Source organism: Aphanizomenon sp. CS-733/32 (assembly GCF_028330045.1).
GTDB lineage: Bacteria > Cyanobacteriota > Cyanobacteriia > Cyanobacteriales > Nostocaceae > Dolichospermum > Dolichospermum gracile.
Genome location: NZ_JAQMSE010000137.1, coordinates 1 through 43,256, shown reverse-complemented (window position 1 = coordinate 43,256; position 43,256 = coordinate 1). Strand labels below are relative to the sequence as shown.

Here is a 43,256-nt window from a genome sequence, read left to right as displayed (position 1 = left end):
AGTAGGTAGGCAAAAATAAATAGAACTATGTTAAGTAAGTTAACAGATTTTGAAATTGGCTCGTAGTTAGGGCTTTAGCCCTACTTTCAGGTCTAAAGACCTTACTACAAACCTTTAATTATTTACGTTACTCTACTTATTCAGAAAATCATCAAACCTGTAGGGGCGGGGTCTCCCCACTCCTCAATTTTTACATTTTAAATGTATATGTTATTAATAAAGTTTTGATGAAATTAAATGCAAGACAAAATTTCTTTGTTAATTTATGAGTAAGAATTTAAAAGCCTATCCCACAGGGATAAATTAGAAATTCAAAAAGCATATTACAGCAACGGAATTATTTATGCAGATTAGTAAAACTTGCTACAAACTTTATCAATATCTTCATAACTTATTTTCGAGGAGATATTGGCGAAAAAAAATAACTTTCAAGATTTTATTGGGTTTAACCTGTGGACTACTCATAACATTTGCCGGCATGACAATGGATTTAGCCACAACTAAAAAATCTAAAGCAGTCAGAACTTCTGAAATTACATATATTACCTCTTGGTTAGGAAATACCATTGGTAATGGTAAATTGCGAGTACAAAATAATATAGAAGCAATGTATGTCAAAGATGACGGAACAATTTATACAAATAGTGTTTGGGATGAAGCTGGTAGTGAAGCAGGAGTATATAAAGATGGTAAACCAATTTTTATCCTCGAAGATACACATGGTTGGAATCGTTTAGGTGGTAAAGCAATAACAGTAAATAGCAAATATATTTATATTTCTATGACTCAAGGTGGAACAGATCAAACAAAAGAATATTATCCTCCCCAAGGACAAAATTGGTACTGCGTCAGACGTTATGACTTAACAGGAAAACCTGTACCTTTTGAAAAAGGAAATGGCTGGGATAAAAGTATGTTAATTACCAGCAAAAGTCATGAAGTTACAGGAATAGCAACAATAAATAATCAACTATTTGTTAGCAATGCTGGCGAGAATATTGTTCGGGTCTATAATACTGAAACAATGGCAGAAATAAATAAGTTCACTGTTAATAATCCCGGAAAAATTACCATTGATAAAAAAGGTAGTTTATGGATTATCCAAAATAAAAAAGGTGCTAAATTTGGAAAAATTGTTAATTATTCTCAAGCCGGAAAGAAATTACCCAAAGAAATTACAGATGTTGATCAACCATCAGCATTAGCCATTGATAATCTCGGCAGACTGTTAGTAGCAGAAAATGGGGTTAATCAACAATTGGTAATTTACAATATTAATAATCAGCCAGTTCGCGTGGATACCTTTGGGGATAAAAAAGGTATTTTTGGTGGTGTACCTGGAGAAGTAAAAACATCCAAACTCTACGGCATTACTGGAGTTGGTACAGATGCCAAAGGCAATATTTATGTAAATAATAATGGCTTTAATACATCGGGAACAGATTTGAGAAAATTTTCGCCATCAGGAAAAATAGTGTGGCAATTACTAGGATTAATATTTGTAGATAATGCAGATACAGATCCAAAAACAGATGGTGTAACTATATTCACCAAACAAGAAAAATATGTCATGGATTATAGCAAGTCTGCTGGTAAACAGTGGACTTATAAAGCCTACACAGTCAATCCCTTTAAATACGCTCAAGACCCACGTCTACATACATCACCAGATGGAACTTTTGTGCGGCGGATTCAAGGCAAACCTTTTGTATTCCTGACAGATATGTACAATAGCTTTTTGCAAATTTATCGGTTTCAACCGAATACAGATGGTGAAATTGCCATTCCTGCGGGGATGTTTGTTGGTACTAATGATCAGAATAAACAGTCTGTTCATGGCAACTGGCCACCTAATCAACCCGCAAACGGAGAATGGATTTGGCGCGATAGTAATGGTAATGGTGCATTTGAAAAAAATGAATATGATAGCAGTCAAGACTATCCCTATATTGGAGGTTGGTGGGTAGACAGCAAAGGAGATGTTTGGAAAACTTTGCGAACTGAAGATGGCATTCGTCATTATCCTTTGCAGGGATTAGATACTAAAGGAAATCCCATTTATACCTATAGTTCGATGAAAAAACTCAAAACTCCTAGCACCTTCAAAGACTTGCGACGGATTGAGTATTTTCCCGAAACCGATACTATGTATTTATCAGGTTTTACGATTGAACATCCGGCATTTGCTGATGATGCCAAAGTCATAGGATCAGAAATTGCTCGCTTCGATAATTGGAGTCAAGGAAATCGCACTCCCAAATGGCGCACCGTTGTTCCCTACGACACTACAGGTAAAGGACAAATCGCCACCGCAGCCATGAGTGTAGCTGGTGATTATGTGTTTGCAGTGGGTGTCAAAACCGCCGAGGTATATGTTTACAAAACTGCTACGGGAGAACTTGTGAAAAAGATGACTCCAGGTCCAGAAGTTGGCAAAGAAAGTGGTTGGGTTGATATTCCCTATGGTATCCGTGCTTTTCGTCGTGCTAATGATGAATATCTTGTATTTGTAGAAGAAAATTGGCAAGGTAAAGTGCTTATCTATCAGTTTCCTATTTGATATAAGTAGAAAGGCACTTTGGAACGGCAGTTATCACCACTAGCCAAAGTTTATCCGCAAATACTCCGTGCCACAGCCGGCAGGGTCAACTAGAATACACCAAAGCTAGGGCGATCGCTCAAGTTAAAGGTCTGACTTTTCCCGTTAAGTCTCGAAAAATCCAACTAATAACTCCCGGTTCGCCTATTTTAAATTGAGTTAGAGACTTCCCAGAAATAAATTATCCCAAGAAACGAACCACAGAGGCACAGAGTACACAGAGAGAGAATTTTTGCATCAGTTTTGGGACATTTTTTTATTTGGAAGTCTCTTAATGATTTCTAAGATTTCATAACTAACCTTGTTGCCATTAATCTTGGTGACTTTTCGATTGTCCAATTAGGAGGAATTGTCAATTCATTCTCAATTTCACCATCATTATCAAAAGCTTTTAACAAACGAATCTGTGCTAATAATTCTAAAGCTCGGTAAAGTCTACCAACTGCATCATCATAACGTTGTTGGGTAGCACGCCTTTCTGCATTTAATATTAAGTCTTGAACTATTTCATAACCATGTCCTTCTGTTCCATTACTAGAATCAAACTTTTCATCTATTTGTCCTCTGCTATTAATTACACACTTGAGAAATAGAGCTAAATTTCTAATTTCAGGGTTTTTCATCTGAGGTTCTAATAACTCTAAAGCGTCGTTCAAATCTATCCCAAGCATCTAACCCAGAACAACAAGCGTATAGGGTTTGAATTTGCCGCTTAATATCAGGTGGTAATGCCATTGATGATAATAAACGCCGAAGTTGTGCGATCGCTGCTGGATAGTTATACTGTTGTAAGAAAATAGGTAAAAATTGTTCTATTGTCCGTTGTGCAACTACAGGTGCTACACTTGCTTGTCCCGTTAATTCACCCCGTTCAACTTTGATAATATTTGTGCGGACGGCTGTGGTTACATATAATGTCAGTTGATAATCAACAGATGCCATTGCTAATCCTACAGACATGGATTTAGTACCACCCGTATAATCAGCCATCATTTGAGCATCTGTGACATTTTGTTGAATGTTCTGAATACATAATGATGCCTTCAGATAGCATTCTGATAAATCATCTGGTTCTTCAATTAAAATTATGTCTCTATCGCGTTGAAATTTATCACCTAATCCTATTTGATTAACTATATTAGGCAACTTTTCTATTCGCATTAGGCTTCATGAATCTTGAGTTGACTGATAACGACCATCTAAACCTAATTGTTCTAATATGGATGCTTCTTGTCTTGATGGTATCTTCAAAGTTTCTGTCCGTCTAATTTCACATGGATAACCTTCACCTATAATCTGAGACTTAGTACCTTTATTACTATCTGAACAAATAAAAACAACACGATCTGGTTGGAGGTCACGAATAGCGGTTACGATAGGTTGATGAGAACCACCGACTGTAATTAAAAGAATTTTAGGCACGATTCAATTATCTCCTGATAAATTAATTACTAATGATTTATTAAGCTATTAAAGCTGTGTGTTCACGACTAAGATAACCAAGATAAAGTTGAGTTAATTTAAGATGAATAATTTTAGTAAGAGTAGCTTTATTATTCTCTAGATATTGTTTAAGTGATCTCAATTTTTCTCGCTGATTTTGATACTAGGATTAATACAATCTTGATGCAGGTTCATTACCTAAAAACAGGGTAGCAAAATCACCACCATCTGCTGTTAAATCACGTTGTCCAACATATCTTTTTCGAGCCAAAACTTCAGAAAATTTTGGTTGATTTGGTAGTTCGTCTGCTTGCATAATTATAGAACGGCGATCGCCCTCATCTCGTACTAAATAAGGATGAGTTTCAAACATGGGAGGATAACAGCGCAAAGGTCTATTATTCCCATTAATTTTATTACCATTCCGTCGTTGATTAAATAAAGATGCTAACTTACCAGCTAATTCATTAAATGTTTTCCGTTCTTTAAAATCTGTTAATGAATGATTTTTATCTTGCTGAAAGTATGCTGAAACTAAAGGATGATTCTGGTTATTTTCATATTTTTCCAACCAAAATGTATCATTAGTAATTTCACTTTTCCTGTAAAACAGTAACATCAAACTGCGGTTTGCGTTCATTACCCCAAGCTAAACACCAAGCGATCGCAATACTAACAGAATTCATCTGATCCATTTTTAGATTCTCCTGAAACCAACCTCAGCAAGTTTACTAATGGTGACTACGTACCTTTTTAGGCAGATTCACCAAAGCTCAACCGTACAATATTTAGATACTAAGGGTAATTCACTGCTTAATATTTCTTAATATAGTTGGCTTGACTTACTTTGCATAAACTTGTATACTGCTAGGAGTCAAAGCAGTTATAGAGAACTAACCAATAAGCCTTTTTGCTTATTGAATTAGGATTTCGGGGTTATAGCGCAGTTGGTAGCGCACCTCAATGGCATTGAGGGGGTCAGCGGTTCGAATCCGCTTAGCTCCATACAGATTATAAGTAATCAAATTCCTCCGGTCCCCTAATGGATACGTGGACTAACACAAAATTAAGGTTCTTAACCCACGTATCCCTTACAGGACCGAAGGAATAGGTGGGTTTTGTCTGTGTAGCCGCGACTTCTAGTCGCCAGGGTTAGTTTTAAAACACCCTCTTAGCCATATTTTCCTGGGTAGGAAGGCAAGAGGCAAGAGGATTTGAGAATATGAAGGTGTACCGAGTTTTGTATGGGTACGCCACGCAAGACTCAGTAGGTATCAATTCTGTTTTTTCCCTTCCCTGTTCCCTGACCACACAAGTAAATTCACAGAATCAAACCGGATTCCTCTAGGAGTCCTAGATTTTAAGTAAGTATTGTTATATCTCACAATTTCCTGTATATTTTATCTCATCTTGGATGTATCAAAGGATTTTATGTTAGAGAAAAGACTGCCATGGTTTGAAAGTGCTTTACAAATAAAAGGATCAGTCATTGCGGCGATTTACAAACGGGTGCTATTGTGTGGTGCTTTTGGAGTTTTAATTTCTATACTTTATCATCTGAAAATTCCCGTTTCTCAACCAATTTTAGGGACTGTTATTCCCAGTATCGTTTTGGGTTTGTTATTAGTATTTCGTACTAATACAGCCTATGAACGTTTTTGGGAAGGGAGAAAATGCTGGGGGGCAATAATCAATACTATCCGTAATTTAGCTCGACAAATTTGGGTATCTATTGATGAAAAAGAACTGGAAGATAAAGATCATAAAATTGAGGCTTTAAACTTACTTGTGGCTTTTGGCATAGCGACAAAACTACATTTACGAAATGAACCTATAAATAGTGATTTAGAAGCATTAATGCCAGATTCTAAATACATCACTCTAAAGATTATCAATAATCCGCCTTTAGAGATTGCCTTTTGGATTAGCGATTATTTACAACAGCAATATAACCGTAATTGCATTAATAGTTATCAACTGACATCTATGCAGGAACTATTAAATATGTTGGTAGATAATTTAGGTGCTTGTGAACGAATTTTAAGAACACCAATGCCCCTGGCTTATGCTATTCACCTCAAACAATTATTATTGTTGTATTGCTTCCTATTGCCATTTCAAATCGTCCAGAGTCTTGACTGGTGGACTGGCTTAATTTCTGCTTTGGTTAGCTTTACGTTGTTAGGTATTGAAGCCATTGGGTTAGAAATTGAAAATCCCTTTGGTTATGACGAAAATGATTTACCTTTAGATGCAATTTGCACAACTATGAAGCGAAATATTGATGATTTAATCAGCTTAACTCCTACTGTGCATAAATTGCATAAATAATGAAATTTAAATGACACTGGAAATAGAAGCTATAAATGGTGATACTACCTCAACAAATGCTTGAGTATATTCATAGGGCATAACATTCTTGCCAATGATTTTTACTCCCTGACCTTGAGGTAGGCAATTCAAATAATATGCTAATCTTTCATCGGGAGTTTCTGGTTTACTTTCTTTACTGATGCCGCGAGCTTTTTCTCCGACAACTAATAATGTGCGGTGAGGAATTGAGGCAATATCATGACTATAATCTCTTTGCCAAAATCTAGCTAAAAAAGCAAATACAGCATAACGCCCATTCATATTTTTAGCATCTGCCATGAGGGTATTTAGCCATTCATCATCAACGTTTTCGCTGAGAGCAAATAATTTTTCAGATGAGAAAGAATACAAGAATTTGCGGGTGCGGGCATAGCGGAAAAAGGCATTACCTATGGGAGATGTAAAAATACTCCAAAGTAGGTTTTGTTGCCATTTGGGGGCATTTTTAGTAATAACTGGACGAGAGGTAGGATCAGATAATACTAATCCGGCAATTAGGTCTTTTTCCAGTTTCACTAATTCCATGGCAACTGGTAATAAAGCTCCTTGGACGACGATAATAACGGGCTGTTTAATTATAGTTTGCAAAAAGTATTGCAACTGGTTTGCCCAGTTAATTGGTGTATGTGCTAAGGCTGGCATATCACTTTCACCACATCCCAATAAGTCGGGATTGTAGATATAATTTTGGTGATTTTTATCATACCATTCTCGGCAAAATCGTTGCCAAAATTGCCGTGATAAACCTACACCGATAGGATGAATTAAAAGTAAAGGAATGCCTGTTGCTGGCGAATTGAGAGGTTGATGAATTTCGTAAGCACAGCGATAGTTTTGCCAAAAATAATACTGGGTTGGCAATGCTGTTCCGTTGTTAACTGTAGATGATGACATGATGATAAGTACCTGAGCAAAATTAATTTAACATTCTTGGAGCAAACAAAAATCTCTGTAGCTCTTATCTGTTCCCTGTTCCCTGTTCCAAAGATAAAATTTATTTTTCACGACTAAGTAGGTGAACACAATAAAAGCAAACTCTGTAAAGAAACGTAAAATCGCGGAAAACTTCTTCACTCTTGCCTCTTGCCTCGCTATAAGACTAAAAAATTATTTGCGGGTGAATGAATTTATATCCAGCATCTTTAAGCTTTTGATTGGATACCCAGGCATTATATGGGCGGATATTTTTATTATCTGCATCCCAAATAACTTTAGGTAAATTGTTTTTTGTCATCACATTATCAAGTAATTCTTTATTTGTGAGATGACTATCATCTACAAGATTATAAATGCCTTGTAAGCGATGCTCACGAGCAAATTCTATGGTGTTAACAATATCATCAAGATGAATCCAATTGGTGATATCTTCTCCATTACCGGGACGAGTTGTTCCTGCGGCTCTACCAAAGATTTTTTCCAGTTCTCTACCCGGTCCATAAATACCACCTAACCGTAAAATACAAATGCGGGTGTTTTCATTGTTCGCTGATAACAATATATCCTCTGTTTTTCTGAGGAGTTGAGAATTGCGATTAGCTGGTGCTGGTGGGCTTTCTTCGTCTACCCAAACACCATTTCTATCTCCATAAATTGAATAACTACCTGTATATATGACTTGGTGAATATGAGGAAATTGGGGTAAGAGAGAAACTAGGGTTTTTGCGGTATCTACATAGGTTTCTTCATAGGAATCTGCATTTTTCGCCCCGACACTTAATAAAACAATTTCTTGATTTTTTAATACGGCTTTCAAACTTTCTAAATCATTACCTGATGTGACAATAACTCTTTGTGCTACTGTTTCTACAGTAGGGATACGTTCTGGGCTAGTGGTAGTTGCGGTCAGCATAAAATTACTGTTTGACTGCCAATATTTGCTAACTGCACAACCTACATAACCACAGCCAATAATTGCAATGTTCATGATCATTAATAGAACTAAAATAAATTTTGGAGTCAAAGAGCAGGAAGTAGATTCTCTCACATATTATGGACTATGGCTATATTATTAATTTTAATGGCTATGACTATGGTACTTACTGATAATCTAATTAGCAAGAAATATTACTAAGTTTTTTATATTGTCAGTAATTTTGACTTGCTGTTTAGTTCCTGGGATTGTTTTCAGGTATGAATTATACCATCAGGCATGATGGCTCCAGCTAATTTAGCTCCAATCAATTTTACCAGTAGGCGATCGCCTGAACGAATTCTCGCTCCTGTCAAATCAGCACCACGCAAATCAGCACCGCTAAGATCCGCACCAATCAAATTAGCCGAGCGTAAATTGGCATCTCTTAAATCCGCTAAAAGTAAGTTAGCTCTAAATAAATTGGCTTCTGATAAATCCGCACCTCGGAGAATCACCTTGTGCATAAAGGTATCACTAAGATTAGACCCGCTCAGATTGGCATAGCTCAAGTTTCTGCCTGATAAATCCCGGTTGCTCAAATTAGCGCGACTAAAATCTTTACCGCTTAAATCGGAATTTGGCTGTGGTGGTTGATAGGTTGTGTGTGGTGGATAGGAGTACGTAGACCATGGTTTCTGGGCTGGAGGTGGGGAAGAATAAGATGAATTAGGCTGTTTATCCCGTAAAGAGCGCAGTTTATCACGAGCTTCATTAAATAATTTCAGCTTTTCCTGGGCTTTGTGTTGTAAGCGCAGATTGTCTTTGGGGAGACGGTCTGGATGCCAAACAAACACTAAATCTTTATAAGCCTGGTTTATTTGTTCGAGTGTAGCCCCTGGCTCTAATTCTAAGATTCTGTAGTATCGCTCCAGTTCGCTGCTCGTCATGGTGTATTAGTGAATATTAATTAATAATTTAACAAATGTTGAGTATTTGTTCATTTAGTGTTTTCTATCTTCTCCACCATCAAGTGGTAATTGAAAAAACTTGTATTTGTTAGCAAGATTTTAGGCTAAAGTATAATAGTTAATTTGTTACAAGTCTTCCCAAATTGCTATATTCTGTAAACTCAGGTTTGAGTTAATTCTTAACTGAGTCAGAATTAATACATTTGTTATCTGGACTTTTTATGTCCTTCTACCCTCAAATTAAGCAGTTTTTTCTTGGTAAATCCTTACCAACCAGTGCCCATAGCGAAGAGCGTTTGAGCAACGCGGCGGCTTTAGCGGTTCTTTCTTCTGATGCGCTTTCCTCTGTGGCTTATGCAACAGAAGAGATATTGCTAGTTTTAGTGGCAGCAGGAAGTGGCGCTCTCGGCTTGTCTCTACCCATTGCGATCGCCATTATCGTCCTTTTAGGCATAGTTGTTCTTTCCTATCGGCAAACCATTCGCGCTTACCCTAATGGCGGTGGTTCTTACATTGTCGCTAGAGAAAATCTGGGTCTGTATCCAGGACTTGTCGCCGGTGGTTCGCTGATGATTGACTATATTTTAACTGTCACCGTTAGTATATCTGCGGGGACAGCGGCTTTAACATCAGCGATTCCTGCACTCCACTCTCACACAGTGCTGCTGTGTTTGATTTTCATTTTCTTATTAATGTTGGCAAATCTTAGGGGTGTCAAGGAATCAGGACAGCTATTCATGCTTCCGACCTTTGCCTTTATTGTGAGTATTTTTCTATTAATTGGCATTGGTCTGTTTAAATATAGCACTGGACAAGTTCCGGCTGAATATCCTGCTCTTCCCGCTACGGAAGGAATAAGTTTATTCTTCATCTTACGGGCTTTTTCGGCGGGATGTACGGCATTGACGGGGGTGGAAGCAATATCTGATGGGGTGTTAGCTTTTAAAGCCCCAGAATGGAAAAATGCTAGGCTGACTCTGTTGTATTTAGGGGTGATTTTGGGATTTATGTTTGTGGGTATCACTTACTTAGCAAACATTTATCACATTGTTCCCGAAGAAGGACAAACAGTGGTTTCCCTTTTGGGGAGAGTAATTTTGGGAACAGGCCCCGTTTACTATTTCCTGCAAATTGTTACCCTGTTGGTTCTGATGTTAGCTGCGAATACCAGTTATGCGGATTTTCCGAGACTGTGTTATTTCGTAGCCAGAGATGGATTTTTACCCCGTCAGTTGTCCCTATTGGGCGATCGCTTGGTTTACTCCAATGGTATTATTCTCCTCAGTAGTTGTGCGGGAATTTTAGCCATTATTTTTAAAGGTGAAGTTAACGCCATTATCCCCCTCTACGCAGTGGGTGTATTTACTTCTTTTACCCTTTCCCAAGCCGGCATGGTTCGTCACTGGTTTCAAGGACAAACTAGAAACTGGCGTGCAAGTGCATTTATGAATGGGTTAGGAGCATTCGCTACTCTCATTGTATTGTTCGTAATTATTTCTACAAAGTTCCTCTTAGGTGCTTGGTTAGTTGTCGTCGCAATTCCGTTAGTGGTGGTTTTATTTGCCGCCATTCATAAACATTATCAGTATGTAGCCCAACGTTTAAGTATTGAAGACCTAGCACCCTGCAGTTATATCTCCGTTCCTAAACCGGAAGTTATTACTCACCCTGCGGTAGTCGTGGTTGGACAATTGAACCGAGGCACAGTCGAAGCTTTAGACTACGCGCGGACAATTGCTGATGAAATTGTTGCTATTCACGTGGATATTGGTTCAACAAACCGAGAAAAACTTCAAGAAAAATGGCAAAATCTCCAATCGGATATTCCTTTGGAAATTATTGACTCTCCCTATCGTTCCGTAATTGACCCAATTGTGGATTTTGTGACTCAGTTTAAAGAACTTCATCCAGATGTTTTTACAACTGTGATTATCCCAGTTTTTGTCCCTCGTCATTGGTGGGATAGTATTTTACATAACCAAACCACTTTGTTTTTAAAGAACGCTTTACGAGCTAACAAAAATCGTATTGTCACAACTGTTAGATATTATTTATAGGGAAGAGGGAACAGGTAATAGGTCATGGGTCATGGGTAAGAGGGAACAGGGAACAGGGAAAGAATTTTCTTCTTTCTCCTGACTCCTCAATTCCTCAAAACTTTCTTTCAAATTCAATTACAGCCCGACTATCATCAGTTAAATTAGTAGAAGAACGCACACGGAATTGATTATTTATGCGGTAATTAACCCCCCATTTTAAAGGATCATTTGCCGTGAGGATTTTAATAGTAGAAATAGAGAATTTTGCAGAAATATCAATTCCCGCTTCCAAAGCTAATTCTAAAGATGAGTTATTTCTCCCTGCTTCTGGTCTTTCAGACAGAATAGTAGGAAATATTCGCAATTCACTTAAACCAAAAGCATCACCAATTTCATTAAATGCACCTTGGAAATTACTGAAAACAGCCGAACCAGCAATATTAATTAAACCCAGGGTACTATCACCACGTCCTTGATTATCCACAAATCCACCTCCTAGCAAAGTGACAATTTGTGTTTCTGAACGGGAAGGATTACTTTTTAATTGCAAGTTATCATTAATTTGACTAGCTAAACCATTAATACTAGCTTCTACTCGCACCGTTTCTAAACCTGCTAAACCTAGAGAACCTTGTCTACTAAGATCACTATTTTGAGTTATGTCTAGAACCTTCGCAAATAGGCGAATATTCAAATCAGGGTCACGGGGTTGACGCGGACTAAAAGTAGCAGTTTGTGGATAACCTTTTGCTAGATTTAGTTGGGTGGTAAATAAATTCACTGCACCTTTAGTTAACTTAATCGTTCCCTCTGGTATGGGTTCATCCAAAGAACCATTAACAGTTACATCTCCAGAAGCTTGGAACTTGAACACTGGTGGTTTGGAAATTTGGATATTGTTGCCCAATCTTAATTTTAAATCATTTAACTTAGTAATTTTACCTCCTGTATCTAGTTGATTGAGGTTATTAATTTTCGCAGATGATGAATTTTCATCTTTAGATTCTGCTAATAATACTTGACCATTAAATAATTCTATATTGCCGCCAATTATTGGTTGGATAAGAGAACCAGTAATTTTTAAATCACCATTAGCACCCCCTTGATATAATTCCTTAAGATTTAAAGATAATTGTCTTAAATTAACCATTAAGGGAATATCTAGTTGCACATTTTTACTATTAGCAATTGGCAATTCTCCCACAGCTTCCACTTTACCATTGCTAAATTTACCTTCGAGATTTTTGATAAACACACGAGTTAAATCGAAAATTGCTTTACCATTCACATTGGTTAACTTTCCTGGTAAGGCTTGGGCGCTAAAGGTGGCATTATCAAGAGAAGCAGTTCCTTTCACGAAAGGTTGTTTTCTAGTTCCTCGAACTTTTAAATCTAATTCTCCTTGTCCCTGTTCAAAAGCTATCTCATTAGTAAAGAGATTTAAAAGTGTCAAACCTTCATTTTTGATGTTGATATTTAAAGTAACTTTGTCACTGTCCAATTTTGCAGAAGCAAAGGGTAAAGTATAGGGAATACTACCATCAATATTTGCAGGTTCAGCCCCTACTCCTAGTACCTGACTACCAAAGTTTAAACGTCCATTCGCATAACTGAAACTAGCATTAGCTGATTCCACTGGTTTTTTATCAATTGTTCCTTCTGTAATGTTTAATTCTCCTGTAGCTTGAGGATTAGCAATACTACCTGCTATGGCTGCATTAAGTTTTAGCTTACCTGTAATTCCCAGCGGCAGTTTCACGAAATTATTAAATCGCTGAATGGGAAAGTTTTCAACTGTTAATTTACCTGATTGGGTTTTACCACTAACGTAACCTGTAAAGGCAATTAACTTGTTTTCCGATTGAATTCGTAAAGGTTGTAACCGCAAAGTTCCTTCTGTAAAACCACCTTCAGCTATGATTTTTTCGACACGATAAAAGCGGTTTGGTTCTGTTGGGTTCCCCCAGGTAAAATTTTGTCCCTGGAAATTAAATTTTATTCTTGGTTCGTCCGTTGTGGCAGTATTAATGGAAATGTCACCATTCAAAATCCCCTTTAAGTCTCTTAATTCTGGGATAGGTTGAGTATCTAATCGTTTTTGTTTTTGGGTATTTAGTAGGGCATTAATTTCTGATAATCGTTGTATTTGGTTAAATAAAGACTCTAATGGTAAGCCTTGAGATTGGGTGGTTAAATCCACAGATTTGCCGTAGATAGGTGGGTTTAAACCCCGCTGGAAGTCTTGAATATCAAAGATCTGTGCTGCGGTGAGAATGTCTTGAATATTGCCTTTGTCAATCTTAATATTTGCTCGCAGTTGCGGTTTCTTTGCCCAAGGTTTGATGTTAGCAGCAAAGGTATATCTACTTTCATCTTTGCGAAGTTCGCTATCACTGAGGATGAATGTGTTGTTATTATAGCGGAGTTGGGTTGTAAAGCGATCGCCTTTAATTCTCCCCAGTTCCGGTTTTTCAATGGCTATATTTCCCGTTGTAGCTAATGTCTGGGAATTAATTTGCAAATTCCCTGTTAATAATCCTCTCACTCCTCCTGGACTTAAAGGAGCATTTGCCGATAAAGCTATATTTAAAGCTTTTAAAGGAAAATTAGTCACATTTATATCCCAATCAGATCCTGTTGCCGCACCTGATAACAATGCTTGTTGCCACTGAACTAAAAAGGATTTCGGGCGATTATTACCGTCTAAATTAACTGCGATACGTTCCTTGACACCAGCAACATCTAAACTCAACCCCTGTCCTGATACAGCATTTAAGTTACCAGTCAATAATGGCTCAAAAGCAAATTCCTGAACTTTCAAATTGCGTAACCCTAATTTAGCTGTAATATTTGGAGCAGTAGGTTTTCCTGTCACCTGTCCGCTAAAATCCAATCTGCCAGCCATATCAACAAGATCCGGTAGTTGCACTGGCAAGCCTTCCAGACTATAATTTTTAGCCTGGATATTCAAATTAACATCAGTAATTTCTGGAACACCCGATTTCTTAACATTAGCTAATAAATAACCTTTTATAGCGAGCGCTGTTGGACTATTAGCTTGAAAATTGGCACTATTATAACCATCAATAGTTAGCTTTTCTCCATTCCAACCAATATCAGCTTGAATAGGTGTATCCATACCTGATAAACCTTGACTCAACCGCACCCGACCAACAGCAGCCACATCTGCTAATGTGGGAGCAGCTAGAGTTCCCGATACTTGCAACTTTCCTCCCAACTGTCCTTTTAATTGCTGATTAAAAGGCTTTAATTGCAAACCTGAAGTAGCTAACAAGGCTTGATAATGACCATTATTCAGTTGAATCTCCGAGGCTTTAACTATACCACTAGGTAATTTTAAATAGCCTTTCCCTTCTCCTTGAATAGTTTCTGGTTGAAATGATTCCACCGAACCCGCTACTTGCAATTGACCGGTGATCATTCCCCGCATTTCTGGGCGCAGTCCCTGGTCACCTACGAGTTTTGTTAAAGGTATATTATCAGCTTGGATTTTTGCTTGATAGCTACCTTCTGCTACTTGAATATTAACAGCTTTAATTGTCTCTTTACCAATAGATAAAAAGGCTTCACCGATTCCAGAAAAGGTTTTTAGACTGAAATTTTCCCTGTTACTGGTAATCATAAAATTACCTGATAGGGAATTATTTAAAATTGGGTTAGCTTGTTTGAAAATTGTTCCTAACCGTAAATCTTTTCCTCGCAATAAAGCGGTAAAATTTTGGTTATTTAATTGGATTTGGGAAATATTGACTGTGCCACCGGCAATGTTGACATTGGCATTTTCAGGAATAATTGTTTCTATTTGAAATGGCGAGGAATTTCCTGATAAACGCAAACTACCGTTAAATTCCGCCCCAGCCAAAGCAATATTTTCCTGCTGTTTTTGGTCAACCAAAGATGTTAATTGGATTTTACTAGCTTGAGTTAAAGCTTGCCAACGCTTGCTATCATAACTATAACTACCACTACCAGTAACTATACCACCACCAACCTTAGCAACTATATCACTAAAGGAAACTGTGCGATCGCTATGAATAATACTTGTCCCCGTGACTGGGTATTTGGCTTGAGGCGCTTGCCATTTAACTACAGTTTGAGTATCAGTAGCCACACCCTTCAATTCCGCGGTGGCTGTGATCAGGCCAATGGGGAAGCCTGTTTTGATATTATATACTTGAGCGATCGCATCCCCAGGCAGATTTTCGGCCTGTAACTGCAAATCCAGTGCCGATACTTCACCGACTTTGATTATCCCCCCTCCCTTAACCTCACCGCCATAAGTAGTTTTACCTTGGATATCTGTAATTTTCAGGAGAGATTGACTACTAATAAGCTCAAATTTACTACTAACTTGCCCAAAATCAACTTTATCAATTTGGGCAGTTTTCAACGTCCTCACATTACCGGACAATACAGGTTGAGAAATTCTCCCTACTATCTGTAAATCAGCTTGAGCTATACCACTCACCGGAAATGGTAACTTTACCTTGAGCGTTGTTTGGGCATTAGCTAAACTTACCGCATTTACACGCCCTTTTAAATTAAATCCTGCTTGCTGGTCAATAGTACCCGATGCTGTTAACGGAATCTTGCCGTAATTTGTAACTATATGATCTAATTTAATTAACAATCCATCAAAACTGAGATTTCCTTGACTATTATTGAGCAATTGGGGCAGATTGGGAATTTGCACCGTCACGCCTTCTAGAGCCATATTGCCATAAAGTAAGGTTTTCTGCTTTGGTATCACCTTAATTCGCAAATCACCATTAACCTTACCAGTTTGTAAAACCAGTGGTAAAGTTACAATCCGAGTAATATCTGCGGCCAGAAGATTTTCAGCTTTGAGTCGAAAATCCCCAGCTAAAGTTTTCTCAGGAATTAAATCGCCAACAATGGTAATACCACCCCCACTGACAGCCTTACCAGCCAAGTCCAACTTAATTAGGCGATTTTTATCTAAGAAGAGTTGAGCCGTGCCATTAACCCCAGAAAATCTTACTGGGACTGGTAAGGAAATTTTTGCCCCTTCACTAACTTTCGGTACTAATACCAAATTTGCATCCCGAAACCGCAATTTATCTAAATCGGTTTTAATCAGTCCTGCCTCAGTAGGTGGAGCGATAGTAGTCGTTAACCAGCTTCCCTGCCTATCCTGCTCAACATAAACATCTGGATTAATTAAAGTTACATCCAATCGAAGATTGCGGTTAATAACTAACTTCCAAATATCAAATCCTACATCTACTGCCCTGACATTTACCCGATCTGGATCTGTCGGTGTAGCAGGAATCTCCGAAGCGGCAAACTGAACACCAGTCAGGGAAAAGGATTTAACTGCTCCCAATTTCACTGGACGATTGAGAGTATTAGTAAGACCTTGGGTTGCTAATGGTACTAAATCGTGATCAACAAAACTTTTTAATCGCCAAACACCACCAATAATTCCTAATAATAACAAAGCACCTATACCTAAGCCAGCACGACCAATTATCGTCCACCATAGACGATTAGTCATAAAATTAACGGGACGAGAATTTTGACTAGGAGAGTTAGACATAGGTTTGCACGCTTTGATTACCAGATATCTGGCAAAACACTAATTACTGACACTGGATAATCCTCAAGCTTATCCACCGTACTAGAAATTTGACACTCTCCGCGTCTAAAATCGCGGAGATTCTATAGAGAGTTTCAGTCTATATCCCTCAGTTATCCCAGTTTCAGGCAGGGTTCCTTAAATATTTGGGTTCTTGCCCTGATTTCGTTGGCCCTGGCGGGCGAAATCATATCTGACAAGCGTAACTTTCCGAGAGTCCCTCGGTAGCTTTTTATGTCTTTAGTGACAATTCAATTGTATCACGAATGATGAAAATTTGAAATTATTTCAAATTTTCAAATTAACGTCAATGCAGGATAAAGGAAAGCCTCTAGCCTTCATCCCTTGTCTAAAGCCCAAATGTGGCTGACTCAGGAAGCCACGTTTTCAAGGTTTTCGGCGTTCTTCCTGATAAATGAATATAGACACAATTTTACGTTGAACTCTTAGAGAGTATAACGGGATAATTGGGAAATTGACACCTCCCCGTATCTTTAGACAGACCGGGGATTCTTGGGTCAACGGACCTATAACTTCTTTTAAATCCTCCTGATAGCGCAGCGTGGCCTTAGCCATACTTCTAGCTCTCACAGATGACTTTTCCGCAACCCCTATTTAGGATTGCTATATACAGTGATTGAACTTTAAGATAAATTAGAGAACTGATCAAAGGATAGACAATGCGTGTTTTTGTACTAATGTTCAATGCTGGCACTGATAATGAGGGGATTCACAGCATTCGGATTAGCAATGCTCAAGGGATGAAAGGGAATAAAATCCTCATGTTTGAGTCGGAGGATGATGCCACCCGCTTTGCTTTAATGTTAGAAGCGCAGGACTTTGCTGTCCCGACAGTGGAAATGATGAATGCTGATGATATTAGGGAATTTTGCGAAAGCACTGGCTATATCTGGGAAATTGTGGCGGAAAATAGTGAATTAGTATTGCCACCGGAAACGAATGTTGAACAAACTGATTGGCAAGCTGAACCAGAAATAGAGGATACTGATGAGGACTTTTTATCTTACAGTCCATCTGCGCCAGAAGTTGCTAATTCTGATTTAGACAGTATTCGGCGCAAACTGGAAGGTTTATTATAATTAGTCATTGGTCATTGATCATTGGTCATTGGTCATTATGGGTAAATAAAAACTAACAAATAACAAATGACAAATTTTCAGGAACGCGGGCATTTACTCACCGAACAAGTTAATCCTAATAGTATTAATTTAGACCAACTCAACTCCTTGGAACTGGTGGAGTTATTTAATAGCGAAGACCAAAAAGCAGTAGCAGCAGTAGCAGCGGCGAAGATTCAGTTAGCAGCAGCTATTGACTGCACAGCAGAAAGACTACATCAAGGTGGGCGTTTATTTTATGTGGGTGCAGGGACCAGTGGGAGATTAGGAGTATTGGATGCTGCTGAGTGTCCACCTACTTTCTGTACTTCCCCAGAATTGGTACAAGGGATTATTGCTGGTGGTGCGGGAGCATTAGTCCGCAGTTCCGAGGATTTGGAAGATCGGTCTGAAGATGGGGAAAGTGCGATCGCTCAACGACAAATTACCCAATTGGATGTAGTTGTCGGTATTACTGCTGGGGGAACAACTCCTTTTGTTCACGGTGCCATTAATGCAGCGCGTCAACGGGGAGCTAAGACTATTTTTATCGCCTGTGTTCCCGCCGAACAAGTTACTATTGAAGCTGATATTGACATTCGGTTGTTGACAGGTCCAGAAGTTTTAGCAGGTTCTACTCGCTTGAAAGCAGGAACAGTGACCAAATTAGTCTTGAATACTCTCTCGACGGGGGTAATGGTGAAACTAGGTAAAGTCTATGGGAATCGCATGGTTGATGTTGCTGTCACTAATCAAAAATTACGCGATCGCGCTTTACGCATCTTACAAGACCTCACCGGTTTAAGTCGAGAAGCCGCTGGTCTTTTACTAGAAAATAGCGGTAAATGGGTTAAATTAGCATTATTAATACACTGGACTAAGTTAGACCAAGAAGCAGGTAAAAAACTATTAGCAGCCCATCACGGTAATCTTCGACTAGCTGCAAACAGCTACAATCAGAATAGTTAACTACTAAAGTTACCAACAGGGCAAAACAGAATTAAAAATGGGTAATTGATAATTACCTATTGATTCTTCTACTCTGAAAATAAGCGTTCTTACTGATATAGGATCATAGACAAAATGAGTATGATATCATAGGACTATTGAGTAAATAAAACAGATGGTTAATTGCATACCGCTAAATCAATCTGGGACTTTTTAATACTTACTACTACTCTAAATATCGAGTCATGTTACATAACCACAAAAGCTAAATTACATTTGTGTGGAATCCTCCAAGACCTTCACCAAACGTCTGAAACCCTATTGATATCGTAAGGATTTTATTGGGTTGCATATCTATATTTAGAAAGTTGGCACAGGTATTAATCCTCCCAATTAAATTGTCAAAGGCTCGTAAAAGAAGCCAAGCATGGATTTTTATAAATACTTAATCAATAAATTTTCAGGGAAAGCATGATGACCAAGCCAGAAGCAACAGAAGCGCAAAACCTATTCCATGAATTTAAAAAGTGTACTCAAGTCCAATACAACGGACAACTAAATATCAAGAGTTCTCAAGGACGACAATGGACTTTCTATTATCGTTTGGGCAGAATAGTATGGGCTACAGGTAGTGATCATCCCTTCAGGCGTTGGCGCAGAAACATGGCTCAATATTGTCCTGATATTGATATCACGAAAATCCGCTGTAGTTATCAAGATATAGCCATTGACTATTGGGATTATAATCTCATAGACATTTTATACAAAAGACAAAAAATCCAGAGAGAAAAAATTCATGCCATTGTTGAAAACACTATAGCCGAATTATTTTTTGATCTAGCTCGGGAACTAGGTTTTGCCGCTGTTACTTGTAGTTACAGTCAGAGAATTATATTAGAAATGCCTATGAGCTTCACGAATGCAGATATGTCCATTAAACAAATGCGAGATGCCTGGTCAATTTGGTCACAAGCTGGATTAGCAAATATTTCTCCTAATTTAGCGCCAGTCCTGCGGCGACCAGAACAACTACAGCAAATGGTCAATCCATCTGTATATAAAAATTTTGTGAGTTTAATTAATGGTCAATTCACATTACGGGAGTTAAGCATCAGAATGAAACAAGATGTCATGCCTGTAGCACGTTCCCTACTTCCCTATATCCTTAAAGGCATTATTGAGTTAGTTTCAGTACCTGATTTACCCTTAACAGTTGAATCTAATAGTTCCACTGGTAGACAACCCAGAAATCAATCTCCTCCATTAATAGCCTGTGTAGATGACAGTCCCCAGGTTTGTAACATCTTAGAAGAAATTATGACCCGTCACGGACTGAGATTTCTTAAAATCCAAGACGCTATCCAAGCTTTACCTATTATCATCCAAAAAAAGCCAGATTTAATTTTCTTAGATTTGATTATGCCCATAGCCAGTGGCTATGAAATCTGTACACAATTACGCAGAATTTCCGCTTTTGCGGAGACACCAGTAATTATATTAACTGGTAATGATGGTTTAGTAGATAGAGTTAGGGCTAGAGTTGTCGGCTCTACAGACTTTATTTCTAAGCCAATCGTAGCAGATCGGGTCATGAATGTAATCCGTAAATATTTACGCGTCCCCAATTTATCAAACAATAATCATGATCCTAATTTAGAAGCTATTGATGAGAACTTACATGATGGTTAGTAGTTACCGACTCTGTTATTCAGATATTTATCGAAAAATTCATAATTTCTACGGAGATAGTCAGAATAAAATAGTGTTAAGATTAACAATGTTAACTCTCGATTATTTTGTTGGTTACAACCAGCATTAAATCTTTGTAAGAATGATTTATCACAGCTAAAATTTGTGATTAGGTATGCTAATCTCTGCTAGATATGCAGTTGTGACGGAGGAAAGTGTATACAATTTATTACGTGAGTAAAATAAAACATCAAAAAGTGTTTATTTGATCTGTATAATTGGATATTTGCTGTTTTTGTTAACATTCTGAAAAGAACTCAATAGGTAATTATCATGAGTACGGTTCTAGTGGTGGAAGATGGCTTAACTGATATGGAAGTTATCAGTAAATACTTACAACAGGCTGGTTATTTCGTTGTTTGTGCGAACGGTAGTGAAGAAGCACAAGATAAAATAAGTAGGAGTAAACCGGATGTAATAGTTTTGGATGTAATTTTGCCTGGTAAAAGCGGCTTTGAAGTTTGTCGGGAGTTAAAAAATAATGCTGAAACTAGTAATATTCCTGTAGTTTTTTGCTCTACTAAAAGCAGTGATGTGGATAAAATGTGGGGGAATATGTTAGGTGCTGATGCTTATTTAGCTAAACCAGTAGATAAGGAAGAATTAGTCCTGACTTTAAAAAGATTGATTAAATGATGGATTGTGGGTTAGTCACCGAATTTTAGATTTTAGATTTAAAATTTAATTTGCAGAAATCTTTACCCCTTCGGTAAAGCAATCTACATTTTTAGGGGCTAAAAAGAATTATTGAGGGTGGGGGGGAATTAATTTTGGAAACCAAACAAAAATTTTTAAGCTTTTCTTTAGGAGTCAGGGATACAGCAGTAATTCCCCTAGAACAAATTACAGAAGTTGTACAAATACCACTGACGGAAATATGTGGTGTTCCCCAAATGCCTAATTGTGTTGTCGGTATTTATAATTGGCGGGGGGAAATGTTGTGGTTGGTTGACTTGGAAGAAATGTTAGGTTATCCACCACTTTTACAAGGGTCAAGTTTTCTCTCTAAAATGATGGCATTAGTGGTAGAACATGAAGGCAAGTATTTGGGAATTTTAATCCGTCAACTCATAGATATTGATTGGTTAGATACCCAGCAAATCAAACAACCATCTGGGGAGGTTTTTTATCCAGAAATGATACCTTTTTTGCAGGGGTATTTCATTAGTGATTCTGAACAAATGATTTTTAATTTGGATGCTTCAGCAATGCTGCAAACTTCTATGTGGACAACACATAGTTAAATAAACAGTCAGCAGTCAGGAGGAAGAAGGAAGAAGGAAGAAGAATAGTTTTCACCAATTACCTATACTTTACTACAATTATTGAGGTTAGTAGCATGACAACTTTATATCAGAACCCAAATGAAGATGGTAGAAACATTTTTAGTACAGCACAGAATGAAGAAAAGAAAAAAGACAATGGGAATGGATTTAATTATGATGCATCTAGTAAAAGTTTAATTGCCCAGGAATTTAAAATCTGGAGACAGCGGTTTCAAGAGATAACTGCTAAAATGCGCCAAGTTGGGGATTTGGAGAAGTTATTATCTGTAACTGTAGCAGAAATTAAAGTTAAGTTAGTATGCGATCGCGTCTTAATTTATCAGTTTAACACTGATGATACTGGAACCGTTTTAGCTGAATCAAGAAGCACTGGTTGGACACCTGGGATTAATGAAACTCTGGCGGCTATTGTCTTTGGTGTTTATACCAGTGCAGATTATTTAGAACCTGTAATTATTGACGATATTAGTCAAATTCAAGTTACCCCCTACCAAAAGCAACTACTGGAAAAATTTCAAGTCAGAGCTAGTTTAAGCTTACCTATTTTTGTTGATGGTAAAGTATGGGGTTTATTGGTAGTTCATAGCTGTAGCACACCTCGACAATGGCAAGAAACAGAAACCACACTTTTATCACAAATTACCACAGAAATTACTTACAGGTTTCAGGGATTTAAATTACAAAAAGAACTCAAACAATCTTCCCTAGCCAAGCAGTCAGCAGCGAAAGTTATTACCAAGATTTTACAACAGCCAGATGTCGAAAAAATCTTTCAAACAACCACTCAAGAAATCCGCCAACTATTGAAATGCGATCGTGTCGGGGTGTATCGTTTTAGTGATGATTGGAGTGGTCAATTTGTTTCCGAAGCTGTGGGAAATAATTGGGTGAAAGTTGTCACCCCTGGTTATAAAATGGTTTGGGAAGACACCCACCTTCAAGAAACCAAAGGTGGTAGATATGCCCAGGGGGAAACCTTTGTCGTTAATGACACCTATAAAATAGGTTTAGCCCAATGTCACATTGATATTTTAGAACAGCTTGAAGCCAAAGCTTATATCATTTCTCCCATCTTCTCCGGGGAAAAATTGTGGGGTTTATTAGCAGCTTATCAAAATACTGGAGCGCGGGAATGGCAAGATTGGGAAGTCAGCTTTTTAAATCAGATTGGTTCACAATTTGGTGTAGCTGTTTCCCAAGGAGAATATCTAGGAAAAGTACAAAGACAAACTGAACAATTAACTCAGATTACCAAACAACAAAAGGCTTTAACTAAGATTATTAACCGAATCCAGCAGTCTTTGAACATGGGAGAAATCTTGAAAATTGCCACCCAGGAACTGCGTCAAGTTTTACAATGTGATCGGGTGGCTGTTTATCAATTTCATCCAGATTTTAGCGGTAAGTTTGTTACAGAATCAGTAAGCAATAGTTGGGGAAAATTAGTAAATACAGACATTAAAGATATTATCGAAGATACTTACCTTCAAGAAACCAAAGGAGCGCGGTTTGCCAAAGGGGAGACCATAGCGGTAAATGATATCTATCAAGCCAATATTACTCCTTGCTATTTAGAATTATTGGAGCAGTTTCAAGCCAAAGCTTATATCAATGTCCCAATTTTCTTTGGTGATCAATTATGGGGTTTGTTGGCGGCTTATCAAAATTCTGCACCTCGTGAATGGCAATCTTCAGAAATTAGCTTTTTATCTCAGGTAAGTTTGCAATTTAGTCTGGCTAAAACCCAGATAGATTATCTACAAACAGTAGAATCTAAATCCGAAGAACTAGCGCAACGGGCTGAACAGGAAAAAGCTATTAATAGGATTGTGAATCGCATTCGTCAATCCTTAGATGTAGAAGAAATATTCAAAACAACTACCCAGGAAGTTCGTCAGGCTTTGCAATGCGATCGCGTTGGAGTCTACCAATTTAACCCTGATTGGGGTGGTAAATTTATCGCCGAATCAGTGGGTAATGGTTGGACAAAAACAGTGACACGTGACTTCCAAATGGTTTGGGAAGATACCCACCTCCAAGAAACTCAAGGTGGTAGATATGCTAAAGGAGAAACCTTCGTTGTTAATGATATCTATCAAGCTGGTCATGCTCAATGTCACCTAGAAATTTTAGAGCAGATTGAAGTGAAAGCCTATATGATCGTACCCATCTTTTTTGAAGAAAAATTATGGGGCTTATTAGCAGCCTATCAAAATTCTGCACCCCGTACATGGCAACCTTCAGAAGCCAACTTTTTAACTCAAATAGGATTGCAATTTAGCTTGGCTAAATCCCAAGTTGATTATTTAGATAGATTACGACAACAATCCGCAAAAATCGCTCAAATAGTTGAACAGGAAAAAACCTTCTCCAAGATTGTTAACCAAATTCGTCAATCTTTAACATCAGGAATTGAAGAAATTCTCAAATCTACTACCCATGATATTCGCCAACTATTGAAATGCGATCGCGCCGCAGTCTATAAATTCACCTCGGACTGGGGTGGTCATTTTGTCGCCGAATCAGTAGCCCCAGGTTGGATCAAACTAGTTACATCCGAACTAAAAACCGCCTTTGACGACCCTTGTTTGCAAGCCATGAACGGTGGTGATTATAAAAAAGGTAACAAATTAATAGTCAGCGACATTTATCAAGCCAGCTTTGATACTTGCTACATTGAAATCCTCGAAGGATTTGAAGCCAAAGCCTATGCGATCGTCCCCATCCTATTTGGCGAAAAACTCTGGGGATTATTGGCAGTTTATCAAAACGACCGTACCCGTCATTGGCAAGAATCCGAAACCAACCTATTAGCGCGGATTGGTGATCAATTAGGATTAGCCTTACAACAAACAGAATTCTTACAACAACTACAAAACCAATCAGCCAAACTCTCAGAAGCAGCCAACAGAGAAAAAGCAGCCAAAGAACTACTCCAACAGCGTTCCATTCAACTGCTAATTGCCCTTAAACCTGCCCTCAAAGGAGACTTGACAGTTCGCGCCCCCATTACCGAAGATGAAATAGGAACAATTGCGGATGCTTATAACGGGACTGTACAAGCACTACAGCAGATCGTTATTCAGGTACAAACAGCTTCTCAACAGGTAGCCCAAACCTCCAGTAATAGTAGTAACTCCCTGGTGGGATTGACTCACCTCGCTGAACAACAATCAGGGGAAATCACTAAGGCTTTAGGTGATTTACAACAGATGCTAAACTCTACCCAAGCGGTAGTTAACAACGCCCAATTAGTGCAAATAGCTGTTCAACAAGCCAACAAAACGGTAGATTCTGGCGATACCGCCATGAATGAAACTGTTAATGCTATTCAAGCCATTCGAGAAACCGTAGCTCAAACCAGCAAAAAAATTAAACGTCTGAGTGAATCATCGCAAAAAATCTCCAAAGTGGTAAATTTGATTAGTAGCTTTGCGACTCAAACCAACGTTCTCGCCCTCAATGCAGCGATTGAAGCCACTAGAGCCGGTGAATACGGTAAAGGTTTTGCAGTGGTAGCTGATGAAGTCCGTTCTTTATCCCGTCAGTCAGCAGCCGCAACTATCGAAATTGAAAAATTAGTTCAGGAGATTCAAGCGGAAACTGGGGAAGTTGCTGTAGCAATGGAAACCGGGATTCAGCAAGTTGTCGAAGGAACAAACTTAGTTAATGAAACTCGCCAAAATCTTAATGCCATTGTGTTTGCCACTGCGGAAATTAGTCAACTAATTGAACGCATTACCGAAGCCACCCAAATCCAAATGCAGCAATCTGGTACAGTTACTAAATCTATGAATGATGTGGCAGAAATCGCTAACAAAACCTTTGGAGAATCCCAAGAAATTGCCAATGTCTTCCAAAGCTTAACCGGAATGGCGCAAGATTTATTAGCAACTGCTAGTAAGTTTAAGGTCAAGTAAGTAGGTGACAGGTGACAGGTGACAGGTGACAGGGAACAGGGAACAGGGAATAGGGAATAGGGGAGAAAATTATATTCTTCTTCCTTCCTTCTTCTTCCTTCCTCCTGAACTCCTGAACTCCTGATTTAAAATAATTACTAAAATCTAAAATCTAAAATTATGATTACAGATGCAGCAATTCGTGAACAAGGCTATGCCTATTTTCTGGGCGAAGCACCGGAATTATTACAAACTATTGAACAAGATTTATATACTTTAGTTGAAAGTTCTGGTACAGCTAAAATACATAATTTAATGCGGGCAACCCATACAATTAAGGGTGGGGCAGCAAATGTTGGACTCGATACCATCATGACAATTGCCCATTCTTTAGAAGATATATTTAAGGCTTTATATAATCCTAATGTTGTCATTGATAGTGAATTACAAACCTTACTTATTCAAGGGTATGAATGTCTACAATTAGCAGTGACAGCAGAAGTTACTAACAGCAACATCAATGCTGATGAACTTTTGAACCGCGCTACTACAGTATTTGTCCAAATCCAGGAAAAGTTAGGTGATGCTTTTGGCGCAGAACCCCATATTCCGACATCGGAAGAGTTAGGATTTGATATTGTTAAATCTATTTTTGAAATAGGAGTAAAACAACGCCTAGATATTCTGAATCAGGCTCTTACTAATCCGCCAGATAATACTGAATTTTGTGAATTACTCCACTCTCAAAGCGAAGTATTTATTGGCTTGGCAGAATCTTTAAATCTATCAGGATTGGAAAAATTGGCACGCACAATTATGGCGGCTTTAGATGCAAATCCTCAAAAGGTACGAGAAATTGCTAAAATCGCTTTCACTGATTTAAAAGCAGCACAAATAGCTGTTTTAGGGGGCGATCGCACTTCTGGGGGTTCACCATCTTTAGAATTGCAAGCACTAGTAAATACTACAAGTGATGATTTGTTTCCTGTCATCACAACCAGTTCTTTAACAACAGTCCCAAAATCCGAGTCATCTCTGGCATCTATACACCAATCTTTCGCTGATACATTCTTTAATACGACAACAGAATTTTATCAATTTTTAATTACTCTTAGCAATGGAAATAATCAACCTTTGAAACCAGTTCATGCCAAAGTTTATTTGAAAACCATTCGCTATATTTTTGGCTGGTTTAATCACTACAGAGAAATACCAGAATCAGAATTAAATCTATCTTTATTAATTCCTTCATCTACTCAAAAATATCCCGTCAATTATTTAGAACATTGGCTAGAACAATTTTTTTACTGCATCGAAAAATTAGGAGATAGCAAATCTCTATGTCTTCATCGTCGTGGTGTAATTTTAATTATTCTTTTAGCCATTGCTAAATTCCAATATACTGTTGAGCGAAATAACAGTGCTATCCCCATTATCAAGAAATTAAGACAGCAAATCCGCGAATTGGGCAGAGAATATAAAAATTATCCACCAGTCACAGAAGCAGAAAAAAACTGGCTTGATCATCCTAAATTACAAAATTTGCTAGTGATCAAAGAAATAGTTCCTTCCTCATTACTCGAAGAAAATAATAATCTTCTGGAATCAATATGGGGAGGAGAGCCTATTTTAGCTCCTGATCATAACTTATTTGCAACACCAATTATAGAAACAACAGAAGGTGTTCAAGATGATATTTATCTAGAAAGTGTAACATCATCAGCAATTAGTGAAGAGGTAATTACAGACTATGATACAGCAATTAGTCAGCAATTAGAAGAAAAAACGACTGATGCGGTTAATAGAAATTCTCGTCAATCTTCCTTTGTGCGGGTAGATGTGGAAGGACTACAACGCCTTAATTATTTAACAGGTGAATTACTCATATATCAAAAAAGACGGACTTTATATGATGAACAAGTCATAGAATTAATTGATAGATTAAGTCAGCAACTTAACCAACATCAGTTGACTTTATATCAATTACGAGATTTACCATTACAAGGGAATAATGTCTCATCTCATCACACCCATTCCCTGAGTTCAGTAAATTTTGATTCTTTAGAAATGGATGTATATTCAGAGTCTCAGTTAACACTACATTCAGCAATAGAAGAAACTTTGCAAATCCAAGAAACTTCTGAATCCCTAGAATTACTGATGAAACAAGCCGCTCAAATGGGGGAAAAACAACAAACCTTAACCTTAAATATTATAGATAACTTGGTAGAAGCGAGAATGTTACCTTTAGGAACTATCCTGAGTCGCTTTCCGCAAATGGTGCAGAATCTAGCTAATGTTTATGGAAAACAGGTACAATTAAAACTGACTGGTACAGATGTGCTGGTTGATAAAGCGATCGCCGAAAAACTCTATGATCCCCTTTTACAACTGGTACGCAACTCTTTTGATCATGGCGTTGAATCTCCAGAAATTCGCCGAGAAAGAGGTAAATCAGCAGATGGTACTATTGAGATTTTTGCCTACAATCAAGGTAGTCAAACTGTTATTGAAATCCATGATGATGGACAAGGATTAAACTTAGAAAAAGTTCGTAGCAGAGCCATAGAACTTAATCTAATTCCCCATGATCATGACGGAGACTATGTTCATCACCTCACCGAGTCTGAATTAATAGAGATGATGTTTGCTCCGGGATTTTCCACAGCCGGGAAAGTCAGTGAAATTTCTGGACGCGGGATGGGTTTAGATATTGTTCGTACCCAAATACAATTACTTAACGGCTCAATTTCTGTGCAATCATCACCTCAGCAGGGAACAACATTTATTCTTAAAATTCCTTTCTCTATGACTACAGATAAACTCATGTTAGTTCAAGCAGGTGGTGTTATTTACGCTTTACTACAAGATAGTATTGAAAAAATAGTTATTCCCTCTGCTCAACAAATCAAAGAATTTGAAGGCAAACAGTTTTTATATTGGCGGACAGATGAAGATGAATTGATGGTCAATATCCAAAAACTAGCAGGGTTAATGTACTATAATGGCGCAGTTTTGAGTAGAAATAATCTGCAAGGTCTATCAGATAATTCAGAAGCAGGAATGGTGAAAAATCCCATCATTTTATTGCGTCGCCATCATGGTATGGTAGGCATAGAAGTTGATCAGATTATTGGAGAACAAGAATTAGTAATTAGACCGTTAGGAAATTCTATTACTCCACCAAAATATGTTTATGGTTGCAGTAGTTTGGCTAATGGTAACTTGATCTTAATTATTGATGGTACGTTGCTTATTGATACTAAAGAAATGCAAGCCACATTGGATGTCATGTCTCTACCGATGGCACTTTCCCCAAAAAATCAACAAGCTTTACCAGAGACAGTTGCCACTCATATCCACAAACAGTTAACCACTAATGTATTAGGAAATAGCCAATCACCAAAAGTAATTTTAGTCGTAGATGATGCTATTAGTCTGCGGCAAACTCTCTGTCTCACTTTGCAAAAAGCAGGATATCAAGTATTACAAGCTCAAAACGGCGTAGAGGCTTTAGAACAACTACATCTACATCCAGAAATTGAAGTAATTATCTCTGATTTAGAAATGCCAAGGATGAACGGATTTGAATTATTAAGCCATATCCGTCAAAACCGAGATCTTGCTAGAAAACCAGTTATTGTCCTCACCTCTCGTAGTGCAGAGAAACATCGTCAGTTAGCTTATGAATTGGGGGCAAATTCTTATTTAACTAAGCCTTATTTGGAGCATGAATTTCTCTCTACCCTTGAGAGTTTAGCTAATAGAAACAACAAGGATACAAACCAGGGATTAATAGCAGCAGGTAAATAGGGCAGGAGTCACCGAGTCAGGAGTTCAGGAGTAAAACTAGAGTAGAAACGACAAAATCTAAAGTCTTAAATGCGACTGTGTTTTTGAGGGTGATACTCAGGTTCCTAATTATCAAGAGGCTAACAAAGATGAGTAAGTACATTATTTTCAAAGCTGAGGACGCAAGCGCCCAACAGTGGATAGGACTCCTATTTGACGGCTCTAACTTAATGGTATGGAGAATTTTCTGCAATTTTGTATTTTGAATCAGGATAACAGCTAGTGAAGCTATGGTATATTTGGTGGTGGTGCAGCCGTGAACATGGCTAAAATTAGGTCTACTACTATAAAATTTTAAGCGAATGGCATAAGCCGGAGAATTTGTTTAGACACACTCACTAACTCGATGACAGGCAAAAACGCAAGACAGAATGCATTTCTGCGGTTGGTGTCCACTAAGGTTGAAGTTTTCGAGTCAGCATCTCGCTACTTGTTGCTTCCTGGTAAAGAAATGGTAATTGGACGTGACCCCATCTGCCAAATTGTCTTGGATGCCGTAATATACCGGATGGTATCTCGTCGTCATGCGGTAGTTCGTCCCCTTTCTTTAGCGACCGATAGCGGTTATAGCTGGGTAATTTGTGATTTAAATAGTGCCAATGGCACTTTTTTAAATGGAGAACGATTGAAAGGATGTCAAGAATTACATTTAGGTGATCGCATTTCCCTGGGTGCTGATGGACCACAATTTATTTTTGAGTACGAAGTTGTTGCTCAAAAAACGATGATCAATGTGAGTAAAGCGACAGTGTTATCATCTGTCAATCACCAACATCTGCCATCAAAGCAAGATTCTGTAAGCTTCACACAATTATTTCCTATTATCTCTACTGGTAAGGATCTCACTCGCAAAGCCTACCTGATTCCAGGAATTTTAACAGTAGTTTTCGTGGTATTAATGTTTGCTACCGTAGGTCATCCCCAAGCTAATCAAGTAATTGTGGGATCTTACATCGCTTTTGCTGCTTACTATTTTGTTTATCAATTGTGTGGTAAATCCAAGCCTTGGTGGGTACTCATGGCTGCGGCACTGAGTACAATGTTAATTTTACTGAGTCCTCTCTTAGATTTATTTATCACAGTTTTCCGAGATATCTTACCTGGGACCTTGGATGCGACATCTCCAGATGGGATTACCTTCACCGAATTATTAGTGCGGATGTTTTTCGGTGCAGGGTTAATGGAGGAACTACTGAAAATACTACCAGTATTAGGAGCATATTGGATTGGTAAGTCCCTGCGATCGCCCTGGCGAGAACGGATTGGGGTTTGGGAACCGCTGGATGGTATTCTCTTGGGTACAGCTTCCGCTGTGGGGTTTACTTTACTAGAAACTCTTGGTCAATATGTACCCTTAATTTCCCAAAATTCTGGTCAATCAGTCGGTTTGCAGCTACTTATTCCCCGGATTTTAGGTTCTGTGGCTGGACACATGGCTTACAGTGGCTATTTAGGTTATTTTGTTGGTTTGGCTGTGTTAAAACCCCTCAAAGGCAAGCAAATCCTCACGGTGGGTTATTTGAGCGCTTCTGCACTCCACGCTTTATGGAATGCGACAGGTTCTATTAATGCTTTGTTTTTGGTCGTAGTTGGTGTTTTATCTTATGCCTTTTTGATGGCGGCAATTCTCAAAGCACGGGTATTGTCACCCACAAGATCAGAAAACTTTGCTACCCGGTTTCTTGATCCAAAGTAGGCAAGAGGCAGGGGGCAGGGGGCAAGAGGTGATAAATTAGCTAATCTCTGGACTTGAGGCAGAGTAAAAATTAGGGTTAAGAATCAGATTTTGAGAGATGTTGGAGGGCATAATCAGCGATCGCTAAGGTAATTTTTGCTTGTTCTATTTCTGATAAATTTGCCCAATCCCGCTCTTCAAAATCTCTAATTAGTGATGTCAATGTATGTGGTTCACTACTTCGCATTGCGTAAGCAAAAGGACGAGCTAAAACCAACAGATCATCTACTTCCCAACTGGGTAGTAAAGCTTGTACACATGCCACTAATTTCTCACTAGCTGATTGTTCAAGCATAGAAACTTCAGTAGTTTTTTGAGCTATCGCAGTGAGTAAACCTCCAGGAATAACTGAAAAAGCGTTCTGCAAAACTTCCTGAAGATGATTAACGATATTTTTACTACTGTTATTTTTAAGAACAGCAACTTGATCCCAAATTGTATCTAAATTTTGATAAAAATTATCGGCACTTGTACTTAGTTCTGCATCTAAAAAATCTTGCAACCCAAACTGTAGTTCTAGGTTATGAAAATAAGCTTCTGAAGATTCATCAGCCAAATTCCAGGGATAAGCAGTATCTTCAGGTTCTAACAGTGCTTCTATAAATTCTAAATCTACATTTGATGGGGCAATATTTAAAATATTTAAATCATTAGTGTGGGGTTTCATTTTTTTCTCACTATTAATTTATAGGTGCTATTGACAGCTACAAACCCAACAATTGAATTTCCGCAAAATACAGCAGGAGTCAAGGAGTCAGGAGGAAGAAGGAAGGAGGAAGAAGGAAGGAGGAACAAAACTGGGTTGCTGTCTGGGTTTGAATTTAGATACTGGATCTCATTGTTAATTATCAACGTTAATTATCAACTGGTTTTTACTCCTGACTTTTGGGCGCAGGCCCTGCGCCCCTACTGATGGAATCCTCCCGAATAAATTCCCAAATTTCACCTTTAGAACTCCCAAACATTAACTGCATTCCCGATGTTAAAGGTACTTCTTCGCGGAGGATTTGTTGCCAACCATTAGGGCTTAAATACCAGGTTGTCCCATAGGTAGACAAATCCTGTAGGTAATAAGTGGTCATGGATGTATTTTCTTTGAGAGTCTTCCGACATAAAATTTCTGCGTGGTGTCTGGAAATATAAATTTCGGGGATGATAATATCATTCTCTTTTGTGCGACCGATGCGGGTAACTCCAGAACGTAATAACCAAATTTTGCCTCCTGGTGTGAGCGATCGCAAATAAGCTGTATTCATGGGGGTAACTAGGTCAGAAATCGCCGTATTGGGTAGTTCTGTGACTCCTTCATCTACATCCTTAATCAGTTCTCCATCAAAATCAGGATGGAGGTAGAGAACTGGTAATGTCCAAGCTGGTTGATTAAATTTATACAGTGTCAATAGTTCTTGTCTAGCGGTTGCCACTGCTTCATCAATTAATTTACGCGATCGCAAACTGGAAGCAAAAGTTTGAATAAAACTATGACTTTCTACATCAGCAATTTCATCACGCATCCCCAATACCGCCGGCACACCATGACCAATCAACACCTCAGCCAAACTACTAGCCGGGATTGCTTGGTGATTAACTGCTGCTGGTTGCGCTCCCCAACAGGCGTTAAAAACTCCTAATTTTATACCTGTTCGCGTTAAAACCTGAGCTAATTCTATGCCATTAATTTTGAGTTCATTTCCTAAAAATAATGAGCCTCCATCTGGATCTGGTAATCCATGACCAGCATAAAAAAACACATTATAGGCTTTAGTTTCTAACTCCTGAATTAACTCTGCCTTTGTCGGTTGGATCAGGGTTTTTACTGTACAAGGTGCGTATCCAGCGGCAGTTTTGCCCCCAGGATGTCCTTCTAACAATGTCTTTTTCAGTAAAGACGCTTCCTGATCTAGTTGTAATTTATGATTATGTCCTAACACCAGCAGAATATTTACCGCCCGGTCAGTCCGCAATTCTGGCAATGGTTCAACTGCGCTAATGGTACGACTAAATAACACATCTTGGGACAGAGATATGGCGGATTGTCCCACTTCCCGCTGCATAATTTCCCAGGGGAGGGCAATCAGATCAGGATCACGAATTTCTAACCGAAAGCGTAATTGAGTCTTTTGACCCATAGCCATACCCCGACTCCGTTCCCAACTATTCAGAATCGCCCCATCAAATATCCATCCCCAGAGATTGATGCCTAATGATTGCATCAGACGACTACTATAGGGGCTTGTCCTTTGACCTTCAGCGGGTGGAATTACACTTAATCCCAGGGTATTAACTGATGAAGAAATTGAATGGGAACAAATATCCAGGGGACTATGACCAGCAAACATTTGTTGCCATTCTTGCCAAACTTGATTAAGTTCAGGGGAGAAAACACAATCACGGAGAACATAGCCACTGGGATATGGTGCTTTGACTACCCAAATAGCGAAGTGATCTGTGCTAGTATTTGCTAGGCGGGCGATCGCTATACTCGCCGAAGGCATTGCCAAATTCGTGCTGAACATGGATTTGCTCATTGGTCATTAGTCATTAGTCATTGGTCATTGGGAAAATTTCTACCTGTCACCTGTCCCCGTGGCGTAGCACCTGTCACCTGTCCCCGTGGCGTAGCACCTGTCACCTGTAACCTGTCCCCGTGGCGTAGCACCTGTCACCTGTCACCTATTCACAAATGCTAGGTTGATCTGATTGTAGAATAGAGATATCCTTGGCTAAAGCTTGCAGTTCGGAAAATTCAAGTTTGACTATTTTAATTTTAGGAGTTTTTGGTGCTGGATTGGATTTTTCACAGACGCGCAAACTTACATCTGGATTATCCACAGGATTGGGATTAGCTTTTTTATCTATAACTTGAACTTGAAAAAAACTTTCAGCGGGGAAAGGTTGCTTATTTAAAATTATGGGACTCTTCGCTTGAATCACCCAATTAGGAGAGAGATTTTCTAAAGTTCTTGGTCTAGTCGAAGGTGGCGCTTGACTAGAAAATGGAGACGGAGAAGAAATTATTGTTGTTGGTGACTTAATTTGGAGTTTAAACCAATATCCTAATAACCCAGCTAATAACGTTAATCCCAAAATAATAAACAACTGTAGTGGTAATTGGGAGAGTCTAGCAGTCTTGCCTTCAGAACTAACTTGAGTTTTCGGATTGGCTGTATCATCACTGGCTGAGTATAATTCTGTGTCAGATAAAAGATGAGAAATATCCGCTGTAATTATCGTCTCTGGTTCAGAGTATTCAACATGATAATGTACTAAGGCGATAGTGGCATTATCATGTCCATTTTTAGCATTGGCAATTTCTATTAATCTTTGGGCAACATCTTCTATACTTATTTTTCCAGAGAGAAGAGGTAATATTTCAGTTTCCCAAGATTCTTCTACTCTATCAAAATCACTCAGACCATCGGATGTGAGTAAGAAAACAGCATCTTCATCAACAATAAAGCGTTGAGATGTGGGATGCAGCGAGGTACTTTTACTCATTCCCAATGCCTGAACCAATGAGCCAGAACCACTGTGTTTTAAAGCTTCCCTGTAAAGAGCATAGCCTAAACGGACTTCACGGGAGGCGACATCATCATCTAAGGTAACTTGATGACAACCATGACGAGTAATCCAATAGGCACGACTATCACCGACATGGGCAATATACATTTCATGGGCAATAGGTAAAGCCATGACAATAGTTGTTCCCATCCGTTGTCGCCCTTGACGATGTTCGTTATCATTACGCTGGCTGATTTTGTCATTAGCTGTGGCTACTGCCAGTTCTAAGTCCGAAAGTAGTAAGGAGGCATCTATGTTGTTGGCGGGAAATGAAGTCAGTTCTTTGATTTGTTTATAAATAGTTTCAACTGCGAGGTTGGAAGCCACGTTACCGCCTTCATGTCCACCAATACCGTCACAAACAATAGCTAGAGTGTTCTCCTGGGGTGGTTTAGTGATTAAAGTGTCTCCGGCAGGGTAACAAGCATCTTCGTTACGGGGTCGGCTCGGTCCTGGGTCTGTTTTAGTATAGATTTTAATTGTGGTTGTTTGAGATTTTGCTAATTGGCTCAATCCCTGATCTAAAATTTTAATTAATTGACTCGATGAGTTAATTTCTCCTTTAATTAACCAATCACATACTTGTTGCACAAATGGGGCAATATTTGGTTTAGTAGTTGGGAGCAGTTGTTGCCAAAATTCTCCTAGTTGGGTTAATGTCGGCGAGTTTTTGCCATCAAATCGCAATTCTAATAAGCGAATTATTACTCCTTCTACTCTTAATATAGAACTGTCTAGGAGGCTAGATGCTACTCCTTCAAGGGCTAGGGGTTGCCACAAACTAGCCATTTGCCATAGCCAATGAATTTGACGCATTGATGAGGCTTGACTCCAATAATCGTTCAAGCTTATACATAGATTGACTTGAGTAATGCCTGCATCAACTATTAATGGTGGGTTTTCTAATAGTAGTATTTCTGTTTTGGTCTGCCCATCACTTAAATTGAGGACTCCATAAACTTGTGGGGTGTGGAGACGATAGGTGATTAGTTTGAGGTAGGGTCTAATTTTTCCTAAATCATCTAATTCAGGTATTTCGGGCAATAAACCAGGTTTGATATCTAAAAGTATGGATTTATCAATGACTAAATAGCGAGCGCCCGCATCGCTTAAAACAGATCCAGGTTGACAATGGCTAAAATCACTGCCCACAGCCCAAAGATAACGCTTTGGCAGGGGAGTGGAACACTGCTGGCAAAATTTGTGGGTGAGGGGATTAGCAGATTGACAATATTCATTTGGGCAGCAGAGCGTTACCGCATCATTTTCCATAGTTTTCCCACCGATTCTGCAATTAGCATTTTCTCAACAGTATTTGGTAGCTATAGTTACTACCGCGCATATTTTTAGCAATCCACAGATTCATCATAACTTTTATTGTTATGGGAATATGTAGCGATCGCAGAACTAATTCTCAATTTATCACTAAAACTTGACATAGCCGGCGAATTAGCTTCGCCAGGACTAAGTATGTACTATTCTATTGGTTGTTACTGGTTGCTACTTGGGGTAGTCCCATACTGTAGTTAGTAACCCGACTGGAGAGATTATAGCTAATTTCACCTTTTTGGAGGAGCGATCGCAGATAATGCTCCAAATCTGAACCAATCCGGCGGAGGTTATAATCTGTCAGATCCTCGCCACTAGATGCTTCTACCAGTTGATCAAACTGGCGATAAACTTTTTGCAAAGCATCTTCATTCCAGTTGAACTCGTTGTCTGGATCAATATCTAGTGTCAAGACTTGATTACTCGGAATCAGGTTATCTTTGTCCATTTCAGCCGCAAAAATGCGAACATGGCGGGTTGTGGACTTAAGCAGCATCAGGTTATCCATAAATTTGGGTGTAAGAATTTAGCTGAATTACACTGCAATCATTTTAACTGCTATGTTTGAGCTTACAGCAGAAATGAATAAGAAAGTCACTCTCATTAGGAGTTCGGAGTTCAGGAAAAAGGAGTTCGGGAGTTCAGGAGTTTAGGGAGAAGGAAGCAGAAATCCGGGTGTTTGGGGGTTGAATTCCACTTTGTATCTCATTTACCTGCCTTCAGTTGTAATTTGTCCGTTAGTTTTGTCCCAGGGATGTGATTATTCACAAAAAATTTCCTGATTTTTTTACTGATTTTGATTTTTTCTCATGTAAATATACTCAACTTGTAGTAACTTTAGCGAATTTTCCTACAATTATGAATTGGATTTATCAAAGGAGCGTCTTCGGTACAAATGCTTAAGTATTACCAGACAATAAAAGTAAAAAAAATAATATTTCTTGACGTTTTTAACAAATTGATGTAGAAACCTTTATCAAGGGCTAATCAACTCCTTACAAAAACTTCATGGCATAACATCTCAAAAATCGAATAATAGTTTATGGCTAAGATATGCCATAACTAGTAGAGAAACATCAAAAAATAGTAAAATCTAACTGAAAAAAGACAGGGGGAGTAAAATAGAATGCCAGTTTTACGGATCAGGAGAAATTCTGAATCTGTCAAGACTTTGGATTCACAAAAGTATAAAGAAAGTATAAGGAATTTTTCTGGAGATTTAGTCCCTAATCCGTATAACCACTAAGCAAATAAATCCTCAAAACCATGAATTCCAAAGCATTACCACGTCAAATAAATAATCCTGAAGTAGGTGTTTATGATTGTGAAATTCACCTCAAATTCCGTCTGATAGAGGAAAAGAGTTTGTTAAGTGATCGAGAGCAACTGTTACAAGTATTACTAGAAGCTTTAACAGAAGGATCTGACGATTTTTTAGAAACCTTACAAGCATCAGTTAAAGCTCAGGAGATTTCGGAATTTAAAGCCTCTCCACAAATGCGTCGTCAACTGATGCGGTTACGCAATTTCGCTGATACCATACAATAGTATTCAGTGTTATCCCTCGCTATAACCGATCTAATTTAGGGTTTTCAAAATTGAGTTTTAAAAGTCCGCCTCTACCTATTTTTTCCCAACAATAAGTTTGCTTGTAACCATAAAACTACGTCTACAATATTTGCGTCTTTGTACTGGCAAGCTAGGAAAATTAGTAGTCAAATTCGGCAGCAAAGTTATCCAGGTGCATTTTACCATTTTTTTACCAAGTAACTCCAATCACTCAGGGATTAGTTCACTTAGCTAGACCATGTTCTAGGGCAAAACGAACTAACTCCGTGCGACTATTAGTCCCAGTTTTACTAAATAAACGGCTGACATACTTCTCGACATTGCGGACGCTTGTTTCTAAGCGACGGGCAATTTCCTTATTCATTAATCCTTCTGCTACCAAATTTAAAACACTTTGCTCTCTAGGAGTCAAATCTATTTTAAACGGGGCCGGAGATTGGGATATGGCACTCCTGTGAGTTAATAGTATTCTAATTTGAGCGATTTGATTAGCCAAATCGGCAAGATTTGGGGTATCGCTGTCTTCCCCGATAGTGGGAGTTTGGGCACTGCGACGCGCTAGTAAGTTTTCAACTATGGCGACTAATTCATCAGGATCGAATGGTTTAGATAAGTACGCATCAACACCTGCATGATAGCCTTGAATGCGATCGCCTGTCATCCCCTTAGCAGTTAGAAAGACCACTGGTAAGGCTTGGAAACGGGGGTCATCTCGCATTTGCTTGAGGAACTGATAGCCATCCACCTGGGGCATCATAATATCAGAAATGACCAAATCAGCGGTGTTCGCTTGCATCCAGTCCCAACCTTCACGGGCATTACTGGCAGTTTGAACCCTAAAACCGCTTTCTTGTAAGTATTCTTTGACGGCTTCCCGCAATCCCGGTTCGTCATCTACCAGTAACAATTGTGCTGACATTGAAAGTTCCTATAAGTGTACCTGGATCTAATCTAGCGAAATTTGGTGAGTCTTGACTACCAATACAGGAGAAATCCATTAATTCATCCGTCTTTATCTGCGTTTATCTGCGTTTATCTGCGGTCAATAATTCTTAAAATCCTATTCTATTCTCATCCTAAATTGGTATTATATATCGCATTAAAACCCAATTGCAAATTATTAAAAGTAAACAATAAATATGATTAGAGAAATAGGTAAAGTTTATCTTGTTGGTGCAGGACCTGGAGATGTAGAATATTTAACCGTTAAAGCCTATCGGCTGTTAGCATCTGCCCAGGTATTGGTGTACGATGCTTTAGTTGATAGTCAATTATTAGATTGTGTCCCTGTTGATTGCCTAAAAATAGATGTTGGTAAACGGGGAGGTAAACCCAGCACTTCCCAAGCGGAAATCAATGCTTTATTGGTAAAATATTGTTTAGAAAAAAAACAAGTTATCAGATTAAAATCGGGAGATCCTTTGATATTTGGGCGCTGTATTTTAGAAATCGCCGCTTTAAAAAATGCAGGTTGTGAATTTGAAATCGTTCCGGGAATTTCTTCTGCCTTAGCTGCACCATTATTAGCAAAGATTCCCCTCACCGATAACGTTCTTAGTCGTTGTTTTGCAGTTTGTACAGCCCATGAACCAGAAACTTTAAACTGGGAAGCATTAGCAAGCTTAGAAACCTTAGTAATCTTGATGGGGGGAAAAAATTTACCAGAAATAATCCAGCAACTGATAAAATATAGAAAACCTCATTCTACACCCATTGCTATTATCCGTTGGGCTGGAACATCCAGTCAAGAAATCTGGACAGGAGAACTGGGAAATATCCGCGAACAAACCGCTGGCTTATCTCTCTCTCCCGCAGTTATAGTTATTGGTGAAGTTGTGCGATTACGGGATTACCTATAAGGAATTTCCATTTGTAAAATTATAGGTTGGATAGAACAAAGTGAACCCCCACTAAGTCTAGGAAATGTTGGGTTTCATTCTTCAACCCAACCTACAGATACTTCTTGACGCGAAACCAAAAATTATTAAGACACAAATTGAATGTCAACCGTGAATTATAATCTTTCTCCCCTTGCTGGTAAAACCATTTTAGTTACCCGTTCTGTGGGACAATCGCATCAATTTAGCGATTGCTTAACCTCCGCAGGTGCTAATGTGATAGAAATGCCAGCTTTAGAAATTGGACCTCCTAGCAATTGGGACGCTTTAGATCAGGCAATTTTGCATTTATCAACTTTTAATTGGCTAATTCTCACTTCTAGTAATGGTGTAGAATACTTTTTTGAGAGATTAGCAAAATCCGGTCAATATAAAAATGCTTTATCCGCTGTAAAAATTGCTGTTGTTGGGGAAAAAACAGCCCAAAGTTTACAAAAACAAAATATTCAAGCTAACTTTATTCCTCCTAATTTTGTGGCTGATTCCTTAGTGGAAAACTTTCCCGAATCACTAATAGGTAAAAAGATATTATTTCCTAGAGTTGAAAGTGGTGGAAGAGAAGTATTAGTTAAAGAATTAACAGCCAAAGGTGCAGAAGTAATTGAAGTTCCGGCTTATGAATCTTGCTGTCCTCAAAGTATCCCGGCTGCGGCTGAATATGCCTTAGTTAATAATACTGTAGATATTATTACTTTTGCCAGTTCTAAAACAGTTCTATTTTTCGCACAATTAACAGCGCATATATTTACATACAATCCTGAAAATTTAGCCAGAGTTTGCATAGCTTCCATTGGTCCACAAACATCAAAAACCTGTCAAACTGTATTTGGGAGAGTAGATATTGAAGCGGAAGAATATAATTTAGAAGGTTTAACAAATGCCATAATTAAATGGACAAGTGATCACTAAATCTTTTAATAACAAATGACAACTGACCAATGACTAAGAATTTAATTGGTTTAACTGGTGGAATTGCGACAGGGAAAAGTACAGTTGCTAATTATTTAGCGACAACTTACAATTTGCCGATTTTAGATGCAGATATTTATGCGAGAGACGCGGTATCTGTCGGTTCTCCTATTTTGTCACAAATTGCCGAAAAATATGGTAGAGAAATCATATTAAGTGATGGTAATTTAAATAGAGCTAAATTAGGAGAAATTATTTTTAATCAACCGGAAGAACGTCATTGGGTAGAAAGGGTAATTCATCCTTATGTAAGAAATTGTTTTGATAAAGCTATTCAAAAATCATCTGCAAATACTTTAATTTTAGTGATTCCTTTATTATTTGAAGCTAATTTAGAAAACCTAGTTAATCAAATTTGGGTGGTATCTTGTTCCCCACAACAGCAAGAACAGCGATTAATAGAACGCAATAATTTAACACCAGAACAAGCAGCAGCGAGAATTAATAGTCAATTACCTATTGCGGAAAAAATAGCTCGTGCTGATGTGGTTTTAGATAATTCTGGCAATTTAGAATCACTTTTACGACAAATAGATAAAGTTTTGTTGCAAGATTCGACACTTTTGTAACTAAAATAATTGATATATTCTTGCTTATAGATTAATGGAATATCAATAATTTTTACGTTTTTGTGATATCATTAGGGATGATTATAAAAAACAGTTCTGATAAAAAATGTGCAATTGCTGTGGCTTTACAATATACGCCCTTTGCTTGTGATATAGCGGTTATCATTCGGACGCAATACAATTGAGGGCGGGGAAACCCCTACAGGTTTTACGATTTGCTGATTGTATCTCACTCAAGTGCATACCGCTATATATTTTTCTATTGAAAATTAAATATTAGGAGACTATCGAGTTGGATTTAAGATATAAATATCTGGATGATATCAAAGATATCACTGATTGCCCACCAACAAGCTGTACAAATAAAAATATGACAGCTTTTAGGTTTGTATTTGAACTAAATACTGAAAATGACTGGAAAAATTTTTTACCATCGAAGAAAATTTCACCACAACGAACACTGCGAAACGATAAAGTAAAATGCTCTGGTTATGGACTATCTTTCTTTGATTCTGAGAATAATGCTAAAATGTTTTATGAGACCATGAGAGAACGTAATGATAATATTCATAAATCTATTGGCACACATTTAGCTAAGGTATCTATTGACCAAAATGATGGTGTAGTTACAGAAATTAATAATAGAGGACATTTTGATTTACATGAATATGAAAATACTAATTGGAGTCATAAATTTGAAATCATTGCTGTTTTATACAATCCAAGGTAAAGTGTGATGGAAAACGTATTAGGATGTCAGTTTAATCAATTCCCCCTAAATCTTACCTACATAGTTGATCTAAGCTATTTCGACGGTTCACTACTGTCAGTATTTAAAAATGAATATGGAGACTTTTATATTTATAATTGGTGTGATGTAGATGATCAATTCAATCGCTGGTTGGTTTTTAGAGTTAAGAGAAAATCATTAATAAAGTATTTAGAGGGTGAACTTAGTTTAGGCGATTTAGTGTTATCACCAATTGATGGATTTCAATATTTATTGGAAATTGATGATCATCTGGATGTTAAAAATATTTATGTTGTGCAGCCTCATAACTTGCCAGAATCATATATTCCTGGCAAAAATTCATATTATAATGACTTACAGTTAAATCCAGAATCCTTAGAGGAAGATAAAGAAATAATTAAACAAGAAATATATTCAAAAGACGAAGAAAAAACCAAATTACTCATAAGTTGATTGTAAAAATAGCTTCAGAACTTTCTTCTACGATAGCAGTTTTACGTTTTTGTGATAACATTAAATTGATTTTAAGATTTTCAGGATGTTGGTTTAAAGTATGATGATAAATTATGATTCCTAAATAAAATCTGCTAAACAACTACCTAATTTTAAATTTTCTATATTTTCAAAATCACTATCATAGGTAAATAAAATTAAATCATGTTGAATTGCTGTAAATGCAATCCAAATATCATTAGTAGGTATAGGGTTTCCTTTTTTTCTCAATTGAGGTTTGTAACAAGTAACCATTTTCAGTCGTGTAGTTTTCCACATAAGCTGCTAAATCATCCCCGTCAATGTGTTCCATGACAATAGCCCAAAGTCCATCTTCGGGAAAATTGTCGTAAACTTGGACAATATGGGGATGATAGCATTTTGATAAATCTAAGGCTTCTTTTCTAAACCTCTTTTGTATTTCCGCAAAGTCTGGTTTTTCTCGTTGTTCCCGGTTGAGGGTTTTAATCACAACCAACCTGTTTTCTTCTGTATCTTCTGGTGACGTACTCCACACACTCCCTTTCAGGTGAGTGTGGGCTTCTCAGTGACTCCTCTATGAGGACATTAACTGAGCTTTAAGACCGTGCGCCCCACGGTTCTTTGGTTTTGAGATTTGTTTTTTGTTTTGTAGGCT

General features: G+C 38.1%; 30 protein-coding genes, 1 tRNA gene and 1 pseudogene. 17 read left to right on the top strand and 15 right to left on the bottom strand.

The window, feature by feature from the left end:
* Nucleotides 1-343 precede the first annotated feature (343 nt).
* Nucleotides 344-2,560, top strand: a complete 2,217-nt coding sequence (locus PN471_RS10775; protein ID WP_271776845.1) for a hypothetical protein — start codon at nt 344-346, stop codon at nt 2,558-2,560.
* Nucleotides 2,561-2,880: 320 nt separating this feature from the next.
* On the opposite strand, the gene PN471_RS10770 is transcribed toward PN471_RS10775, so the two are convergent.
* The 4 genes from PN471_RS10770 to PN471_RS10760 form a co-directional block, all read right to left on the bottom strand.
* Nucleotides 2,881-3,222: a hypothetical protein gene (locus PN471_RS10770; protein WP_271776844.1), complete on the bottom strand. Its 342-nt coding sequence runs from the start codon at nt 3,220-3,222 to the stop codon at nt 2,881-2,883.
* Complete coding sequence (locus PN471_RS10765) at nt 3,209-3,760, bottom strand: hypothetical protein (protein WP_334311912.1); 552 nt, start codon at nt 3,758-3,760, stop codon at nt 3,209-3,211. Before PN471_RS10765 ends, PN471_RS10770 begins: the two co-directional genes overlap by 14 nt.
* Before the next feature lie 6 nt (nt 3,761-3,766).
* On the bottom strand, nt 3,767-4,021 hold the full coding sequence (locus PN471_RS23335; RefSeq protein ID WP_334311911.1) for a hypothetical protein: 255 nt from the start codon (nt 4,019-4,021) through the stop codon (nt 3,767-3,769).
* A 190-nt stretch (nt 4,022-4,211) separates the two neighbouring features.
* A complete protein-coding gene (locus PN471_RS10760) occupies nt 4,212-4,661 on the bottom strand; it encodes a hypothetical protein (RefSeq protein ID WP_271776843.1) in 450 nt (149 codons plus the stop codon).
* Between the two features lie 313 nt (nt 4,662-4,974).
* Between PN471_RS10760 and PN471_RS10755 the strand changes: the two genes are divergently transcribed.
* Both PN471_RS10755 and PN471_RS10750 read left to right on the top strand, forming a co-directional pair.
* Nucleotides 4,975-5,047 (top strand) — tRNA-Ala (locus tag PN471_RS10755).
* A gap of 426 nt (nt 5,048-5,473) precedes the next feature.
* Nucleotides 5,474-6,373, top strand: coding sequence for a bestrophin family protein (locus PN471_RS10750; RefSeq protein ID WP_271776842.1), 900 nt, complete (start codon nt 5,474-5,476; stop codon nt 6,371-6,373).
* 6 nt (nt 6,374-6,379) lie between these two features.
* Here PN471_RS10750 and PN471_RS10745 read toward each other — a convergent pair whose 3' ends face one another.
* From PN471_RS10745 to PN471_RS10735, 3 genes are all read right to left on the bottom strand, one after another.
* Nucleotides 6,380-7,309 (bottom strand): alpha/beta fold hydrolase, encoded by a 930-nt coding sequence (locus tag PN471_RS10745; RefSeq protein WP_193893207.1) that lies wholly within the window; start codon nt 7,307-7,309, stop codon nt 6,380-6,382.
* 205 nt (nt 7,310-7,514) lie between these two features.
* Complete coding sequence (locus tag PN471_RS10740) at nt 7,515-8,339, bottom strand: SDR family oxidoreductase (RefSeq protein WP_193893206.1); 825 nt, start codon at nt 8,337-8,339, stop codon at nt 7,515-7,517.
* Nucleotides 8,340-8,539: 200 nt separating this feature from the next.
* Entirely contained in the window at nt 8,540-9,214 is a 675-nt protein-coding gene (locus PN471_RS10735; protein ID WP_271776841.1) for a pentapeptide repeat-containing protein, read from the bottom strand.
* A 242-nt stretch (nt 9,215-9,456) separates the two neighbouring features.
* Here PN471_RS10735 and PN471_RS10730 point away from each other — a divergent pair, with 242 nt between their 5' ends.
* Nucleotides 9,457-11,292 (top strand): APC family permease, encoded by a 1,836-nt coding sequence (locus tag PN471_RS10730; protein ID WP_271776840.1) that lies wholly within the window; start codon nt 9,457-9,459, stop codon nt 11,290-11,292.
* A gap of 94 nt (nt 11,293-11,386) precedes the next feature.
* Here PN471_RS10730 and PN471_RS10725 read toward each other — a convergent pair whose 3' ends face one another.
* Nucleotides 11,387-16,855, bottom strand: a complete 5,469-nt coding sequence (locus tag PN471_RS10725) for a translocation/assembly module TamB domain-containing protein (protein WP_271776839.1) — start codon at nt 16,853-16,855, stop codon at nt 11,387-11,389.
* A 719-nt stretch (nt 16,856-17,574) separates the two neighbouring features.
* Between PN471_RS10725 and PN471_RS10720 the strand changes: the two genes are divergently transcribed.
* The 8 genes from PN471_RS10720 (at nt 17,575) to PN471_RS10685 (ending at nt 31,442) form a co-directional block, all read left to right on the top strand.
* Complete coding sequence (locus PN471_RS10720; protein WP_271776838.1) at nt 17,575-17,994, top strand: DUF3110 domain-containing protein; 420 nt, start codon at nt 17,575-17,577, stop codon at nt 17,992-17,994.
* Nucleotides 17,995-18,060: 66 nt separating this feature from the next.
* Complete coding sequence (gene murQ / locus PN471_RS10715; RefSeq protein ID WP_271776837.1) at nt 18,061-18,981, top strand: N-acetylmuramic acid 6-phosphate etherase; 921 nt, start codon at nt 18,061-18,063, stop codon at nt 18,979-18,981.
* A gap of 453 nt (nt 18,982-19,434) precedes the next feature.
* Nucleotides 19,435-20,649: a response regulator gene (locus PN471_RS10710; RefSeq protein ID WP_271776847.1), complete on the top strand. Its 1,215-nt coding sequence runs from the start codon at nt 19,435-19,437 to the stop codon at nt 20,647-20,649.
* Between the two features lie 333 nt (nt 20,650-20,982).
* Nucleotides 20,983-21,345 (top strand): response regulator transcription factor, encoded by a 363-nt coding sequence (locus PN471_RS10705; protein ID WP_271776836.1) that lies wholly within the window; start codon nt 20,983-20,985, stop codon nt 21,343-21,345.
* 134 nt (nt 21,346-21,479) lie between these two features.
* Nucleotides 21,480-21,953 carry a chemotaxis protein CheW gene (locus PN471_RS10700; RefSeq protein ID WP_271776835.1) on the top strand — a complete coding sequence of 158 codons (474 nt, stop codon included), beginning with the start codon at nt 21,480-21,482 and terminating at the stop codon, nt 21,951-21,953.
* Nucleotides 21,954-22,048: 95 nt separating this feature from the next.
* Complete coding sequence (locus PN471_RS10695; RefSeq protein ID WP_271776834.1) at nt 22,049-25,915, top strand: GAF domain-containing protein; 3,867 nt, start codon at nt 22,049-22,051, stop codon at nt 25,913-25,915.
* A gap of 159 nt (nt 25,916-26,074) precedes the next feature.
* On the top strand, nt 26,075-29,707 hold the full coding sequence (locus tag PN471_RS10690) for a hybrid sensor histidine kinase/response regulator (protein WP_271776833.1): 3,633 nt from the start codon (nt 26,075-26,077) through the stop codon (nt 29,705-29,707).
* Nucleotides 29,708-30,092: 385 nt separating this feature from the next.
* Nucleotides 30,093-31,442: a PrsW family glutamic-type intramembrane protease gene (locus PN471_RS10685; RefSeq protein WP_193893189.1), complete on the top strand. Its 1,350-nt coding sequence runs from the start codon at nt 30,093-30,095 to the stop codon at nt 31,440-31,442.
* A 76-nt stretch (nt 31,443-31,518) separates the two neighbouring features.
* Here PN471_RS10685 and PN471_RS10680 read toward each other — a convergent pair whose 3' ends face one another.
* The 4 genes from PN471_RS10680 to PN471_RS10665 all read right to left on the bottom strand — a co-directional run bounded on the left by PN471_RS10680 (nt 31,519) and on the right by PN471_RS10665 (nt 36,879).
* The gene (locus PN471_RS10680) at nt 31,519-32,148 is read right to left on the bottom strand and encodes a hypothetical protein (protein WP_271776832.1); all 630 of its coding nucleotides are present in this window, start codon (nt 32,146-32,148) and stop codon (nt 31,519-31,521) included.
* A 205-nt stretch (nt 32,149-32,353) separates the two neighbouring features.
* Nucleotides 32,354-33,976 carry a CHAT domain-containing protein gene (locus tag PN471_RS10675; protein WP_271776846.1) on the bottom strand — a complete coding sequence of 541 codons (1,623 nt, stop codon included), beginning with the start codon at nt 33,974-33,976 and terminating at the stop codon, nt 32,354-32,356.
* A gap of 178 nt (nt 33,977-34,154) precedes the next feature.
* Nucleotides 34,155-36,314: a PP2C family protein-serine/threonine phosphatase gene (locus tag PN471_RS10670; protein WP_271776831.1), complete on the bottom strand. Its 2,160-nt coding sequence runs from the start codon at nt 36,312-36,314 to the stop codon at nt 34,155-34,157.
* 208 nt (nt 36,315-36,522) lie between these two features.
* Nucleotides 36,523-36,879: an NAD(P)H-quinone oxidoreductase subunit M gene (locus PN471_RS10665; protein WP_193893180.1), complete on the bottom strand. Its 357-nt coding sequence runs from the start codon at nt 36,877-36,879 to the stop codon at nt 36,523-36,525.
* Between the two features lie 758 nt (nt 36,880-37,637).
* Here PN471_RS10665 and PN471_RS10660 point away from each other — a divergent pair.
* Nucleotides 37,638-37,919 carry an Npun_R1517 family heterocyst differentiation transcriptional regulator gene (locus PN471_RS10660; protein ID WP_168642908.1) on the top strand — a complete coding sequence of 94 codons (282 nt, stop codon included), beginning with the start codon at nt 37,638-37,640 and terminating at the stop codon, nt 37,917-37,919.
* 244 nt (nt 37,920-38,163) lie between these two features.
* On the opposite strand, the gene PN471_RS10655 is transcribed toward PN471_RS10660, so the two are convergent.
* Nucleotides 38,164-38,859 carry a response regulator transcription factor gene (locus PN471_RS10655; RefSeq protein WP_193893177.1) on the bottom strand — a complete coding sequence of 232 codons (696 nt, stop codon included), beginning with the start codon at nt 38,857-38,859 and terminating at the stop codon, nt 38,164-38,166.
* A gap of 220 nt (nt 38,860-39,079) precedes the next feature.
* Between PN471_RS10655 and cobA the strand changes: the two are divergent.
* From cobA to PN471_RS10635, 4 genes and pseudogenes are all read left to right on the top strand, one after another.
* Nucleotides 39,080-40,747, top strand: a pseudogene (gene cobA / locus PN471_RS10650) (uroporphyrinogen-III C-methyltransferase).
* 29 nt (nt 40,748-40,776) lie between these two features.
* Entirely contained in the window at nt 40,777-41,376 is a 600-nt protein-coding gene (gene coaE / locus PN471_RS10645) for a dephospho-CoA kinase (protein ID WP_193893174.1), read from the top strand.
* 292 nt (nt 41,377-41,668) lie between these two features.
* Nucleotides 41,669-42,106, top strand: a complete 438-nt coding sequence (locus tag PN471_RS10640) for a hypothetical protein (RefSeq protein WP_271776830.1) — start codon at nt 41,669-41,671, stop codon at nt 42,104-42,106.
* 6 nt (nt 42,107-42,112) lie between these two features.
* Nucleotides 42,113-42,580, top strand: a complete 468-nt coding sequence (locus PN471_RS10635) for a hypothetical protein (RefSeq protein ID WP_271776829.1) — start codon at nt 42,113-42,115, stop codon at nt 42,578-42,580.
* Nucleotides 42,581-42,700: 120 nt separating this feature from the next.
* On the opposite strand, the gene PN471_RS10630 is transcribed toward PN471_RS10635, so the two are convergent.
* Together PN471_RS10630 and PN471_RS10625 are read right to left on the bottom strand one after the other, a co-directional pair.
* The gene (locus PN471_RS10630) at nt 42,701-42,874 is read right to left on the bottom strand and encodes a PIN domain-containing protein (protein WP_271776828.1); all 174 of its coding nucleotides are present in this window, start codon (nt 42,872-42,874) and stop codon (nt 42,701-42,703) included.
* Entirely contained in the window at nt 42,819-43,136 is a 318-nt protein-coding gene (locus tag PN471_RS10625) for a protein kinase domain-containing protein (RefSeq protein ID WP_271776827.1), read from the bottom strand. Before PN471_RS10625 ends, PN471_RS10630 begins: the two co-directional genes overlap by 56 nt.
* Nucleotides 43,137-43,256: the final 120 nt, after the last annotated feature.

Bases quoted from the DNA above. Each gene is read 5' to 3' on its own strand.
- PN471_RS10775 (WP_271776845.1), top strand. From the start codon at position 344: ATGCAGATTAGTAAAACTTGCTACAAACTTTATCAATATCTTCATAAC.
- PN471_RS10770 (WP_271776844.1), bottom strand. From the start codon at position 3,222: ATGAAAAACCCTGAAATTAGAAATTTAGCTCTATTTCTCAAGTGTGTA.
- PN471_RS10765 (WP_334311912.1), bottom strand. From the start codon at position 3,760: ATGCGAATAGAAAAGTTGCCTAATATAGTTAATCAAATAGGATTAGGT.
- PN471_RS10760 (WP_271776843.1), bottom strand. From the start codon at position 4,661: ATGTTACTGTTTTACAGGAAAAGTGAAATTACTAATGATACATTTTGG.
- PN471_RS10750 (WP_271776842.1), top strand. From the start codon at position 5,474: ATGTTAGAGAAAAGACTGCCATGGTTTGAAAGTGCTTTACAAATAAAA.
- PN471_RS10745 (WP_193893207.1), bottom strand. From the start codon at position 7,309: ATGTCATCATCTACAGTTAACAACGGAACAGCATTGCCAACCCAGTAT.
- PN471_RS10740 (WP_193893206.1), bottom strand. From the start codon at position 8,339: ATGAACATTGCAATTATTGGCTGTGGTTATGTAGGTTGTGCAGTTAGC.
- PN471_RS10735 (WP_271776841.1), bottom strand. From the start codon at position 9,214: ATGACGAGCAGCGAACTGGAGCGATACTACAGAATCTTAGAATTAGAG.
- PN471_RS10730 (WP_271776840.1), top strand. From the start codon at position 9,457: ATGTCCTTCTACCCTCAAATTAAGCAGTTTTTTCTTGGTAAATCCTTA.
- PN471_RS10725 (WP_271776839.1), bottom strand. From the start codon at position 16,855: ATGTCTAACTCTCCTAGTCAAAATTCTCGTCCCGTTAATTTTATGACT.
- PN471_RS10720 (WP_271776838.1), top strand. From the start codon at position 17,575: ATGCGTGTTTTTGTACTAATGTTCAATGCTGGCACTGATAATGAGGGG.
- murQ (WP_271776837.1), top strand. From the start codon at position 18,061: ATGACAAATTTTCAGGAACGCGGGCATTTACTCACCGAACAAGTTAAT.
- PN471_RS10710 (WP_271776847.1), top strand. From the start codon at position 19,435: ATGACCAAGCCAGAAGCAACAGAAGCGCAAAACCTATTCCATGAATTT.
- PN471_RS10705 (WP_271776836.1), top strand. From the start codon at position 20,983: ATGAGTACGGTTCTAGTGGTGGAAGATGGCTTAACTGATATGGAAGTT.
- PN471_RS10695 (WP_271776834.1), top strand. From the start codon at position 22,049: ATGACAACTTTATATCAGAACCCAAATGAAGATGGTAGAAACATTTTT.
- PN471_RS10690 (WP_271776833.1), top strand. From the start codon at position 26,075: ATGATTACAGATGCAGCAATTCGTGAACAAGGCTATGCCTATTTTCTG.
- PN471_RS10685 (WP_193893189.1), top strand. From the start codon at position 30,093: ATGACAGGCAAAAACGCAAGACAGAATGCATTTCTGCGGTTGGTGTCC.
- PN471_RS10680 (WP_271776832.1), bottom strand. From the start codon at position 32,148: ATGAAACCCCACACTAATGATTTAAATATTTTAAATATTGCCCCATCA.
- PN471_RS10675 (WP_271776846.1), bottom strand. From the start codon at position 33,976: ATGCCTTCGGCGAGTATAGCGATCGCCCGCCTAGCAAATACTAGCACA.
- PN471_RS10670 (WP_271776831.1), bottom strand. From the start codon at position 36,314: ATGGAAAATGATGCGGTAACGCTCTGCTGCCCAAATGAATATTGTCAA.
- PN471_RS10665 (WP_193893180.1), bottom strand. From the start codon at position 36,879: ATGGATAACCTGATGCTGCTTAAGTCCACAACCCGCCATGTTCGCATT.
- PN471_RS10660 (WP_168642908.1), top strand. From the start codon at position 37,638: ATGAATTCCAAAGCATTACCACGTCAAATAAATAATCCTGAAGTAGGT.
- PN471_RS10655 (WP_193893177.1), bottom strand. From the start codon at position 38,859: ATGTCAGCACAATTGTTACTGGTAGATGACGAACCGGGATTGCGGGAA.
- coaE (WP_193893174.1), top strand. From the start codon at position 40,777: ATGACTAAGAATTTAATTGGTTTAACTGGTGGAATTGCGACAGGGAAA.
- PN471_RS10635 (WP_271776829.1), top strand. From the start codon at position 42,113: ATGGAAAACGTATTAGGATGTCAGTTTAATCAATTCCCCCTAAATCTT.
- PN471_RS10630 (WP_271776828.1), bottom strand. From the start codon at position 42,874: ATGGTTACTTGTTACAAACCTCAATTGAGAAAAAAAGGAAACCCTATA.